57 protein-coding genes (1 of these 57 only partly in view) are annotated in these 55,415 nt (G+C 59.2%); 39 read left to right on the forward strand and 18 right to left on the reverse strand.

What is annotated here, in order from left to right:
* Positions 1-203 precede the first annotated feature (203 nt).
* Complete coding sequence (pulA, locus tag G5221_RS09440) at positions 204-4,268, forward strand: pullulanase-type alpha-1,6-glucosidase (protein ID WP_421263160.1); 4,065 nt, start codon at positions 204-206, stop codon at positions 4,266-4,268.
* 201 nt (positions 4,269-4,469) lie between these two features.
* On the opposite strand, the gene G5221_RS09445 is transcribed toward pulA, so the two are convergent.
* A complete protein-coding gene (locus G5221_RS09445; RefSeq protein ID WP_421263161.1) occupies positions 4,470-6,893 on the reverse strand; it encodes a zinc/cadmium/mercury/lead-transporting ATPase in 2,424 nt (807 codons plus the stop codon).
* Positions 6,894-7,077: 184 nt separating this feature from the next.
* Here G5221_RS09445 and tpx point away from each other — a divergent pair, with 184 nt between their 5' ends.
* A complete protein-coding gene (tpx, locus tag G5221_RS09450; RefSeq protein ID WP_266134739.1) occupies positions 7,078-7,578 on the forward strand; it encodes a thiol peroxidase in 501 nt (166 codons plus the stop codon).
* 58 nt (positions 7,579-7,636) lie between these two features.
* Here the strand turns inward: tpx and G5221_RS09455 are convergent, their stop codons facing one another.
* Positions 7,637-8,464: a transporter substrate-binding domain-containing protein gene (locus G5221_RS09455; RefSeq protein WP_100646827.1), complete on the reverse strand. Its 828-nt coding sequence runs from the start codon at positions 8,462-8,464 to the stop codon at positions 7,637-7,639.
* 145 nt (positions 8,465-8,609) lie between these two features.
* Here G5221_RS09455 and G5221_RS09460 point away from each other — a divergent pair, with 145 nt between their 5' ends.
* A complete protein-coding gene (locus G5221_RS09460) occupies positions 8,610-9,839 on the forward strand; it encodes a DEAD/DEAH box helicase (RefSeq protein WP_216952834.1) in 1,230 nt (409 codons plus the stop codon).
* Positions 9,840-9,842: 3 nt separating this feature from the next.
* On the opposite strand, the gene G5221_RS09465 is transcribed toward G5221_RS09460, so the two are convergent.
* Positions 9,843-10,673: a CPBP family intramembrane glutamic endopeptidase gene (locus G5221_RS09465; RefSeq protein WP_421263162.1), complete on the reverse strand. Its 831-nt coding sequence runs from the start codon at positions 10,671-10,673 to the stop codon at positions 9,843-9,845.
* A gap of 162 nt (positions 10,674-10,835) precedes the next feature.
* Here G5221_RS09465 and G5221_RS09470 point away from each other — a divergent pair, with 162 nt between their 5' ends.
* The gene (locus G5221_RS09470; RefSeq protein ID WP_254204244.1) at positions 10,836-11,540 is read left to right on the forward strand and encodes a substrate-binding periplasmic protein; all 705 of its coding nucleotides are present in this window, start codon (positions 10,836-10,838) and stop codon (positions 11,538-11,540) included.
* A gap of 71 nt (positions 11,541-11,611) precedes the next feature.
* On the opposite strand, the gene G5221_RS09475 is transcribed toward G5221_RS09470, so the two are convergent.
* Together G5221_RS09475 and G5221_RS09480 are read right to left on the reverse strand one after the other, a co-directional pair.
* Positions 11,612-11,908, reverse strand: a complete 297-nt coding sequence (locus G5221_RS09475; RefSeq protein WP_005348860.1) for a hypothetical protein — start codon at positions 11,906-11,908, stop codon at positions 11,612-11,614.
* Positions 11,909-11,974: 66 nt separating this feature from the next.
* A complete protein-coding gene (locus G5221_RS09480; protein WP_031227767.1) occupies positions 11,975-12,349 on the reverse strand; it encodes a YacL family protein in 375 nt (124 codons plus the stop codon).
* Between the two features lie 209 nt (positions 12,350-12,558).
* Here G5221_RS09480 and G5221_RS09485 point away from each other — a divergent pair, with 209 nt between their 5' ends.
* From G5221_RS09485 to G5221_RS09515, 7 genes are all read left to right on the forward strand, one after another.
* Positions 12,559-13,674 (forward strand): sugar diacid recognition domain-containing protein, encoded by a 1,116-nt coding sequence (locus G5221_RS09485; RefSeq protein ID WP_043820514.1) that lies wholly within the window; start codon positions 12,559-12,561, stop codon positions 13,672-13,674.
* 118 nt (positions 13,675-13,792) lie between these two features.
* A complete protein-coding gene (locus tag G5221_RS09490) occupies positions 13,793-15,055 on the forward strand; it encodes a GntP family permease (RefSeq protein ID WP_139707427.1) in 1,263 nt (420 codons plus the stop codon).
* 9 nt (positions 15,056-15,064) lie between these two features.
* Positions 15,065-16,198, forward strand: coding sequence for a glycerate kinase (locus G5221_RS09495; protein ID WP_421222249.1), 1,134 nt, complete (start codon positions 15,065-15,067; stop codon positions 16,196-16,198).
* Between the two features lie 232 nt (positions 16,199-16,430).
* Positions 16,431-16,994, forward strand: coding sequence for an NnrU family protein (locus G5221_RS09500; RefSeq protein WP_139462374.1), 564 nt, complete (start codon positions 16,431-16,433; stop codon positions 16,992-16,994).
* A 58-nt stretch (positions 16,995-17,052) separates the two neighbouring features.
* Positions 17,053-17,589 (forward strand): glutathione peroxidase, encoded by a 537-nt coding sequence (locus G5221_RS09505; protein WP_005348870.1) that lies wholly within the window; start codon positions 17,053-17,055, stop codon positions 17,587-17,589.
* A gap of 82 nt (positions 17,590-17,671) precedes the next feature.
* Entirely contained in the window at positions 17,672-18,607 is a 936-nt protein-coding gene (locus G5221_RS09510; protein WP_421263179.1) for a LysR family transcriptional regulator, read from the forward strand.
* 182 nt (positions 18,608-18,789) lie between these two features.
* Positions 18,790-19,986, forward strand: coding sequence for a NupC/NupG family nucleoside CNT transporter (locus G5221_RS09515; protein WP_005348874.1), 1,197 nt, complete (start codon positions 18,790-18,792; stop codon positions 19,984-19,986).
* A 101-nt stretch (positions 19,987-20,087) separates the two neighbouring features.
* Here the strand turns inward: G5221_RS09515 and G5221_RS09520 are convergent, their stop codons facing one another.
* The 5 genes from G5221_RS09520 to G5221_RS09540 all read right to left on the reverse strand — a co-directional run bounded on the left by G5221_RS09520 (position 20,088) and on the right by G5221_RS09540 (position 23,084).
* Complete coding sequence (locus G5221_RS09520) at positions 20,088-20,507, reverse strand: DUF4426 domain-containing protein (RefSeq protein ID WP_421263163.1); 420 nt, start codon at positions 20,505-20,507, stop codon at positions 20,088-20,090.
* Between the two features lie 43 nt (positions 20,508-20,550).
* A complete protein-coding gene (gene yggU / locus G5221_RS09525) occupies positions 20,551-20,853 on the reverse strand; it encodes a DUF167 family protein YggU (RefSeq protein ID WP_123173809.1) in 303 nt (100 codons plus the stop codon).
* Entirely contained in the window at positions 20,853-21,404 is a 552-nt protein-coding gene (locus G5221_RS09530) for a YggT family protein (RefSeq protein WP_005341416.1), read from the reverse strand. Before G5221_RS09530 ends, yggU begins: the two co-directional genes overlap by 1 nt.
* Positions 21,405-21,415: 11 nt before the next feature.
* Positions 21,416-22,240, reverse strand: coding sequence for a pyrroline-5-carboxylate reductase (gene proC, locus G5221_RS09535; RefSeq protein ID WP_421263164.1), 825 nt, complete (start codon positions 22,238-22,240; stop codon positions 21,416-21,418).
* Positions 22,241-22,382: 142 nt separating this feature from the next.
* Entirely contained in the window at positions 22,383-23,084 is a 702-nt protein-coding gene (locus G5221_RS09540) for a YggS family pyridoxal phosphate-dependent enzyme (protein ID WP_421263165.1), read from the reverse strand.
* 39 nt (positions 23,085-23,123) lie between these two features.
* Between G5221_RS09540 and tapT the strand changes: the two genes are divergently transcribed.
* The 4 genes from tapT to G5221_RS09560 all read left to right on the forward strand — a co-directional run bounded on the left by tapT (position 23,124) and on the right by G5221_RS09560 (position 26,737).
* The gene (gene tapT / locus G5221_RS09545) at positions 23,124-24,158 is read left to right on the forward strand and encodes a type IVa pilus ATPase TapT (protein WP_005340354.1); all 1,035 of its coding nucleotides are present in this window, start codon (positions 23,124-23,126) and stop codon (positions 24,156-24,158) included.
* 28 nt (positions 24,159-24,186) lie between these two features.
* The gene (tapU, locus tag G5221_RS09550; RefSeq protein ID WP_421263180.1) at positions 24,187-25,296 is read left to right on the forward strand and encodes a type IVa pilus ATPase TapU; all 1,110 of its coding nucleotides are present in this window, start codon (positions 24,187-24,189) and stop codon (positions 25,294-25,296) included.
* A gap of 47 nt (positions 25,297-25,343) precedes the next feature.
* Positions 25,344-26,117, forward strand: coding sequence for a peroxide stress protein YaaA (yaaA, locus tag G5221_RS09555; protein ID WP_421263166.1), 774 nt, complete (start codon positions 25,344-25,346; stop codon positions 26,115-26,117).
* 194 nt (positions 26,118-26,311) lie between these two features.
* Positions 26,312-26,737 (forward strand): hypothetical protein, encoded by a 426-nt coding sequence (locus G5221_RS09560; RefSeq protein ID WP_005340360.1) that lies wholly within the window; start codon positions 26,312-26,314, stop codon positions 26,735-26,737.
* Positions 26,738-27,095: 358 nt separating this feature from the next.
* On the opposite strand, the gene G5221_RS09565 is transcribed toward G5221_RS09560, so the two are convergent.
* Both G5221_RS09565 and arfB read right to left on the reverse strand, forming a co-directional pair.
* Positions 27,096-27,587 carry a methylated-DNA--[protein]-cysteine S-methyltransferase gene (locus G5221_RS09565; protein ID WP_128834955.1) on the reverse strand — a complete coding sequence of 164 codons (492 nt, stop codon included), beginning with the start codon at positions 27,585-27,587 and terminating at the stop codon, positions 27,096-27,098.
* Between the two features lie 21 nt (positions 27,588-27,608).
* Positions 27,609-28,025 (reverse strand): alternative ribosome rescue aminoacyl-tRNA hydrolase ArfB, encoded by a 417-nt coding sequence (gene arfB / locus G5221_RS09570; RefSeq protein WP_110304039.1) that lies wholly within the window; start codon positions 28,023-28,025, stop codon positions 27,609-27,611.
* Between the two features lie 201 nt (positions 28,026-28,226).
* Between arfB and glnK the strand changes: the two genes are divergently transcribed.
* The 5 genes from glnK to G5221_RS09595 all read left to right on the forward strand — a co-directional run bounded on the left by glnK (position 28,227) and on the right by G5221_RS09595 (position 33,621).
* Positions 28,227-28,565: a P-II family nitrogen regulator gene (gene glnK, locus G5221_RS09575; protein ID WP_005341406.1), complete on the forward strand. Its 339-nt coding sequence runs from the start codon at positions 28,227-28,229 to the stop codon at positions 28,563-28,565.
* Positions 28,566-28,823: 258 nt separating this feature from the next.
* Positions 28,824-29,831, forward strand: coding sequence for a Fe(3+) ABC transporter substrate-binding protein (locus G5221_RS09580; RefSeq protein ID WP_021230948.1), 1,008 nt, complete (start codon positions 28,824-28,826; stop codon positions 29,829-29,831).
* 39 nt (positions 29,832-29,870) lie between these two features.
* Positions 29,871-31,496, forward strand: coding sequence for an ABC transporter permease (locus G5221_RS09585; RefSeq protein WP_266134743.1), 1,626 nt, complete (start codon positions 29,871-29,873; stop codon positions 31,494-31,496).
* A gap of 81 nt (positions 31,497-31,577) precedes the next feature.
* Positions 31,578-32,612 carry an ABC transporter ATP-binding protein gene (locus G5221_RS09590; protein WP_266134744.1) on the forward strand — a complete coding sequence of 345 codons (1,035 nt, stop codon included), beginning with the start codon at positions 31,578-31,580 and terminating at the stop codon, positions 32,610-32,612.
* Positions 32,613-32,715: 103 nt separating this feature from the next.
* The gene (locus tag G5221_RS09595; protein ID WP_266134745.1) at positions 32,716-33,621 is read left to right on the forward strand and encodes a Dyp-type peroxidase; all 906 of its coding nucleotides are present in this window, start codon (positions 32,716-32,718) and stop codon (positions 33,619-33,621) included.
* Between the two features lie 90 nt (positions 33,622-33,711).
* Here G5221_RS09595 and argR read toward each other — a convergent pair whose 3' ends face one another.
* Positions 33,712-34,182, reverse strand: a complete 471-nt coding sequence (gene argR / locus G5221_RS09600; protein WP_005340378.1) for a transcriptional regulator ArgR — start codon at positions 34,180-34,182, stop codon at positions 33,712-33,714.
* Between the two features lie 201 nt (positions 34,183-34,383).
* Between argR and G5221_RS09605 the strand changes: the two genes are divergently transcribed.
* The 6 genes from G5221_RS09605 (at position 34,384) to G5221_RS09630 (ending at position 39,343) form a co-directional block, all read left to right on the forward strand.
* Positions 34,384-35,124, forward strand: coding sequence for an ATP-binding cassette domain-containing protein (locus tag G5221_RS09605; protein WP_005357971.1), 741 nt, complete (start codon positions 34,384-34,386; stop codon positions 35,122-35,124).
* 24 nt (positions 35,125-35,148) lie between these two features.
* Positions 35,149-35,886 carry a transporter substrate-binding domain-containing protein gene (locus G5221_RS09610; RefSeq protein WP_040067430.1) on the forward strand — a complete coding sequence of 246 codons (738 nt, stop codon included), beginning with the start codon at positions 35,149-35,151 and terminating at the stop codon, positions 35,884-35,886.
* Between the two features lie 3 nt (positions 35,887-35,889).
* Positions 35,890-36,540, forward strand: coding sequence for an arginine ABC transporter permease ArtQ (gene artQ / locus G5221_RS09615; protein WP_005341398.1), 651 nt, complete (start codon positions 35,890-35,892; stop codon positions 36,538-36,540).
* A 3-nt stretch (positions 36,541-36,543) separates the two neighbouring features.
* A complete protein-coding gene (gene artM / locus G5221_RS09620) occupies positions 36,544-37,206 on the forward strand; it encodes an arginine ABC transporter permease ArtM (protein WP_421212785.1) in 663 nt (220 codons plus the stop codon).
* A gap of 221 nt (positions 37,207-37,427) precedes the next feature.
* Positions 37,428-38,363 (forward strand): malate dehydrogenase, encoded by a 936-nt coding sequence (gene mdh / locus G5221_RS09625; protein WP_236325211.1) that lies wholly within the window; start codon positions 37,428-37,430, stop codon positions 38,361-38,363.
* Positions 38,364-38,758: 395 nt separating this feature from the next.
* A complete protein-coding gene (locus tag G5221_RS09630) occupies positions 38,759-39,343 on the forward strand; it encodes a tetratricopeptide repeat protein (protein ID WP_041202422.1) in 585 nt (194 codons plus the stop codon).
* A 99-nt stretch (positions 39,344-39,442) separates the two neighbouring features.
* Here the strand turns inward: G5221_RS09630 and hmpA are convergent, their stop codons facing one another.
* Complete coding sequence (gene hmpA / locus G5221_RS09635) at positions 39,443-40,636, reverse strand: NO-inducible flavohemoprotein (RefSeq protein ID WP_421263167.1); 1,194 nt, start codon at positions 40,634-40,636, stop codon at positions 39,443-39,445.
* Between the two features lie 111 nt (positions 40,637-40,747).
* Between hmpA and G5221_RS09640 the strand changes: the two genes are divergently transcribed.
* On the forward strand, positions 40,748-41,218 hold the full coding sequence (locus G5221_RS09640; protein ID WP_005340388.1) for an Rrf2 family transcriptional regulator: 471 nt from the start codon (positions 40,748-40,750) through the stop codon (positions 41,216-41,218).
* 40 nt (positions 41,219-41,258) lie between these two features.
* On the opposite strand, the gene G5221_RS09645 is transcribed toward G5221_RS09640, so the two are convergent.
* Positions 41,259-42,539: an HlyC/CorC family transporter gene (locus G5221_RS09645; protein ID WP_058058355.1), complete on the reverse strand. Its 1,281-nt coding sequence runs from the start codon at positions 42,537-42,539 to the stop codon at positions 41,259-41,261.
* A 39-nt stretch (positions 42,540-42,578) separates the two neighbouring features.
* On the reverse strand, positions 42,579-43,370 hold the full coding sequence (locus tag G5221_RS09650) for a cytochrome C assembly family protein (RefSeq protein ID WP_266134747.1): 792 nt from the start codon (positions 43,368-43,370) through the stop codon (positions 42,579-42,581).
* Between the two features lie 205 nt (positions 43,371-43,575).
* Between G5221_RS09650 and ffh the strand changes: the two genes are divergently transcribed.
* The 5 genes from ffh (at position 43,576) to rplS (ending at position 47,093) form a co-directional block, all read left to right on the forward strand.
* The gene (ffh, locus tag G5221_RS09655; RefSeq protein WP_005341384.1) at positions 43,576-44,952 is read left to right on the forward strand and encodes a signal recognition particle protein; all 1,377 of its coding nucleotides are present in this window, start codon (positions 43,576-43,578) and stop codon (positions 44,950-44,952) included.
* 182 nt (positions 44,953-45,134) lie between these two features.
* A complete protein-coding gene (rpsP, locus tag G5221_RS09660) occupies positions 45,135-45,383 on the forward strand; it encodes a 30S ribosomal protein S16 (RefSeq protein ID WP_216952849.1) in 249 nt (82 codons plus the stop codon).
* Between the two features lie 24 nt (positions 45,384-45,407).
* A complete protein-coding gene (rimM, locus tag G5221_RS09665; protein ID WP_005340394.1) occupies positions 45,408-45,929 on the forward strand; it encodes a ribosome maturation factor RimM in 522 nt (173 codons plus the stop codon).
* A gap of 34 nt (positions 45,930-45,963) precedes the next feature.
* Entirely contained in the window at positions 45,964-46,713 is a 750-nt protein-coding gene (gene trmD, locus G5221_RS09670) for a tRNA (guanosine(37)-N1)-methyltransferase TrmD (protein WP_005308699.1), read from the forward strand.
* Positions 46,714-46,745: 32 nt separating this feature from the next.
* Entirely contained in the window at positions 46,746-47,093 is a 348-nt protein-coding gene (gene rplS / locus G5221_RS09675; RefSeq protein ID WP_005308701.1) for a 50S ribosomal protein L19, read from the forward strand.
* Between the two features lie 108 nt (positions 47,094-47,201).
* Here rplS and G5221_RS09680 read toward each other — a convergent pair whose 3' ends face one another.
* Positions 47,202-47,525: an isoamylase early set domain-containing protein gene (locus G5221_RS09680; RefSeq protein WP_421263168.1), complete on the reverse strand. Its 324-nt coding sequence runs from the start codon at positions 47,523-47,525 to the stop codon at positions 47,202-47,204.
* A gap of 80 nt (positions 47,526-47,605) precedes the next feature.
* Entirely contained in the window at positions 47,606-48,280 is a 675-nt protein-coding gene (mutH, locus tag G5221_RS09685; RefSeq protein WP_042084339.1) for a DNA mismatch repair endonuclease MutH, read from the reverse strand.
* Between the two features lie 733 nt (positions 48,281-49,013).
* Between mutH and rppH the strand changes: the two genes are divergently transcribed.
* The 7 genes from rppH to nhaR all read left to right on the forward strand — a co-directional run.
* Positions 49,014-49,541, forward strand: coding sequence for an RNA pyrophosphohydrolase (rppH, locus tag G5221_RS09690; protein ID WP_005340421.1), 528 nt, complete (start codon positions 49,014-49,016; stop codon positions 49,539-49,541).
* A 14-nt stretch (positions 49,542-49,555) separates the two neighbouring features.
* Positions 49,556-51,835 (forward strand): phosphoenolpyruvate--protein phosphotransferase, encoded by a 2,280-nt coding sequence (gene ptsP, locus G5221_RS09695; protein WP_005340422.1) that lies wholly within the window; start codon positions 49,556-49,558, stop codon positions 51,833-51,835.
* 67 nt (positions 51,836-51,902) lie between these two features.
* Positions 51,903-52,727 (forward strand): prolipoprotein diacylglyceryl transferase, encoded by an 825-nt coding sequence (gene lgt, locus G5221_RS09700; RefSeq protein ID WP_031227775.1) that lies wholly within the window; start codon positions 51,903-51,905, stop codon positions 52,725-52,727.
* Positions 52,727-53,521 carry a thymidylate synthase gene (gene thyA, locus G5221_RS09705; protein ID WP_201908817.1) on the forward strand — a complete coding sequence of 265 codons (795 nt, stop codon included), beginning with the start codon at positions 52,727-52,729 and terminating at the stop codon, positions 53,519-53,521. The genes lgt and thyA overlap by 1 nt, the downstream gene beginning before the upstream one ends.
* 223 nt (positions 53,522-53,744) lie before the next feature.
* The gene (gene nhaA, locus G5221_RS09710) at positions 53,745-54,935 is read left to right on the forward strand and encodes a Na+/H+ antiporter NhaA (protein WP_005341370.1); all 1,191 of its coding nucleotides are present in this window, start codon (positions 53,745-53,747) and stop codon (positions 54,933-54,935) included.
* A gap of 38 nt (positions 54,936-54,973) precedes the next feature.
* Entirely contained in the window at positions 54,974-55,339 is a 366-nt protein-coding gene (locus G5221_RS09715) for a hypothetical protein (protein ID WP_216954529.1), read from the forward strand.
* Positions 55,326-55,415, forward strand: partial view of a transcriptional activator NhaR gene (nhaR, locus tag G5221_RS09720; RefSeq protein WP_005340434.1) — the start only. It continues 843 nt past the right edge of the window; the window shows 90 of its 933 coding nt (coding positions 1-90); it begins with the start codon at positions 55,326-55,328; its stop codon lies off the right edge, out of view. The genes G5221_RS09715 and nhaR overlap by 14 nt, the downstream gene beginning before the upstream one ends.

A 55,415-nucleotide genomic window follows, 5' to 3' on the forward strand; every position in this document is an offset into this window, starting at 1 on the left:
TTTTCCAGATATGAGGCCAAATGGCCGCGAGGTCTGTGAGCCGGATCGAAGTTTCAGTCTGAAAACGTTATCTTGTTGAAACTGGATGGTTTTTTTGCCCTCTCGCTCACATTTGAATCGATTGCCGCTGATTAATATGGCACCGCCTGGCAATGACCGGGTGCTCGACTATCGAGACTAACTACAGCGGGAATTATAAAAATATGGATATGAAAAAGACCAAAGTGGCGCTGGTAACAGCCTCACTGCTCGCGCTTTTGTCTGGCTGTAATGACAACAGCTCTGATGCCTCCGGTGTGAACCCCGTCCCCCCTACACCGCCTACACCTGAAGTCACCGATGGGCCTGTCGCTCGTCTGCCCAAGATGGATCCCCCGAAAGAGTTGCTGGTTGCCGGCGACAATCAGGTGGTCATTGCACTGGTGGATACCCAGTCGGCAGCCAAAGGCGCCAAGGCACCGTTTGACAGCTACAGCCTGCACCTTTGGAACAACGACGCCTGCAAGGCAACGGCAGATAGCGGCCTGAATACCGGGTGGGATGACAAGAGCAAGACACCGGCCACCGCCGACAGCTTTGGTCCGGCCTGGGTCGTTCCGCTCAACAAGGTGGAAGGGTGCATCAACTTTATCGCCCGCAACGGCGATCTGGCCAACCTGACCGGCAGCGATATGAAGGTGAGCTTCAGTGAGCACCCGGATCGCACCGTGGCCATCGTTGCAGGCAAGAAAGATCTGTTTGGCAGCCGTGCCGAAGCCTTTACCGCCGCCTTTGGCGTGGCGGGGGCCAGCGCTCATTTGATCGATGGCAATACCCTGATTTGGCAAGGGGGCAAGGACAAGCCCCACGTTCGCCTCTATTACACCGACTCGGGCACCATCAAGGCCAATGCCGATGGGGTGTTCGATTTCCCCTATATCAGCCTGACCGCGACCAGCCTGACTGCCGAGCAGCAGGCCAAATATCCGCACCTCAAGGATGCGGCCGCCTTTGCCCTGCCTGCCGGGAAAGATCTCAAGCCCCTGCTCAAGGGTGAGCTGGTGGCTATCGGCACCGATGCCGACGGTATCCTGCAGGGGGCGACCCTGGTGCAGAGCGCCGGCGCCCTCGATGCGCTCTATGCTCCCGAGGCGACCAAGCTGAGCTATGGTGCCGTGGTGGAGGGTAACCGGGTGACCTTCCGCCTCTGGGCGCCGACCGCCAAGTCGGTCAAGCTGGCCCTCTACAACGCCAGCCACCAGAAGAGTGGTGAAGTGGCGATGACCTTCGACAGCGCCAGCGGCAGCTGGAGTTATGAGGGGGGCAGCGAGCTGATCGGCCAGTTCTACCGCTACGACATGGAGGTCTACCATCCGCTGAGCCGCAAGGTTGAGCACTATGAGGTGACCGATCCCTACTCCCTGAGTCTGGCGATGAACTCCGAGTTCAGTCAGGTAGTGGATCTCGACGATCCGGCCCTGAAACCGGAAGGATGGGACAGCCTCAAGGCGCCCCACAGCCAGCAGAACCCCGCCGATATCACCATCTATGAGGCCCATGTTCGCGACCTGACCGGTAACGATGCCTCCACCGATGAAGATAAGCGCGGCAAGTTTGTCGGCCTGACCCAGCCCGACTCTGTACCGGTCAACCATCTGAAAGCGCTGGCAAAAAGCGGCGTCAGCCACCTGCACCTGCTGCCGGTGTTCGATATCGCCACCGTCAATGAGGATCCGGCCAAGGTGGCCAATCTCGGCGATGACTTCAGCAAGCTCTGTCAGGTCAATCCGGATGTGAAAACATCCAGATTTGGCGGCTATTGCGGTGGCGGTCAGACCGTGGGAGATGTGCTGACCGACCTGCAAGGGGGCGACAGCAAGGATAATCCGCAGGTGCAGGAGCTCTCCGGCTATCTGCGCGGCGTCGACTCCTTCAACTGGGGTTATGATCCCTACCACTACACCACGCCGGAAGGCTCCTACGCCACCAACGCCGAGGGCACCAAACGTATTCTGGAGTTCCGCGAGATGGTCAAGGCCATCAAGCAGAACATCGGCATGAACGTGGTGATGGACGTGGTCTACAACCACACCAACGAATCCGGGCTCGGCCCCAAGTCGGTGCTAGACAAGATAGTGCCCTGGTACTATCAGCGCCTCAATCCGGAGACCGGCTCGGTGGAGAACTCCACCTGCTGTTCCAACACGGCGCCGGAACACGCCATGTTTGCCAAGCTGATGGATGACTCCCTGGTCACCTGGGCGCGCGACTACAAGATCGACGCCTTCCGCTTCGACCTGATGGGCCACCATCCGAAAGATCAGATGGTTCAGGCGCTGGCCGCGGTGAAGAAGGTCAATCCCGAGATGTACTTCTACGGCGAGGGGTGGAACTTCGGCGAAGTGCAGGATGACAAGCGCTTCGTGCAGGCTACCCAGAAGCATCTGGGTGGTACTGGCATCGGCTCTTTCTCCGACCGCTTGCGCGATGCGGTGCGCGGCGGCAGTCCGTTCGACGGTGGCGATACCATTCGCAAGACCCAGGGCTTTGGCAACGGTGCTTTCGTCGATCCTAACGAAATGAGCAAGGTGGATCTGGCGACGGCCTTGCACCAGTCCGATCTGGTGCGGCTCGGCATGGCGGGCAACCTCAAGGAGTTCGTGCTGACCGACAAGGATGGCATGCCGAAGAAAGGCGCCGAGATCGACTACAACGGTCAGCCTGCCGGCTATGCCCAGGATCCGGTGGAAGTGCAGAACTATGTCGACAAGCACGACAACCAGACCCTGTTCGACAACCTGATCTACAAGGCGCCTGCCGGAGCCGATCTGGTGCGGATGCAGGGGGTCTCGCTGGCGACTGCCATGCTGGGTCAGGGCATTCCCTTCACCCACGCCGGTGTCGAGCTGCTGCGTTCCAAATCCATGGAGCGGGACAGCTATGACTCGGGCGACTGGTACAACAAGGTCGACTACACCCTGGGCGACAACAACTTCGACAAGGGGTTGCCGCGCAAGGACAAGGATGGCGACAACTATCCGCTGATTGAGCAGGTGCTCGGCAAGCATGCCAAGCCGGGCTCGGCCGAGATGGCGCAGATGGTGAGCTTCTATCAGGAGCTGGCGGAGCTGCGCAACTCCTCCCGCCTGCTGCGTCTGGGCAGTGGCGCCGAGGTGATCAAGCGGGTCGACTTCCGCAATACCGGCCCGGATCAGGTGCCCGGCCTTATCGTCATGACGGTGGATGATGGCGTCAGGGCCGGGGCGGATCTGGATCCGGCCATCGACGGCCTGGTGGTGATGATCAACGCCAGCAACCAGAGCCAGAGCATCGGTGACTTCCGTGACGGTAACGATCAGCCGATCGATCTGAGCGGTATGGTGCTAAGCAGCAAGCATCGCGCAGTCGACAGCATCGCCAGCGGCGCCGCCTATGATAACGGCCAGCTGACGCTGGGGGCCTGGTCTGCCGCTGTGTTCGTCAAGCCGCAGAATGGCGCTCAGGGCGCGGGCCTGCCGGTCAGCAAGAAGACCGACCTGAGCACCCTGCCACCGTTTGGCAACACCGATGTTTATCTGAAGGGGTTCCTCGATGAGTGGGGCAACACCAACCAGATGACCTTCAGCGGCAACTTCATGTACGAGTTCACTACCGAGGTGAGCACCGACAAGCTGGGTACCACCAACGTCAAGATCGCTGACGCCAGCTGGGGGCCGGTCAACTACGGCAGCTGCAACGCTGGTGACAAGCTGGTGGTCGGCACTCCGCTGACCCTTTGCAAGGGGGGAGAAACCGGCAATATCGGTGTCGATCTGGCCAAGGCAGGCAGCTACAAGTTTGTCTTTACCGCCATGAACAAGGACAAACCGACCCTGAGCGTCAGCTTCACCGAGCCGGTGCAGAGCTGCAAGGTGCTGGATACGGTGGCGGGCAATCCGCTCGGCTACAACCTGTTCGTCAAGGGTGAGCTCTCCGGCTGGGGAGCCCAACCTCAGTACCAGCTGAGCTACAAGGGGATGGACGGCGATCTCGCCATCTATCAGGCGGCGTTCAACTACGCCGGCAGCACCGAGTTCAAGGTGGCCAACGAGGACTGGAGCAAGGAGTACCTGCTCAACGGTGGCGGCGCGGTGAACGCTGAAACCGGCTATTCGTTCGCCTTCTCCAAGGGGGGCAGTGCCAATAACAGCATCACCTTGCCGCAGGGGCTGTGGAGTGTGCTGGTGAAGGTTGACCCGGCTGGCGTTAAGGCGGGCACAGCCGTCATTCAGGAGTGCAGCGTCAAGTAAGCAAGCCATTGAGTCCGGGGGATGGCTCGGCGCCCCCGGGTTGAATTCCACCTTGCCAAGGGTGGGATAACTCCGAGAGAGTAAGCAAAGCGCGACTGCCGACCGGCAGGCGCGCTTTTTCTTTTACGGGGGGCCGTGAGAGGAAAAAGAAAAGCCGTCCCGGTTGGGGGACGGCTTTTGGCTGGGATGCCATTGGCTGGCTTAACGCTTGCGCAGCAGCCGCAAGGCGTTGGCGGTCACCAGCGCGGTGGCGCCGGTATCGGCCAGCACCGCAATCCACAGGCCGGTGATGCCGAGCAGGCTGGTGACCAGAAAGATGGCCTTCAGTCCCAGTGCCAGCGCGATATTCTGGTGAATATTGGCCAGTGCCGCCCGCGACAGCCGGATCATCGCGGCAATACCGCCGAGCTGGTTGTGGGTCAGCGCCGCATCGGCGGTCTCCAGCGCCACATCGGTGCCGCCGCCCATGGCGATGCCGATACTGGCCCGCTTCATGGCAGGGGAATCGTTGATGCCATCACCGATCATCGCGACTTTCTGCGAGCTGGCGAGTTTGGCAATCTCATCGACCTTTCCCTCCGGCAACAGGCCGGCGCGCCAGCCCATGCCCAGCTCGGTGGCGATCGCCTCAGCTGCGCGGGGGTTATCGCCGGTCAACATAATGCTGTTGAGCCCGAGCCGGTTGAGCTCTTGCAGCGCAGCCGCCGCCTCCGGCCGGATCTGATCCCGCAGCGCCAGCAGGGCGACCGGCAGCGCCTGGTCGCCGCTGCTTTGGCAGAGCACCACGACAGTCTTGCCCTGCCGCTCCAGCGAAGCAATCCGGGTTTGCTGTTCCATATTCAGGGCCGCCACCCGGCTCGGTGCCAGCAGTTGCCACAGCTCGCCGTTGATGCTCCCCTCAACGCCCATGCCCGGCAGGGCGCGCAGGTCGCGGGCCTCCGCCAGCGTCAGCCCCTGTTCGGTCGCGTTGGCGACCACGGCGCGGGCCAGCGGGTGGTGGGAGCCCTGCTCGATGGCAGCCGCCAGTGCCAGCAACTCGTCCTCCGGCTGGCCATTGAGGCTCACCAGCTCGGTCAACTGCGGCTTGCCCAGCGTCAGGGTGCCGGTCTTGTCAAAGGCGACTGTATCGATATGGGCCAGTCGCTCCAGTGCGGCCCCCCCCTTGATCAGCGCCCCCTGACGGGTTGCGGCGGCCAGCGCCGAGGTGACCGCTGCCGGGGTGGAGATGACCAGCGCGCAGGGGCAGCCAATGAGCAGCAGCGCCAGCCCGCGATAGATCCACTCGTCCCAGCTCTGGCCGAAGGCAAGGGGCGGCACCACCACCACCAGCAGAGCAACCAGCATCATGGCCGGGGTATACCAGCGGCTGAAGCGGTCGATAAAGCGCTCGATGGGGGCGCGCTGGCTTTCGGCCTCCTCGATGAGGTGCAGAATGCGGTCGATGGCGTTGTTGCCGGGCTCGGAGACGACTTCAAGACGCAGTACCCGATCGGCCGCCAGACTACCGGCCGGCACCTTGTCACCCTGACGGCGTTCCACCGGAATCGACTCACCTGTCAGGGCGCTTTCGTCAAACGCACCGAGTTCATCGAGCAGGCGGGCGTCGGCAGGTAGACGGGCACCTGGGGCGATTTCGATGATATCGCCGGGACGCAGCTCATCGGCAGCTACCTCTTCCCGCACCTCGCCCTCGGCAGTGGTACGGATGCGCAGCGCCTTGTCAGGCACCAGCGCCATCAGCGCTGTCACTCCGGCCCGGGCGCGTCCGGCGGCGTAGGCCTCCAGATGTTCACCCAGCATAAAGAGCAGCAGCACCATGGCCGCTTCGGCGGTTTCGCCGAGAAACAGGGCGCCCAGGGCGGCGACCGTCATCAGGGTCTCGATGGCGAAGGGGGAGCCGCTTTTGGTCAGCGCCCACGCCTTGCGGGAGATGGGCCACAGCCCCCAGAGGGTCGCCAGGGTAAAGAGCGGCTGACCGAACTCTTTCGGCAGCAGGGCGGCGACCGGCATCAGACTGGCCAGTGACAGGGGCTGCCAATATTTGCCCAGGGTGTTCAGCAGCGGGCTTTGGCGTGTTGCTCCCTTTGTGATTGTGTGGGCTCTGGTGGCTTGAGCACCCTTGAGCTGGAAACCGGCAGCCAGCACGGCGGCGGTGACGGGATCGGGGGAGAGACCGGGGGACAGATCCACTACCAGCTTCTCGGTGGCAAACAACACGCGGGCCTGTTGCACGCCGCTCACCCGGCTGACTGCGGTCTCGATCTTGCGGGCGCAGCTGGGGCAATCCATCCCCAAAACCTGCCAGCTGTGGCGGCTGTTACCTTGCTCCGGCGCAACCAGCGGGTCGGCAGGGGGCATATCATGCTCATGTTCGTGAGCTGGCGATAAAGGGGCGTTGCAGCACGCTTTATCGTGGCAACTTCCTCGGGGAGGCTCTTCATCCCCGGGGGATTCATTGCCGTCACGGGATGCGTGCTCATGAGGCGTCGGGGTTGAACAGCAACTGACGGGCGTGGTGTTGTCGCAGCAGTGGCTATCGTGGTGATGCTCACTCTGGCCGGGGGCCGCCTTGCTGACGGCTTTGATGGGGGCGGTGTGCTGATGATTGCAGCAGGATTTGCTCATGATGAGTCCCTCTTGATGGATCCCGCCCCTGCGAGATCCCTGATTACCGAGAAGGAGTCTAAACCTTGGTGTTAAGTCCAAGGTCAACCCCTTTATATCCCTTGTCTTCGCGGGTGTTTGTCTGGTCTCGCCGCCCCTATACTGATCACCCGGATTTTTACTACACCAATAAAGGACATAACACATGAGCAACTCAGTCACTCTGCAAGGCAACCCGGTCTCCGTCGCTGGTCACTTCCCGGTCGACGGTGAGCAAGCCAAGCCCTTCTCCCTGGTGGCCAAGGATCTCTCTGACGTGACCCTGGCAAGCTTTGCCGGTCAGCGCAAAATCCTGAACATCTTCCCGAGCGTCGATACCCCGACCTGCGCGACCTCTGTGCGCAAGTTCAACGAGCAGGCCAGCGCGCTGGATAACACTGTCGTGCTGTGCATCTCCGCCGATCTGCCGTTCGCCCAGTCCCGCTTCTGCGGCGCCGAAGGTCTGGACAAGGTAGTGACCCTCTCCACCCTGCGCGGTGCGGCCTTTATGGAAGATTACGGCGTTGCCTTCTCTTCCGGCCCGCTGGTAGGTCTGACCGCTCGCGCCATCGTGGTACTGGATGGTGACAACAAGGTGCTGCACAGTGAGCTGGTCGCAGAAGTGGCCGACGAGCCGAACTACGCCGCTGCGCTGGCCGTGCTGTAAGGCTGCAAGCCATAAAAAATCCCGCTTCGGCGGGATTTTTTATGCGGGAATTGTCTGTTCAGGGTGTTGCGGGCGGGGTGGTCGCCGGTTCAGCCTTGGCGGGTGGGGAGGGTTGCCACTCCACATAGGGGCGGTGGATCTTCTCGTAGATCTCGGCCAGTTTGCCGGTGGCGGCGAGTTGCTCAATGGAACGACTTAAAAATTCGTCTATTTCATCCCCGCTCCCCCCTTTCTGGATGATGAAGACATCCTCGAAATCACCAAAGAATTCACGGCGAATATTGGTCAGCTTCAGATTTTTCAGCATCAGGTCCGCCTCTTCTTGTGCCCAGACAAAGGCGTCTATGCGACCCCGAGACAGTTTGCGCAGTGACTGCTCGATACTCATCGAGCGCTGTACCGAGAAGGGCATATAGTCGGGAACGGCTTCAATCAGCAGATCCCGTTTGGTGGGCACTATGCCATAGGCCATATCTGTGGTGACCGGATGGGCAGTATTGCTGTAAATCACATGGGCCACCTTGCCAAAGCTGCGGGTACTGAAACGGTAGGGGAGCATATCGACCTCCCTGAGATTGCGGATGGCGGGCAGACCGAGATCTGCCTTGCCAGCGATCACTCCGGCCATGGCCCGGGCGATGGGATAGATGGTGATCCTGATGGTCACATCGGGATGAAGATCGTCGATGGCGCGCACTAAATCAACGAAAGGTCCTGTCTTGTCGGCATTGATCAGTCCCGGCAGCTCACCGAGATGCGCGTTAAGAGTACGCACCGGTTTGGCCTGTTCGGCCGCACTGTCGCTCGCCGTGCTGCCGGACAGGCCGAGCGAGATGCTGCCAAGCAGCGCACTGGTCAGCAGCAGGATGGGGATGTGTCTGGTCATGACAGTTTTCTCTGTGATGGGTCAGCTCAAGTGTAGTCAGCCCGTTGCAATCCCCCCCTTGGCCTGGCCATCATTGATAGGGTTTTACTTCTCGGCCCCCGCTCACTAGACTTCGCCTCCCACTTCTCTTTGTTAACGTAGCGCCATGACCTTTCGCGAACTTGCCCTCCATCCCGCTCTGCTGGCCTCTTTGCCCGCCACCTTGCAGACGCCGACCCGCATCCAGCAGCTGGCGATTCCGGCGGCGTTGGCGGGGCAGGATCTGCTGGCACTGGCCCAGACCGGCAGCGGCAAGACGCTGGCGTTTGGTTTGCCGCTGCTGCAACGGCTGGATCCTGCCTCCAGCCAGGTGCAGGGTCTGGTGCTGGTGCCAACCCGCGAGCTGGCGATTCAGGTATCTGCCGCGCTTAAAGAGGGGGCCGAGGCGCTGGGATTGTGCATCGTGACGTTGTGTGGGGGCGTTGCGCAGGAGCGGCAACAGGCCGAACTGGCGCAGGGGCCACAGCTGCTGGTGGCTACACCCGGGCGGTTGCGGGATCTGCTGACCCAACAGTTGCTGGGGCTGGATGGTCTGCAGCTGCTGGTGCTGGATGAGGCGGATCGCCTGCTGGAGATGGGCTTTGCTCCCGACATCAAGGCGCTGCTCGGCTTTATTCCGGCGGATCGCCAGACCCTGTTCTTCTCCGCCACCTTGCCTGCCGAGCTGGAAGCGCTGGCCAACGGCCTGCTGCGTGAGCCAACCCGTATCGAGGCCACACCCCTCAACAGCGTGGTGAACGAGATCGAAGAGCGACTCTATCTGGTCAACAAGAGCAGCAAGGTGCCGGCGCTCATCAGCCTGCTCAAGGAGCAGGCGTGGCCGCAGGTGCTGGTCTTTATCAGTGCGCGGGATGATGCCGACGGGGTCGCCAGAAAGCTGGCCAAGGCGGGCATTGCGGTGGCTGCTCTCCATGGCGAGAAGGAGCAGGCGGTGCGCGAGCAGGCGCTCAATGATTTCAAGGAGGGTCGGGTGCGGGTGCTGGTGGCCACCGACCTGATGGCGCGCGGCATCCATGTGGAGGCGCTGCCGCTGGTGATCAATCTGGACTTGCCCGCCAGTGCCCCTGTCTACGTTCACCGCATCGGGCGTACCGCCAGGGCTGGCCGCGAGGGGTTGGCCATCTCGCTGGTTTGTCATGGCGAGAGTGACATGCTGCAAGCCATCCGCACCCTGACCGGCCGCGAGCTGCCGCTGGGAGATCTGGCGGGATTCCCGGTCACCGACCAGCCTGCCAGCGGGGAGGGCAAACGCCCCCCTCGTGACAAGCAGGCCAATCGCCGTACTCAGGCCAAACGCAGCGTCAAGCAGTTCAAGGGCAAGACGCCGCGCAGTTGACCGTCAGGCTCTGGCCAGCGGGTAGGTGAAGAGCACCAGATGGGCGAAGTTGAAGGCGAAGTGGATCAGGATGGGCACGGAGAGTCGCCCGCTGAGCTGGAATACCAAGCCGTAGCAGCAGCCTGCCAGGGTCGCAAACAGCGCCAGCAGTGGGCCACCGGGCAGGTGGATGGCTCCGAACAGTAGCGCGGCCACGATGATGCCAATCCAGGGGCGGTAACGCTCGGTCAGCCCCTGCTGAATAGCGCCTCGAAACAGCGCCTCTTCCGCCACGCAGGTGAACAGCAGGTTGTTGAGTGCAAACAGCCACCACCAGTGGGGCAGACCCACTTCCGGTTTCAGTGCCCCCAACTGCCAGGCGATGACCAGCAGGGCACCCAGCGGCAGCAGTAACAGAGCCAGCGGACGCCAGCGGATAGCGCCTCCCTTACCAAGCAGCGTCGGACAGGCCAGCAGCAGCCCAAAGAAGAGCAGTGGCTTGTCGAGGTTCAGATACATGTTGAATGGCACACTGGCGGGGCCTGCCAGTACCTGATCCAGCACCTTGAGATTGCTGAAACCGGGGATCAGGTGCAGGGTCAGTGCCACCGCCCATGCCAGCAGGGCTGACCATGCGAGGGGGCGGCTATGGCCGGAGAAGGTGGGCAGACGCCAGGCCAGCAGCAGGGCTGCCAGCGTCACCAGCAGTGCGGTCGTGGTGATGCGATCCAGCCAGAGCGCCAGCAGCAGAGCCACAGCAAGCAGCAGGAAACCTGGCAGGCGTTGGCGTGCCATACAGAGCAGGGTGGCCAATGCCAGTGCTGCCCAGATCAGTATGTCAGGTAGGGGTAACATCGGAACTCCTCTGTAATAAAAGCGCTGCACCTTAGCAGGGGCGTTGGCGCAAAGGCAACCAGACCGGGTTATTTGGGTCAGCCTCCTATACTGAACTGGAGAGTAAAGAGAGGGATGGCGATGAAGCACTATGGCTGGTTGTTCTGTTGTTGGTGTGGATGGTTGTCATGCGCCCCCCTGTCGCTGGTAACCGGAGATTTTTCGCCCTATTCCGGGGCCGGGCTGCCTGATGGTGGGCAGAGCACCCGGCTGGTGACGACCCTGCTGCGCGAGGCTGGCTATGACGAGCTGAAGGTGGATTACCTGCCATGGAACCGGGGCTACGAGCTGGTTCGCAACGGCCTGGCATCCGCCACCTTCCCTTATGCCTGGACGCGTGAGCGAGCCAAGCTGTTCTATTACAGCGCCCCCATTCATATCGATCACCTCTCCTGGTTCACCTATCGTGGCAGTGATGCGGTACTCGATGGCAAGTGGCAGGGGTTGAGAGTCTGTATTCCTGCCAGCTGGAGCACCAGTCACGCAGATGAGGTGATTGCCCGTTTTTCATTGCGGCTCACTCGCCCCAAGAGTTTGGTGCAATGTCTGCAACTGCTTGAGCGGAAACGGGTTGATCTGATGCCGATGAATGATGCGGTGACGGCGGACGCCAGCATGCAGGTGTTCGGCGACCCGAACTATCTGCAACCGCTCCCCTATTTTCGCCAGCGGGATACCTTCTATTTGCTGGTGTCGCGCAAGATGCAAAATGGACGCGAACTGATAGAACGCTTCAACGAAGCCTTGGCTGCGGCACGTGCCAGTGGCCATTACGACCAACTGGTTCCCTGGGGACAGCCACGTCTGCTGCGCTGTGAGCAACCCTGAGTCAGAGCAGATTGGCACCAATTAAAAAGCCGGAGCAGTGGCTCCGGCTTTCTTTATGCCTTCAGGGGCGATTAGCGGCCTGATTCTGCGATCACGCGTGCGATGATATCGGCGCGCTTGCCGGCTTCCAGTTCGCCCAGGGCGATCAGGCCAGCCTTGAAGATGACGTTCTTCGGCAGGCTGACGTCGTCCAGCGTGGCGATCGCTTCAACGTGCATGCCGTTCAGACGGCTGGCATCGCGCGGGCTCAGGTTGACCTGAGTGTTCATCACCTGCTTGCCTTTCTTCTTGGCAGGTGCAGCCGCTTTCTTGGTGGATTCCTGTTCTTCGTCTTCCGGCAGTTCGTCATCAAAATCGTAAATAGACATAGTCAATCCTGTTGAGTTAGGCAAAAGGGCACGTTTGCCCGACATAGTAATCCGACATTGGGTCAATCAGCCCATATCCTCGTTACGGATAAAGGCGCGCCAGGAGCCGAGCACCTGGGCAAAATCTTCCAGCCCGCACATGGCCAGCTGTTCATCATCGTAGTAGGCGAGATCGTCAAGATCCTCACCCAGCTCGATATTGAGGGCGTTGGCTTTCACCTCCGCCTCTTCATGGGTCAGCAGCAGGGAGTAGTCACCGCCGTTGAGCCGGTATTCGACTCGGGTGCGGTTGGAGAGCTGATCAATGATGGAGAAGAGCTCGTCGAGCTTCTCCTCATCCTTGCCAACCTCGTCGATCAGCCACTGACCGATGGCTTCATGGCCCATGGAGAACCGGGCGCGATAGCCACCAAACGGGTCGCGGCGAAATTCATAATCCATAGCACAGTCCAGATCGGAGGGATGGGCCAGCACGGGCAGGCGGGTGCAAGCACGCAATTCCTGCTCCATGGCGGGGCACACATCGGGTAAAGTGGCCTATTCTAGCGATCCCCCTCTCGCTTGTCTTGATGATGTGGCATCTTTGCGCCCATGTGCCCTGAATCGCCTCGTGGTGACGTAGCCAGATCAGCCCCTTGTCCGGAGATGTTATGCAGCTAAACGATAACCTTGCCCGCCAGATCGTCGCGCGGGCGATGAAGATCCTCTCCTTTTCGGTCAACGTGATGGACGAACACGGCCTCATCATTGCGTCCGGCAATCCGGAGCGGATCCATCAGCGTCACGAAGGGGCCGTGCTGGCGCTCACTGAAAACCGGGTGGTGGAGATTAGCGAAGCGACAGCCCTGCAGCTCAAAGGGGTGCGACCAGGCATCAATTTGCCCATCTCCTATCAGGGGGAGCTGATCGGGGTGATCGGCATCTCCGGCGATCCGGAGGAAGTGCGTGCTTACGCTGAGCTGGTGCGAATGACCGCCGAGCTGATCCTGGAGCAGGCGGCGCTCACCGAGCAGCTGCAGTGGGACAAGCGCCACAAGGAGGAGCTGGTGTTGCAGCTCATTCGTGGTGAGGGGCGAGTCGATCAATTGCAGCAGGCGGCCCGTTTTCTCGGACTGGAGTTGGCCCAGCCTCGGGTGGTGGCCGTGCTGGCGCTGGAGGAGGCGGATCCGGCTCGTCTGCGAGAGCTGGTCCATCAGCTGGAAAATCCGGAGCGGGACAATCTGGTCGCCATCAACGGGCTCGACGAGATAGTGGTGCTCAAACCGGCGCAGTTGAGTGAGGGCGTCTGGCAATCGGCGCAGGAGCGCAGTCGGATCAAGCAGTTGCTGGCCCGCATTCCCCACTTCAAGGTGCATATCGCGGTGGGCGATTACTTCGCCGGGATCGACGGGCTGGCGCGCTCTTACCAGACGGCGCGGGATACCCTGCGCCGTGGCATGCGGCAGGCGCCGCGCAAACAGGTCTACTTCTTTGAGGACTACCGTTTGCCGGTGCTGCTGGGCAGTCTGGCGGACTCCTGGCAGGCGGATCAGCTGCGCGCACCGCTGCAGAAACTGGCCCGGGAAGATGGCAAGGGGGCGCTGCAGAAGACCCTGCGCCACTATTTCTTGCAGGATTGTGATCTGCATCGCTGTGCCGAAGCGCTGTTCATTCACCCCAATACCCTGCGCTATCGGCTGGGGCGGATAGAGCAGATAACCGGGTTGAATTTCAACAAGTTAGACGACAAATTTTTGCTCTATCTCGGCCTTAATCTCGACTTGTGATTGTGAATTTAGACAAAAAAATACATTTATATGATGTGATTTTTGGTTAATCAGCCAAAGCATTCTGATTGCAGATCTCCATAATGGCGGCCATTCACTCCCATTGAAGGTGTCCGTCATGATCCCGGTTACAGCCCTTGGCGCCATCGCGGCGCTCTCCATCGCCATCATCCTCATTTTGAAGAAGGTGCCGCCCGCTTACGGCATGATCGTGGGTGCCCTGGCCGGTGGCCTGATTGGCGGTGCCGATCTGACCCAGACCGTCGCCCTGATGATCGGCGGCGCCCAGGGGATCACCACTGCGGTGATGCGGATCCTGGCGGCCGGTGTGCTGGCGGGTGTACTGATCGAATCGGGCGCTGCCACCACTATCGCCGAGACCATCGTCAAGAAACTTGGTGAAACCCGCGCCCTGCTGGCGCTGGCGCTGGCAACCCTGATCCTGACTGCGGTCGGCGTATTCGTGGATGTGGCCGTTATCACGGTCGCCCCCATCGCGCTGGCCATCGCCCGCCGTGCCGACCTCTCCAAGGCGGCCATCCTGCTGGCGATGATCGGCGGCGGCAAGGCGGGTAACGTCATGTCCCCCAACCCTAACGCTATTGCCGCGGCTGATGCCTTCCATCTGCCCCTCACCTCTGTGATGGCGGCGGGCATCATTCCGGGTCTGTTCGGTCTGGTGATGGCCTACTGGCTGGCCAAGCGTCTGAACAACAAGGGCAGCAAGGTTGCTGCTGATGAGGTGGTGAGCTTTGCCGGTGCCAAGTTGCCAGGCTTTGCCGCCGCCATCAGTGCACCGCTGGTCGCCATCCTGCTGCTGGCTCTGCGTCCTGTTGCCGGTATCGTGGTGGATCCGCTGATTGCGCTGCCCCTCGGTGGTCTGGTCGGCGCCCTGATGATGGGTAAATTCAGCAAGGTGAACCAGTTTGCGGTCTCCGGCCTCGCTCGTATGGCGCCGGTGGCCATCATGCTGCTGGGTACCGGTACCCTGGCGGGCATCATCGCCAACTCCGGCCTGAAAGATGTGCTGATCAGCGGCCTGACCGCCTCCGGTCTGCCTTCTTACCTGCTGGCGCCCATCTCCGGTGCCCTGATGTCGCTGGCGACTGCCTCGACCACCGCCGGTACCGTGGTGGCCTCCAACGTATTCAGCTCCACCCTGATTGAACTGGGGATCAGCGGTCTGGCCGGGGCGGCCATGATCCATGCCGGTGCCACCGTGTTTGACCACATGCCCCACGGCTCTTTTTTCCATGCCACCGGTGGCAGCGTCCACATGGGGGTAGGTGAGCGCCTGAAACTTATCCCTTACGAAACTGCAGTCGGTCTGACCATTGCCACTGTCTCCACCCTGATGTTTGGCGTGTTTGGCCTCGCCTAAGGAATTGATATGAAAATTGTTATTGCCCCCGATTCATTCAAGGAGAGTCTGAGCGCCATGGCGGTGGCTGATGCCATCGAGGCCGGTTTCAAGCAGGTACTGCCGAACGCCACCTACGTCAAATTGCCGATGGCCGATGGCGGTGAAGGCACGGTGCAATCGCTGGTGGATGCCACCGGTGGCCGCATCCTGCCGGTCGAAGTGACCGCGCCCCTAGGTAACAAGGTGCAGGGCTTCGTCGGCCTGCTGGGTGATGGCCAGCGCGCAGTCATCGAGATGGCTGCCGCCTCTGGTATCCATCTGGTGGCGCCCGAGCAGCGCAATCCGCTGCTCACCTCCAGCTTCGGCACCGGCGAGCTGATCCTGGCTGCGCTGGAGATGGGGGTGAAGCACCTCATCCTCGGTATCGGCGGTAGTGCTACCAATGACGGCGGTGCCGGTATGATCCTGGCGCTCGGCGGCAAGTTGCTCAAAGCGGATGGTGCGCCTATTGCTCTGGGTGGCGCAGGTCTCAGTGAGCTCGCGACCATCGATCTGAGCAGTCTGGATCCGCGTCTGAGCGATCTGGTTATCGAGGTAGCGTGCGATGTGAACAACCCGCTGTGCGGCCCGAAAGGCGCCTCTGCGGTGTTTGGCCCGCAGAAGGGGGCGACCCCCGAGATGGTGGCGCAGCTCGATGCCAACCTCTCCCGTTATGCCGACTGCATTGAGCAGGCCCTTGGCAAGCAGGTGAAGGATATTCCGGGGGCGGGCGCTGCCGGTGGCATGGGGGCCGCGCTGGTCGGTCTGCTTGGTGCCGAACTCAAGCCCGGCATTCAGATCGTGATTGAAGCCCTGAAGCTGGCCGATGAAGTGGCCGATGCGGACCTGGTTATCACCGGCGAAGGGCGCATCGACAGCCAGACCATCCATGGCAAGACGCCAATCGGTGTCGCACGTTGCGCCAAGCAGTTCGGCAAGCCGGTGATCGGTATCTCCGGTTGCCTGACCGACGATTGCGGTGTGGTACATGATCACGGTCTGGACGCGGTATTCGCCGTGGTCAACCGCGCCATGTCTCTGTCGGAGGCGCTGGAGAGCGCCAGCACCAACATTCAGCTGACTGCGCGCAACGTAGCGGCGCTCTATCAGCTCAAGGGCTGATCCGGTTCGGCCGATGCGCCCCATCGGCCACTCAATATCCCCGTTTGGGGCATCTCCCATCCCGCGAGATGTCTGACTGCCCTGGCACTTATTTGCCGATCCATCGTGATCGGCTCTTTTCTTTCTGCTCCTTTGTCTTGCCACACTTTTGACTCCATGGGTCAGCGCGGTTTTGATAGGCGCAAATCTCCCTTTACGGCATAGTGGTCGTACCAAGTACAAGGAGAGACTCATGTTCCTGCTGACCCTGGGGGTTGCGCTGTTTACCCTGATCCATCTCTACCCCTGTTTTGCGGTGGCCCATCGGGCGCGACTGAGAGAACGGCTGGGTGAGAATCGCTACAAGGGGCTCTTCTCCCTGCTGGTGTTTATCGCCATCGCCTGCATCATCGCTGGTTGGCGCTCGGCCAGCTCGCTGCCGCTCTACTTCCTGCCGGAGTGGGGGCCGATGACCATGACGGTGATGATGCCCTTTGCGCTGATCCTTTTTTTCTCCGGCCAGGGGCCCAACCATCTGCGCCGCTGGCTGGTGCATCCCCAACTGCTCGGTACCCTGCTCTGGGCGGTGGCCCATCTGCTTGTCAACAGCGAGGCGAGATCTCTGGTGCTGTTTGGCGGCATCGGGCTGTGGGCGCTGGTGAGCATGGTCTGGATTTCGGTGCGGGACTGGCAGCGATATCCCCGTCCGGCGGCCAACTGGACGGGCACCGGCATCAGCGTCGGGGCGGGCCTGGCTGCCACCGCGCTGTTGGTGTTCTGGGGCCACGGCTGGCTGACCGGCATTCCCCTGCATTGAGAGTGAACTGCGGCTCTGGTAACCGCGTATGATTGACAAAACAAAAGGAGTCTTGGCGATGAAATGGTTCACTCTGTTGCTGTTATTGGGGGCCAGCGCGGCCTCTGCGGCGTGCCCAGATTATTTCAATGTGGAGATGCGGGAGCTCAACAATGCCCAGCGCCACAACCTCTGTCAGCTGACCGAGGGCAAGGTGGTGCTGGTGGTCAATACCGCCTCCTATTGCGGCTACAGCGGCCAGTTCCGCGATCTGGAGAAGCTCTACCAAAGCTACAAGGATAAGGGATTGATTATTCTCGGTTTCCCCTCCAACGACTTCTGGCAGGAGGCGGGCAACGAGACCAAGACCGCCGAGGTGTGTCGCCGCGACTATGGCGTCACCTTCCCGATGTTCAATCGGGTAGCGGTGCGTGGCTCCGATGCGGTACCGCTGTTCAAGGGGCTGGCGGCGGCCGCTGATGGGGATGAGCCGAACTGGAACTTCCACAAGTATCTGGTGGGGCGCGATGGCAAGCTGATCGCCAGCTACGGCGCCAACCAGAATCCGGCTGACGACCCCCTCAAACTGCAGATCACCCGGGCGCTGGGGCTCTGACCCTACCCCTTGGCGGGCGGCTCTGGAATAATGGGCTCCCGCCACTCAATCCGGTTCTCCTGTGCTGCAACGTCTTCCTCAAATGGTGATCTTCGATGCGCTGGTGCGCGAGCAGGGGATCTCTGCCGCCGCCCGTCGTCTCGGGGTCTCCAAATCCCATATCAGCAAGCAGCTGGCGCTGCTGGAGACCACCCTTGGCGCCCAGCTGGTCCAGCGCACCACCCGCCGCTTCGTCCTGACCGAGCTGGGTCAGGAGTATGCCCGTCGCTGCCATGCGCTGGTGGCAGTGGCGCAGGAGGCGGACTCCATGATCGCCGAGCGGCGTGGCAAGGTGAGCGGGGTGCTCCATCTCGGGGTGGGCCAATCTTTTGGCCGCTTGCACGTCATTCCTCATCTCAAGGCGTTTCAGGATCGCTATCCCGAGCTGGAGCTGGAAGTCTCGCTGTTCGACCACAGAACCAATCTGGTGGATGAGGGGCTGGATCTCTGGCTTACCACCTATGAGGACAAGCCGGAAGGGCTGGTGGGACAGCGGCTGGCCGACATCGGCTTCGTGGTGGCGGCTTCGCCGGATTATCTGCTGAGCCACGGCACGCCGCTTCATCCCAAGGATCTGGCCCAGCACAACTGCATCACTTACCAGAGCCGGGAGCGGCGCTATCACCAGTGGTCGTTTCGCCAGGGCAAGGAGCGCCAGACGGTGCAGGTGGCGGGCAACTATCGGGTGGATATGGCGGAGGCGGTGCGGGATGCTGCACTGGCCGGGCTCGGCATCGCCTATATCGCCAACTATTTGCTGGACAAGGAGTTACAGAGCGGCAAGCTGATCCCTGTGCTGCCAGGGTGGCGACCGAACCAACAGATGGCGGTACACGCCGTTTACGCCCGGCGCGAACATCTGGATCCCAAGATCCGTCTCTTCATCGATTTCCTCAAGGCCCGCTTTGGCCCCGAACCCTATTGGGAGCAGCGACTGGCCCCCTGGCTCGGGGGTAAATTGTCCGGTGGTGAGGAATGATTGTTTCCATTTAAGAACTCTCGATTTCTCCTGATACTAAAATCGAACCAAATCAGCCAGTTGGCGCAACCGATATCGTGCAAACGTTTTTTCTAACAGGCTTGTAACCAAGCGGACTTGCAGTGACGTGGGGAGAGGCGCAGAATCCGCGCCCATCTTTTGCCCCACCTGATGGAGTCCCTATGATTGCCCTGCTCGGCATCCTGAGTATCCTGGCGCTTGCCGTCATCTGCTCTGATAATCGTCGTCGTATCCCGTTGCGAACAGTTGGCCTTGCCCTCTGCCTGCAAATCATGTTTGCCGGTCTGGTGCTCTGGTTGCCTGCTGGTCAGCACGTACTGAACGGGGTCAGCGAGAGCGTAAGTAGCGTGATCGGTTATGGTCAGGAGGGGATCGCCTTCCTGTTCGGCGATCTGGCCAAGTTCAAGCTGGGCTTCATCTTTGCCTTCAACGTGTTGCCGGTCATCATCTTCTTCTCCGCGGTGATCGCCATCCTCTACCACATCGGCATCATGCCGCGGGTGATCGCCCTGCTGGGTGGTGGCTTGCAGAAATTGCTGGGCACCGGCCGCGCCGAGAGCCTCTCCGCGACCGCCAACATCTTCGTCGGCATGGTGGAAGCGCCGCTGGTGGTCAAACCCTACCTCTCCAAGATGTCCGATTCCCAGTTCTTCGCTGTGATGAGCTGTGGTCTCGCCTCCGTCGCCGGTGGCACCCTGGTGGGCTATGCCAGCCTCGGGGTTGAGCTGAAATACCTGATCGCTGCCGCCTTCATGTCGGCCCCTGCCGGTCTGGCGATGGCCAAAATCCTGGTGCCGCCGGGAGCTGAAGAGGTCGATCACCATCAGGATGTGGAGATCCCCCGCGCCACCAACGTGATCGAAGCGGCGGCCGATGGCGCCATGTCTGGCCTCAATATTGCGGTGGCGGTCGGTGCCACCCTGCTGGCCTTCGTTGGCGTGATCGCCATGCTGAATGGTCTGCTGGGTTGGGCTGGCGGTCTGGTGGGGCTGGATCTGAGCTTCCAGATCATTCTGGGCTGGCTGTTTGCCCCCGTCTCCTGGCTGATCGGGGTACCCTGGGATCAGGCGCAAGCCGCTGGCGCTCTGATCGGTACCAAGATCGTGGTCAACGAGTTCGTCGCCTTTATCGGTCTGGTGCAGGATCAGACCCTGAGCGAGTCGAGCAAGGCCATCGTGACCTTCGCCCTGTGCGGCTTTGCCAACATCTCCTCCATGGCGATCCTGATCGGCGGTCTGGGTTCCATGGTGCCGGAGCGCAAATCCTTCATCGCCCGTTACGGCATGCGCGCAATTCTCTCTGGCGTGCTGGCGAACCTGATGAGCGCCTGTCTGGCCGGTCTGTTCCTCGCCCTGTAACCGCTGCGGTACGGAATAGATGCAACAAGGGCGCCCTGATGGCGCCCTTGTCATATGGATAAAATGAAGCCCTGACCTTGGTCGGGGCTTCTTGTTGCTGCTCAGTCGACGTAGAAGGTCTGCTGGAAGCTGAGGTTCTGTTGTTGCCCACCGCCCATGATCTTCAGGGTGAACTGATAGGTATCTTCGTTGCGGTAGGGGAGGGTCGCCAGATAGTAGATGGCATCGCCCTCTTTTACCTCCTGAAAGTTCAGGGTGCGGATGGTACCGGTCAGGTTCTTGGCCTCACCGGTGATCCCCACTGCTTGCGCCACTTTCTGTTTGTCCTGTACCGCGATATTGATGATGGCGTTGTAGCGGCTGCGCTCCAGTCCATACGCCTTGGCGACCTCTGGTGTGAGGAAGCTGGAGTTGAAGGCGTTGTAGTGCACCAGCCAGGGCCCCAGTTCCTTCATCTGTTCTGCCTTGAGCGGCAGGGTCATCAGCAGTGCCAGCAGGCTACTAATCCAGGCTGTTTTCATCTGTCATCCCTCTCATATCTACGGTTGGCGCAGGCCAATTCATTCAGCCTTGCGTGTCATTCAGCAGTGCACTCACTTCTTGCGGCAACTGTTTGGGGCTGTCGATGGTGACGGTTTTGTGTCGCCCCAGCTCGCCCCGCACTATGGTGATCTGTCCCTTGGCCACCTTGAACTGCTTGGCCAGAAACTTGATCAGATGGCTGTTGGCTTGGCCATCGACGGGCGGCGCCGTGATGGCCACTTTCAACTCTTCGCCATGCAATCCGATGATCTGATCCCGACTCGCCTTGGGCTGGATCACCAGATGCAGTACCAGTTCATCCCCTTGTTGCAGGACGGCTGGCATCAAATCATCCACCACAGCTGGCCGAACAGGTCACCCAGCAGATAGTTGATGGCTTGCAGGCCGATAAAGGCGACCAGCACCGAGAGATCCAGTCCGCCCAGTGCCGGCAGTACGCGGCGGATAGGGGCGAGGAACGGCTCGGTCAGCTGATGCATCACGTATTCGATGGGGTTGCGGCCCTGGCTGACCCAGCTCAGGATGGCGCGGATCAGCAGTACCCAGAAGATCATCGAGCCCGCTTTCTTCAGCACGGTCAGCGCGGCAAACAGGCTGATGCTGAGCCAGTCCGCCAGCAGCACGTTCATGCTCTTGAGCAGGGCCAGCTTGGCGAAGGCGATGGCCAGCGCCAGCACCACGGAAGCGAGATCGATGCCGCCAAAGCCAGGGATAACGCGGCGCAGCGGGATCACCAGCGGATTGGTCAGCTTGACCACCATCTGGCTCATCGGGTTGTAGAAGTCGGCGCGGGCCCACTGCAGCCAGACGCGCAGCAGGATCACCATCAGGTAGAGATCGAAAACGGTGTTAATCAGAAAGTAAGCAGTGTTCATCTGGGCTCCTGTTAGAAGAGGGTTTCCATTTCGGTGGCGCGAGCAACGGCCGCCTGCATGGCTTGCGCAGTCAGCGGCATCAGCCCCTGCTGCTGGAATGTCTTGATGGCTTCGGCTGTGGTGCCGCCCTTGCTGGTCACCTGCTCACGCAGGGTTTGCAGCGCCAGCTCAGGGTTCTGCTCCACCATGGCGGCTGCGCCCAGCGCGGTCTGCTGCACCAGCAGGCGTGCCTGATCGGGCGAGAAACCCATCGCCTCCGCCTCTTCGGCGATCGCCTGCATAAAGAGGAAGAAGTAGGCCGGAGCACTGCCCGCCGCGGCGATGACGCCGTTGATGCCAGACTCCTGCTCTACCCAGAGGGTCTTGCCGACCGCCTGCATCATCTGCTCGGCAAAGTCACGATCCACTGCGGCAATATGTTCGGGTGCATAGAGACCGGTCATGCCCAGACCCAGCAGGGCAGGGGTATTGGGCATGGTGCGGATGATGCGGTCATGGCCACCGGCCATCTCGCCAAGCCGCGCCACCTTGATGCCAGCCGCGATGGAGATGAGCAGCTTGCCCTCAAGGGAGCCCAGCTCGGCAACCAGAGCGGCCAGCATGCCTGCCATCAGCTGCGGCTTGACTGCCAGTACGATCACTTCGGCGCCTCGGGCCGCCTCGGCATTACTCTGGGTGATGCGAATGCCATGTTCCCTCGCCAGCGTCTCCAGCTTGGGCAGACTGGGGTTGGCGGCAGTGATCTGCCCGGCGGGATAACCCGCCTTGACCAGTCCGGCGATGATGCTGCGGCTCATGTTGCCCGCGCCGATAAAGGCCAGCGTTCTATGCTGCATCAGATGCTCCTGTTGCACATGGGGTCGCGGCGGGATTGGCGCTGCCTGCACCACCTGACGCCAGAATTCGGTGTTCCATCAAACGCTCCTGTTGATGAAGTCGCGGCAAGAGGCGGACGTATGGGTTATCCGCTGGCCTTGCCTATGAGTAGTCACGGGCGCCGAAGATGGCGGTGCCGACCCGCACCATGGTGCTGCCGTGGGCGATCGCCAGTTCAAGATCCTCGGTCATGCCCATCGAGAGGGTATCCACCGTGGGGTATTGTCGCGCAAGCTCGGTGAACAGAGTCTGCATACGGGTCATTTGGGCGGCCAGTATGCTCTCGTCACTGGTGTGCTCTGGAATAGCCATCAGTCCCCGCAGCACCAGTCGCTCACTTTGAGAGACCAGATCGGCAAGGCGGAAAATCTCTTGTTCCGACGTTCCGGATTTGCTGCTCTCTCCGCTAATATTGATTTGCAGACAAACATTTAGCGGTGCCATGCTGGCGGGACGCTGGTTGTTGAGGCGCTCGATCAGCTTGTCCCGATCCACGCTCTGCACCCAGTCAAATCGTTCGGCGACCAGTTTGGATTTGTTCGATTGCAAAGGGCCGATAAAGTGCCACTCTATGTCGCTATATTCCGGCTGCTGGCGCAAGGTGTCGATCTTGGCTGCTGCTTCCTGAGCGTAGGATTCGCCAAAGCAGCGCTGACCTGCGGCATGGGCGGCCATGATGGCCTCGACCGGCTTGGTCTTGCTCACGGCCAGCAGGCGGATCAGCTGCAGGTTGCGGCTCGCCCGTTCGGCGGCCTGGGCAATACGTTCTTTTACCTGAAACAGGTGCTGGGCAATCTGGTTCATATTTCGTTAGTGATCTTGTGATGGGAGAATGACAAGTCTATGGATATCACAGAGTTATTGGCTTTCAGTGTAAAGCATAAAGCCTCGGATCTACACCTCTCGGCTGGGGTTCCCCCGATGATCAGGGTTGATGGTGAGGTTCGCAAGATCAATTTGCCCGCCCTGGAACACCGGGAAGTGCATGCCCTCATTTACGACATCATGAACGACCATCAGCGCAAGGAGCTGGAGGAGAACTTCGAGGTCGATTTCTCGTTCGAGGTGCCCAATCTGGCCCGTTTCCGGGTTAACGCCTTCCAGCAGGCGCGCGGCTCGGGCGCGGTATTTCGTACCATCCCCAGCACTGTGCTGAGCCTCGAGGATCTCGATGCGCCGGAGATCTTCCGCAAGATCGCCGAGTTCCCGCGGGGTCTGGTGCTGGTGACCGGCCCGACCGGTTCCGGTAAGTCGACCACCCTGGCGGCCATGGTCAACTACATCAACGAGAACTTCCATCATCACATCCTCACCATCGAGGACCCCATCGAATTCGTCCACGAGAACAAGCGCTGCCTGGTGAACCAGCGGGAAGTACACCGTGATACCAAGAGCTTCAGCAACGCCCTGCGCTCGGCCCTGCGGGAAGACCCGGACATCATTCTGGTTGGCGAGATGCGTGACCTTGAGACCATCCGGCTGGCCATGACTGCCGCCGAAACCGGCCACCTGGTGTTTGGCACCCTGCACACCTCGTCGGCGGCCAAGACCATCGACCGTATCATCGACGTCTTCCCTGGTGCGGAGAAGGACATGGTGCGCTCCATGCTCTCCGAATCCCTGCGGGCGGTCATCTCCCAGACCCTGCTCAAGCGCATTGGTGGCGGTCGGGTGGCGGCTCACGAGATCATGATGGGCATTCCGGCGGTGCGTAACCTCATCCGGGAGGACAAGATTGCCCAGCTTTACTCGGTGATCCAGACCGGGATGACCCACGGCATGCAGACTATGGATCAGAGCCTCAAGCAGCTGGTGAGTCGTGGCGTGGTGGCATCCCTCGATGCCAAGGCCAAGGCCGTTGATCCCAACAGCATTTAAGCGACTTGTACCCAGGGAGGGATAAATGATGAATCTGGATGATCTGTTGAGCCAGCTGGTCGAGCGAAAGGGATCGGATCTGTTTGTGACGGTGGGATCGCCGCCCATTCTCAAGGTGAACGGCCATCTGGTGTCGCTGGGGGGAGAGCCGCTCGACAAGAAAGGGGCGCTGACGCTGGTCAGGGATACCCTCAGCAGCGATCACTTCGAGCGCTATGTCCGCACCAAGGAGGCCAACTACGCGATTTACCGCGAGGCGCTGGGTCGCTTTCGGGTCAGCGCCTTCTGGCAGCAGGAGCTGCCCGGTATGGTGATTCGTCGTATCGAGACCCGCATTCCCACCTTTGAAGATCTGCAGCTCCCCAGGATCCTGCAGGAGGTGGCGATGGCCAAGCGCGGGCTGGTGCTGTTTGTCGGTGCCACCGGGGCGGGTAAATCGACCACTCAGGCGGCGATGATCGGCTATCGCAACCAGCATGCCGATGGTCATATCCTGACGGTGGAAGACCCGGTGGAGTTCGTCCATCAGCATGGCCGTAGCCTGGTGACCCAGCGGGAGGTGGGGATCGATACCGAGTCGTTCGATGTGGCGCTAAAAAGCTCGCTGCGTCAAGCGCCGGACGTGATCCTGATCGGCGAGATCCGCAGTCAGGAGACCATGGAGTTTGCCCTTCAGTTCGCCGAGACTGGCCATCTCTGTCTCGCCACTTTGCATGCCAACAACGCCAACCAGGCGTTGGATCGCATCCTCCATCTGGTGCCGCAGGAGAAACATCGCCAGTTTCTGTTCGATCTCTCCTTCAACCTCAGAGCCATTGTCGCCCAGCAACTGGTGCCGAGTGTCGATGGTTTGCGGCGCAGTGCGGCATTCGAGATCCTGCTCAATACCCCGCTCATCACCGACATCATCCGCAAGGGAGAGATGCACCGTCTCAAGGAGGTGATGACCAAATCTGCCGAACTGGGCATGCAGACCTTCGATCAGGCGCTTTTCAGCCTGTTCTGCGCCGGCCAGATTGGCTACAGTGAGGCCCTCGCCCATGCCGACTCGGCCAACGACCTGCGGCTGCTGATCAAGCTCTCCGGTCGCGAGCAGCTGGGGTCCGGCACACTGGAAAATGTGACGCTGGATGAATGAAACATGGGGCCGATCCGCTGTTCGGCCCCTAGCCAGAAAGGAACGTTATGCTGATTGTGGTTTCCCCGGCCAAGACGCTGGATTACGAGTCACCGCTGGTGACACCCCGTTTCACCCAACCCGAGCTGCTGGATCACTCCGCCGAACTGATTAGCTGGGCCCGCCAACTGAGCCCTGACCAGATCGCCACTCTGATGAAGATCAGCGACAAGCTGGCCGGTCTCAATGCCGCCCGTTTTGCCGAGTGGCAGCCAGATTTCACCCCCGCCAATGCCCGTCAGGCGCTGCTGGCCTTCAAGGGGGATGTCTACACCGGTTTGGCGGTAGAGGATTTCAGCGAGGCCGATTTTGACTTCGCTCAGGCACACCTGCGGATGCTCTCCGGCCTCTATGGAGTGTTGCGTCCCCTCGACCTGATGATGCCCTATCGACTGGAGATGGGGACCAGGCTCGACAATAGTCGCGGCAAGGATCTCTACCAGTTCTGGGGGGAGGTGATCACTCATCACCTCAACGACGCGCTGGCAGCCCAGGGGGATGAGGTGCTGATCAATCTGGCCTCCGACGAGTATTTCAAGTCGGTACGACCCAAGAGCCTGAAAGGGCGGATCGTCACGCCGGTGTTCAAGGATGAGAAGAACGGCCAGTTCAAGATCATCAGCTTCTACGCCAAGAAGGCGCGCGGCATGATGGCTCGCCACATCATCAAGCACCGTCTGACCGAGGTGGAGCAGCTGACCGGTTTCAACGCCGAGGGCTACTACTTCGTACCGGAAGAGTCGGACGCCAATACTCTGATGTTTAAACGCGCCGAAAATTAATTACAAAAAGAGGGAACCAATCTTTCGACCCGCGGGTCTGAATATGTGAATCCTCTGTTGTAAGCACTTTTTATTCGCCGACGTTTGATACGTCGGCTTTTTTATTGCCGTTTTTATTGTCCATCGATTGCCTTCGCCGGGACTATGTGGTTCAGATAGACTCAAGACAGGGAGCGAGTCGTCGTGAGGTGAATATGGAACAGAAAAATGCCATTCGGCAGGTTGCCGTACCTTGGGCTCCGTCCCGCCAGCTACCGCCCGGGCTGGTCGTTGCCGAGCTGCATCAGGATCTCTGGAGCGACTCTCTGACCATCATGCTGGGGCGGGCACGCAGCATCGATCTGCCCCCGCAAATCCTCTGCCGGGTCTATTTTCGCCATATCTACGCCCTGCGGGTTATCGAGGATTGTGATCTGGCCGAGGGGAAGGATAGCCACGCCATCGAAGAGCAGATCCAGCTCATCACCCCATCCCGTTTTGCCAGCTGGTTCCATCAGGAGTCGGACGGCCTGCATCTGGATGAAGATCTGCAGCACTATCGCATCTCCACTTGGGATTATTGCGCCGATGTGCTGACCTCTTCTGCGCCAGAGCTGCAGTTCCTGCCCCAGAGCGAGTAGCCAGCGATAACGCCAGAGGCCAAGGGGGATCCTTCGTCTCTTGTCTTTGTGGAGGTGCAGAGCGTGCGATGCTCAGGTCACTCAGTCAGAGGGTGGCCTGTTGTGTTGCCACAAAAAAAGCGCCTCAGAGGAGGCGCGGGGAAAAAGACAGATTGGAAGCGTCACATGGGTGCTACTTGAATCAGCGAATGAGCCGTGCCATTCAAGTATGGAGCTATCATGCCAAGCTCAATCTGAAGTAGTTCTGAGGCGATTCTTCATTTTCTGTTCATCTTGTCAGCAAAGCGTGGCCACTGATTGAAATCCTTTTCATTCTGGTCGCGATATTGTCCCGCCCCTCTCCGGGGCGGTCATCGTCTCATGGGGCCAGCTCGAATGCTGTGCCTGCCTGTTCCAGTGCCAGCAACCAGCGCTTGATGGGAATGCCGCCAGCATAGCCGGTCAGCTCGCCGCTGCGTCCGATCACCCGATGGCAGGGCACAATGATGCTCAGCGGATTGCGCCCGTTGGCAGCGCCCACAGCCCGGACCGCCTTGGGATTGCCTATCGCCTGGGCAATCTCGAGATAGCTCACGGTCTCGCCATAGGGGATATCACACAAAGCGTTCCACACCGTTTGCTGGAACGGGGTGCCCTTCGCAGCCATGGGCAGATCGAACTGCTGCAATTTTCCGGCGAAATAGGCGGTGAACTGCTCGACGAAAGGAGCAAGATCCAGGTCATCACGCAGCCACTCATCGGTCGGAGTTACCGGCTGCTCCCCCTGCACAAACTCCACATAGCGCAGGCCATCCTGATCGATGGCAATGAGCAGGGGGCCACGGGCACTGTCGCAAAAGCTGTATTTCATTCTGTCATCCTCAGGCCAGGGTTAGTCCAACACAAGCTTGCCGCGGGTGGATTTGATATCCCCCTTGCGCTTTTTGGCATCAACCCGTTTGCGCTGGGAGCTGCGGGTCGGCTTGGTGGCATGACGAGCCTTGGGGCGCCAGGCTGCTTTCTTCAGCAACTCCACCAGACGGCTCATCGCCTCCTTGCGGTTCATGTCCTGGCTGCGATGGCTCTCGACCCGGATCAGGATAAAGCCGTCGTGTACCCGGCTGTCGCTCAGCTTGTCGAGACCCTCCTTGTAGAGAGGCGTCAGGCTGGGAGAGTTGCGGTAATCGAAGCGCAACCAGACGGCGGAGTCGGTCTTGTTGACGTGCTGTCCACCGTTGCCCTGTGCCCGCATGGTCTGAAATTGCAGCTCATGCCAGGGAATCGTGACGCTGTTGGAGATAACTAACATGCTGTTTTGCTCTTGTTTGGTGCATACCCGCTGACCGCTGCAGCATGGTGCCTCATTATGGGGCGTGCTGGCCGGTTATGGGGATGAGCCTGACGAATGGCGCCGGCATTAAACTCTATCTACATGAAATATAACAATAAAAATACTTGGCATAAGAATTGAAACCCGATTCATGACACACCATGGATTGGGAGCAACCAGATGAAGCTGATTAGTGCGATTATCAAACCGTTCAAGTTGGACGATGTCCGCGAGGCTATTGCCAACCTGGGGGTGGAAGGGCTGACCGTGTCCGAGGTCAAGGGATTTGGCCGCCAAAAGGGACACACCGAATTATACCGGGGAGCCGAGTATCAGGTCGACTTCCTGCCCAAGGTGAAGCTGGAGATTGCTACCGCCGATGATAACGTGGAAGGGGTGATCGAGGCGATCTGCAAGGCGGCCTATACCGGCAAGATCGGCGACGGCAAGATTTTTGTCTACGACTTGCTGCAAGCGGTGCGCATCCGCACCGGCGAGAGTGACGACGAGGCGCTGTGATGAACCGCATCCGTGACGTACAGATCTGTTGACCTCCCGACCTCGGGGCATCCCGATGGCGTGAGCGCTTATTGAAGCCTGATCAACATAACGTTTTGCTCAGGAGAGGCCGAATGGGATTCCATCCGGCCCTTTTCATTTATGGGCGATTAAATATGTGATGTGGCGACGGCGAGCTTTCTTGATCCGCTTATAAGATGTATGCAGAATGCAAACGGAAATCGTTATCACTCTGTATAGCTAATCAAGGAATGGATGATGAAAATGAAGATGTTGGCACTGGCTTTCTCTGCGTTGGCGGCTCAGTCGGCATTGGCGGCCGGGGAAGTGAATGTCTACTCCAACCGCCAGGATGAGCTGATCAAGCCCATCATCCAGCAGTTCGAGAAGGAATCTGGCATCAAGGTGAACGTGGTGTTCGCCAAAGAGGGGTTGAACGAGCGTCTGGAGCGGGAAGGCAAACTCTCTCCGGCCGACCTGATGCTGACCGTCGATATCAGCCGTCTGACCGATCTGGTGGACAAGGGGCTGGTGCAGCCGGTAGACAGCAAGATCCTGCAGGAGAACATCCCCGCCATCTATCGTGATCCGGAGAATCGCTGGTTCGCCCTGACCACCCGGGTTCGCGCCATCTACTCCAGCAAGGATCGCCTCGGCAAGCTCGAGACCATCAGCTACGAAGACTTGGCCAAGCCTGAATTCAAAGGAAAAATCTGCACCCGCAGCGGCAAGCATGAGTACAATGTGGCGCTGGTCTCCTCCATGATTGCCCATCACGGTATGGCCGAGACCAAAACCTGGCTGGAAGGGGTCAAGGCCAACCTGGCGCGCAAGCCGCAGGGCAACGACCGGGATCAGGTCAAGGCGATCAAGGATGGTATCTGTGACGTGTCACTCGGCAACAGCTACTATCTGGGCGCCATGTTGAAAGATCCGGCGCAGAAGTCCTGGGCGGATGCGGTCTATATCAACTTCCCGAACCAGGCTGACCGCGGTGCCCACGTCAACGTGAGCGGCGTGGCCATGACCAAGTATGCCAAGAACAAGGCCGAGGCCCAGAAGCTGATGGAGTTTCTGGCTGGCGACACCGCCCAGCACATGTATGCGGACGTGAACGCCGAATATCCGGTCAAGGCCGGAGTCGAGCCTTCCGCCATGGTCAAGTCCTGGGGCAGTTTCAAGTCTGACGCACTACCGGTCAGCGATTACGCCAAGCACCGCAAGGACGCCTTGCAGTTGCTGGATGAAGTGAAGTTCGATTTGTAATCAGATGGGGCCAACGGCCCCATCAACATCTGTGGTCTCATGAAAAATTTTGGATGGATGACCGGCAGCTGGGCCATCGCCCTGCTGCTGGGTTTACCGGTTATAGCCCTGCTTTTCTCTGCCTTCTCGGCTGAGGGGGAGCTGTTTCGCCACCTCGCCGATACCGTGCTGCTCGATTATCTGGGCAATACCCTGGGGCTGGTGGTCGGCGTAGTATTGCTCAGCTTGCTGTTTGGCGTGCCTACCGCCTGGCTGGTGGCCATGTGTCAGGTACCGGGGCGGCGCGCCCTGCAGTGGGCTTTGATGCTGCCAATGGCCATGCCCTCCTATATCGTCGCCTACGTCTATACCGACCTGCTCGACTACTCGGGCCCGCTACAAGCTGGGTTGCGAACACTCTTTGGCTGGAACAGTCCGGCCGATTACTGGTTTCCTGCCATTCGCTCCCTTGGTGGCGCAGCCTGGGTGCTGGCACTGGTGCTGTTCCCCTATGTCTATTTGCTGACCCGCGCCTCCTTTCTGGAGCAGTCAGTCAGCCTCATTCATTCCAGCCGCCTGCTCGGCTGTACCCCGTGGCAGAGCTTTCGCCGCCTCAGTCTGCCGCTGGCGCGCCCGGCCATCATGGTGGCGGTGTCGTTGGTGGCGATGGAGACGTTGGCCGATTTCGCCACCGTCCACTTCTTTGCCATCAACACCCTGACCACGGCGGTCTACGACACCTGGCTCGGCTATGGCAGTCTGGCCACCGCGGCCAAACTCTCCTGCCTGATGTTGCTGGCAGTGGTGCTGTTGATCGCGCTGGAGCGCCGCTCTCGCAGTCGGCAGCAGGTGTTCCAGAAGTCCATGGGTCATGAGCAGCCGCTGCGCTATCCGCTCAAGGGGATGAGTCGCGCTCTGGCCGCTTTTTGGTGCTGGGGGCTGGTGCTGGCCGGTTTCGGCCTGCCGTTCGTCATCCTGCTCGATTACGGGGTGCGCTACTTCGAGTTGTCGTGGACGCCGGAGTTTGTCCGCTTCGCCGGCAACAGTCTGCTCATCTCGGCGTTGACCGCCCTGCTGGCGATGGGCATCGCCCTGCTGCTCGGCTTCTTCCGTCGTCTCGATGGCGGGATCAAGAGTCTGCTGCCGCTGCGCATCGCCGCCATGGGCTACGCCATGCCGGGTACCGTGCTCGCCATCGGGGTGCTGGTGCCGCTCACCGCCCTCGACTTTGCCATCAACGATCTGGCCGAGTGGCTGGGGCGTCAGGGCCCGGGCCTGCTGCTGACCGGCACCATCACCGCCATCGTGTTCGGTTATCTGGTACGCTTTGTGGCCATCGCCATCGGCTCGGTGGAGAGCAGTATGGGCAAGATCTCCCCCAGCCTCGACATGGCTGCCCGCTCTCTTGGGCAAGGGGATGGCGGCATGCTGCGCCGGGTCCATCTGCCGCTGGTGCGCCGTGGCCTGTTTGCCGGTGCCATGCTGGTGTTCATCGAATCCATGAAGGAGCTGCCCGCCGCTCTGCTGCTGCGGCCGTTCAACTTCGATACTCTGGCGACCCACGTCTATCAGTTCGTCTCGGACGAGATGCTGGAGCGCGGCGCGCTGGGGGCTATCGTCATTGTGCTGGTGGGGCTGTTGCCGCTGATCTGGGTCAACCGCAGTCTGGACAGTCCGGGCCACTGAGTCGCCGCGTCGGTCAATGAAATTGCATGCGGTGTGCTGAACCGAAGGCAGCGCGCCGCCAGAAACGAGAGGAAGTCAGCCTTGTCCTGTTTGCAGGTTGAAAATGTCAGCTGCCGTTACAACGGCCGCAATGTGCTGGAGCAGCTCTCCCTGACGGTGGCAGACAACGAGATCGTCTGCCTGCTGGGAGCCAGTGGCTGCGGCAAAACCACGCTGCTCAAGGCTATCGCCGGGCTGCTGCCGCTGGCAGAGGGCTCGATTCGCCTCGGCGATATCCTGCTCGACGGGCCGGGTGCCAGCGTGCCGCCCGAGGCGCGCAATATCGGGATGATCTTTCAGGATTACGCCCTCTTCCCCCACCTGACGGTAGCTGACAATGTCGGTTTCGGGCTGACCAAACTCGACCGCGGTGCCCGACAGCAGCAGGTGGACGAGGCGCTGGCGCTGGTCAATCTGCAGGGGCTGGGGGATCGCTATCCTCACCAGCTCTCCGGTGGCCAGCAGCAGCGAGTGGCTATCGCTCGGGCGCTGGTGTGCAAGCCGCGGCTGATGCTGCTGGATGAGCCCTTCTCCAACATCGATACCCAGGTGCGGATGAAGTTGATCCTCGAGATCCGCGCCCTGCTCAAGCAGCAGGGGATCGGCGCCATCTTCGTCAGCCACAGCAAGGAGGAGGCGTTCGCCTTCGCCGATCGGCTGGCGCTGTTTCGCGCCGGTCACATCGAGCAGGTGGGCCAGCCTGAGCAGCTCTATCGCCGCCCGCAAAACCGCTTCGTGGCGGAGTTTCTCGGCGGGGTCAACTATCTGGCTGCCGAGGTGGTGGACAGCCACTGCGTGCAGACGGCACTCGGGGTCATTTGTGGCAGCGAGCCTCATGGCCGCGCGGTGGGTGAGCAGTTGCAGCTGATGCTCAGACCCCAGCAGTTGTTGCTGGAGAGCGCCGCAGATGGCGAGCTCAAGGTGGTGGAGCAGCAGTTCCTCGGCCACCACTGCCGGGTGCTGTTCGAGTGTGGCGATCTGCAGCTGGAGGCGAGCATTGGCGAGCCCCTTGATGGGATGCGGGCACGGATCAAGGTCGCCCCCCATGGGCTGGTGTTGTTTGATCCTTTGCCCTGAACGCGTGATATCGTCGTGAAATCAAAGAACTGGATCCACTCTGGTTTATAATCGCGCAACGCAAATAGCCCGTAACGCTAACGCCTACTCAGGGGAGAGATTTATGAAAGCCCAAGCCGGGATCTGCGCAGAGCCGAATCTGCACGCCCTCTATCTGATGTTCAATCGCACTGGTGACGCCGCCGAACTGGTCGGCCGTCTGGCCAAACTGCCCGCCCTGTGGCAGGCGGTCGCCGCCGATTTCCCCGATGCCGGTTTCAGCGGTCTGGTTGCCGTTGGCGCCGATGCCTGGGATGGTCTCTACCCTGCCGCCCGTCCGCCCCAGTTCCGCAGCTTTATGGCGCAATCCGCCAACGGTCAGGAAGCCCCCAACACCCCGTTTGATCTCTTTATTCAGCTGCGCGCCGATCGGGTGGATGTGCTGCACCACGCCGGTCACCGTGTGATGGCGCTGCTGGCCGGACTGGTCGAGCTGGCCGAAGAGGTGCGTGGCTTCCGCAACCTGGATTGCCGCGACCTGACTGGTTTCGTCGATGGCACCGAGAACCCGCAGGATGCACACCGTGCCGAAGTGGCGCTGGTGGCCGATGGCGAGTTTGCCGGTGGCTCCTACATCCACGTTCAGCGCTGGGTCCACGCCATGAGCGACTGGGAGAAGCTGGCGCAGAAAGAGCAGGAAGACATTATCGGTCGCACCAAGCCCGACAACATCGAGTATGAGTCTGCTGCCAAGCCGCTGACCGCCCACATCAAGCGGGTCAACCTCAAGACCCCGAAAGGGGAGTCCATGGAGATCCTGCGCCAGAGCATGCCCTGGGGCACCATGACCGAGCAGGGGCTCTATTTCATCTCCTGCTGCCGTACACCGCAGCACTTCAACGCCATGCTGGCCAGCATGTACAAGGGGGAGGGCAGCCACTTCGACCACCTGCTGCGCTTCACCAAGGCAGTGACCGGCGCGGCTTTCTTCGCCCCATCGGAAGGTTTTCTGATGGCGCAGGGCAAATAAGCCCGCCTGACGAAGACTCAGAAAACAAAAATCCCGGCCTTGGCCGGGATTTTTCGTTCTGGCGTGACCGCTATGACGCGGTGGCGGCCATTACGGAGTCTGTTCGAACAGCTCGAGGGCGGAGAGGTAGAGCTCTTCGATATCGGTGTCGCTGGTCGGGGTGATGAAGATGGTGTCATCACCGGCGATGGTACCGAGGATCCCCTCTGCCTTGCCGAGGGAGTCGAGCAGGCGGGCGATCAGCTGGGCTGCGCCCGGGCTGGTGTGGATCACTACCAGTGCGCCGTTGTGGTCGACGTCCAGCACCAGATTCTTGAGCGGGCTGGAGGTGGTGGGTACGCCCAGTTCCACCGGCAGGCAGTAGACCATCTCCATCTTGGCGTTGCGAGTGCGAACGGCGCCGAAGCGGCTCAGCATGCGCGATACCTTGGACTGGTTGATGTTCTCGAAGCCCAGCTCTTGCAGGGCGGTGACGATTTCTGCCTGGGAGCCAAAGCGCTCTTCTTTCAGCAAGGCTTTAAAGGCCTTGGCCAGTTTTTCTTGCTTGTCGTTGTGTTTCATCTTGGTCTCACGAATGAGGAGGTGTGGCGGCCTGTGCGATACAGGCGGCAGATACGAACAGCGGGGCCATTTTGCATTCATATGCCGTTTTTTGCAAGGAAGCGGCGCTTGTTCTGCATATTGATTCAAAAATGGCTTGCATCAACCTTTATTAGGGATAGAATCGGGATGAAATTTTGAAAACTTATTCAATTGGGCTGTATGGGTATTGAATTAATAGGTATCGAGAAGTCCTGGCACAAGGTGCCGGTTCTGCAACAGGTCAGCTTTCGGACATCCCCCGGTGAAACCTTGGTGTTGCTGGGCCCGAGCGGTGCTGGCAAGAGTTCCCTGCTACGGATGATGAACCTACTGGATACCCCGGATGCGGGTGTTCTGCGGATTGGTGAAAGTGAATTTTCTTTCCCGAACTCCCTCTCTGCTGCCGAATTCAACCGCCAGTCCCAACTGCTGCGTCGCAAGGTGGGGATGGTGTTCCAGCAGTACAATCTCTGGCCACATCTCACTGTGATGGAGAATCTGATTGAAGCGCCGGTCAAGGTGCTCGGCATGAGCAAGGAGGCCGCCATCGAGAAGGGTGCCTACCTGCTGGCCCAGCTGCAACTGGCCGACAAGCGCGATGCCTGGCCTGCCCGTCTCTCCGGCGGTCAGCAGCAGCGGGTGGCCATTGCCCGTACCCTGATGATGGACCCGGAAGTGCTGCTGTTTGACGAGCCGACAGCTGCCCTCGATCCCGAGATCACCAAGGAGGTGGCCGAGATCATCCGTAACCTGAGCCAGACCGGCATTACCCAAGTGGTGGTGACCCACGAGGTCGACTTTGCCCGCAAGGTAGCCAGCCAGGTGATTTATCTGGAGAAGGGGCGGATCATCGAATCCGGCACCGCTGCCATTTTCCAATCCCCGCAAACCAGCCGGTTTGCCGAATTCTTGATGCATTGATATTGAATCGATAAGGAAGCTGTCATGAAAAAGAGTCTGTTGTTGGTTGCTGCCATGGGCCTGTTGAGTACCTCCGCCATGGCCAAAGAGATCAAGTTCGCCACCGAGGCCACCTACGCGCCGTTCGAATACCTGGATGACAAGAACGAGTTTCAGGGTTTTGACATCGATCTGGCCCGCGCCATCTGCGAGCAGGCCAAGCTGGAGTGCAGCTTCCACAACCAGGCCTTTGACAGCCTGATCCCTAGCCTGAAATTCCGTCGCTACGATGCCGCCATCGCCGCCATGGACGTGACCCCGGAGCGGGCCGCGCAGGTCGACTTCTCCGACATCTACTACGAGAACTCGGCAGTATTCGTCGCCAAGAAAGGTGCCTTCAAGGGGCCGGAAGAGATGGTCGACAAGACAGTCGGTGTGCAGAACGGTACCTCTCACCAGTCCTATCTGGTGGATAACTGGGTGAGCAAGGGCCTGCTGACCGTGCCGTACGCCAGCTACCAGAGCGCCTTCCTCGACATGATGAATGGCCGTACCGACGGTGTCTTTGCCGATACCGCCGTTGCTGCCGATTGGCTGAAGCAGCACAAGGAGTATGCGGTGGTGGGTGCGCCGGTGACGGATGCCAAGTACTTCGGTACCGGCTTTGGCATCGCGGTCGCCAAGGGCAATCAGGAGCTGCTGACCCAGCTGAACAAGGGGCTGGCCGAGATCAAGGCCAACGGCACCTATCAGAAAATCTTCGACAAATACTTCGCGCAGTAAGCCATGTTGAGCCTGTTGTTGGATGCAGCCTGGATGACCCTCGGGCTGGCCCTGGCATCACTGGTCGGGGGCATGGTATTGGCACTGGCGTTCAGTGCCGCCGAGCTCAGCAAGCAGCGGGCGCTGATGTGGCCGGTAGCCACCCTGACCACGCTGATCCGTGGCCTGCCCGAGTTGCTGGTGGTGCTGTTCATCTACTTCGGCTCGACCCAGGTGCTGTTCCTCATCACTGGCGAGTATGTGGAGTTCAGCCCGTTCGCCTGTGGCGTGCTGGCGCTCTCCCTGCTGTTCGCCAGCTATGCGACCCAGACCCTGCGGGCGGCGCTCAATGCGGTGCCTTCAGGTCAACGGTTGGCGGCGCTGGCGTTGGGTTTGAGCAAGAGCCACATCTTCTTTCGCATCGTGTTGCCGCAGGCGTGGCGCCATGCCCTGCCGGGCCTCGGCAACCAGTGGCTGGTGTTGCTGAAAGATACCGCGCTGGTGTCGCTTATCGGGGTCAACGAGATGATGCGTCAGGCCCAGATGGCCTCGGCCAGTACCTATCAGCCCTTCACCTGGTATGCCGCTGCGGCCCTCATCTATCTGGCCATCAGTCTGGTGAGTGAATATGGCCTCGGGCTGGCTGCCCGCTACACCCGCCGCTACGGAGGCTAACTGATGCAAGAGTATCTCGTTACGTTGCTGGGCGGTCTGGTCACCACGCTGGAGCTGACCCTGTTCAGCCTGCTGCTGGGGATTGTGCTGGCGGCCCTGATGACCTGGGTGCTGGAGTTGCGCCTGCCGGTAGCGACCCAGCTGGTGCAGCTGTGGGTGCTGCTCTTTACCGGTACGCCGCTGCTCATTCAGATCTTCCTGATTTACTACGGGCCGGGCCAGTTCGAGTGGCTGAAAGCCAGCCTGCTCTGGCCGCTGCTCAAGCAGCCCTGGTTCTGCGCCGTGCTGGCGCTGGGTCTCAATACGGCGGCCTACTCCACCCGGTTGTTCAAGGGGGCGCTCGATGCCATCCCGGCCGGTGAGGTGGAGGCGTGTCGTGCGCTTGGCTTTAACGGCCGCCAGACCTTGTGGATGAAGGTGCGCCACGCCGCCCGTCATCTGGTGCCTGCCTACTCCAACGAGGTGATCCTGGTGCTCAAGGGGAGCTCCCTCGCCAGTACCATCACCATCATGGACATCATGGGGCTGGCGCAGGGGTTGAACGCCCAGACCTACGATACCCTGGCGGTGTTCGGGGTGGCTGGCGGGCTTTATCTGGCGATGAACGGATTGTTAACAATTGGTTTTCGCTGGTGTGAAAAACGGGCGCTGGCATTCCAATCCTGAGACCCTCAGATCTACCTCTTTATGGTAAGGGGAAGTGCAGAAAAACTGTGCTTCTCCTCCAACTTTTTGTATTTCCCTCCAATTTTTGCTCCCGCATGTTTCGTGGCTCACAGAACCCGTGACTGCAACTGTTATCAGATTGTTTTTTATGGGGGGATCCATTAAGGTTGGGCGCACAACAACAAACAACCTTAAACCTACGCTTAAACATGGAGTTGATCATGAAAGTTGCCGTTCTGGGTGCCGCTGGTGGCATCGGTCAAGCCCTCGCTCTGCTGTTGAAAAACCGTCTGCCGGCTGGCTCCGAGCTGAGCCTGTATGACATCGCCCCGGTTACCCCGGGTGTGGCCGTTGACCTCAGTCATATTCCTACCGACGTCGCCATCAAGGGCTTCTGCGGTGAAGATCCGACTCCTGCGCTGGTTGGGGCCGATGTGGTGCTGATCTCCGCCGGTGTCGCACGCAAGCCGGGGATGGATCGCTCCGACCTGTTCAATATCAACGCCGGTATCGTCAAGAATCTGGTCGAGAAGTGCGCGGCCACTTGCCCGAAAGCGCTGATCGGCATCATCACCAACCCGGTCAACACCACCGTTGCCATCGCCGCCGAAGTGCTGAAGAAAGCCGGTGTCTATGACAAGCGTCGTCTGTTTGGTGTCACCACCCTGGACGTGATCCGCGCCGAGACCTTCGTGGCCGCCGCCAAAGGGTTGAACATCGACAAGGTTCGCGTCAACGTGATCGGTGGTCACAGTGGCGTCACCATTCTGCCGCTGCTCTCCCAGATTGAAGGCGCTTCCTTCACTGCTGAAGAAGTGGCAGCCATGACCAAGCGCATCCAGAATGCCGGTACCGAAGTGGTAGAAGCCAAGGCCGGTGGCGGTTCCGCAACCCTCTCCATGGGTCAGGCGGCTTGCCGTTTTGGTCTCTCCCTCATCAAGGGTCTGCAGGGCGAAGCCAACGTTGTCGAGTGCGCCTATGTGGAAGGCAATGGCGAGCACGCCACCTTCTTCGCGCAGCCGGTACTGCTGGGCAAGAATGGCGTCGAAACCGTACTGGATTACGGCAAGCTGAGCTCCTTCGAGCAGGAAGCGATGGAAGGCATGCTGGCTACCCTGAAAGCCGATATCCAGCTGGGTGTCGATTTCGTCAAGTAAGCGGGTCAACCGTGCCAACAAGGGAGCTTCGGCTCCCTTTTGTATTGATGAGATCCGCCCGGCAGGCTAAGGGGATGGGGCTTGGTGCCGATAACAGAGTGCAGCAGGAGATCCTTATGATGAAACCCCTTACCCTTCTCGTTCTTGTCGGTGCATTCACTGCGCCCCTCTATGGTGCCGAGGCGGTATCGGCTGCCGTATCAAGCGATGCGCCTGCAGCAAGTGCATCGGTACCGACCGCAAGCAGTGCTGCGGTGGCAACGGCCCCTGTCTCTGCTGCTACGCCTGCGACCTCTGAGGCAGCCCCCGTCTTGCTCCCGGCCGAGCCGGTCACGCCCGTTGCCAGCAGTGGCGAGGGGGCCGCGCCGCTGCCAAAACCGGCGGAACCTGCTGCTGTGGTTGCGCCTCCCGCACCTCTGGCCGCTGGCGAGTTGCAGGCGGTGCCGCTCTATCGTCAGGACGAGCTGCTCAACTGGATTGAGCAAGGGCGCCACCTCACTCAGGTGAAGCAGGATCGCTGTCAGCTGACTCAGGATATCGAAGCACGCGCCTCGGTGATGAAGATCCCGGCCTATCAATTCCTCTGGGGGGATATGCTGGCGTGGGGGGTCTGTACCAAACCCAACGCCGAGCTTGGCGTGCAATATATGTGGGAGGCGGCCAATCAGGGGTTGGCGCCGGCGCTGGAGCAGCTGGGCCGCTACTACTGGAAAGGAACTTTGGTACAGAAGGATTTGGTGCGAGCCGAGACCCTGATGCGCGAGGCGGCCAGCCTCGGTTTTCTGCGGGCTCGCATCGAGTGGGTCGAGATGCTGTTGCAGGGGATGGGCAGTCCGCTCGATTATGAGGACGCCTATCGCTGGCTCCATGGCTCCGTCATCGGTGACAAGGCGCTGCACCAGAAGGCGGCGAGTCTGCTCAACCGTCTTGGCAACCGGATGCCGGCCAACGTGGTGGCCCGCGCCAAGGCGATGCACTGATCCAAAAAAATGACCCACAGATCTGCACCTGTGGGTCCGGTTCCAGCCGCCGTGCCATGACAGGCCGGAACCTCCCTCTGTTATATGGCTGCCCGCGCCTTAGAGATCTTGGTGGGGGCCAAAAACTTCGTAATGGAGCTGCCCCGTTGGTACTCCAGCCGCCAGCAGCTGCCGCTTGATCTCCTGCATGAAGCCGACGGGGCCACAGAAGTAGTAGTGGGCCTCTGGCGTGATGCGCTCCTTCACGGCAGTCAGATCTATGGTGCCGGCCAGGTCGTAATCTTCACCCTGTACATCGCTGGCCTCCGGCTCCCGATACCAGACCCGGCTCAGCAAGTTGGGATGCTGGCGGGATTTTTGCTGAATATCCTCCCGGAAGGCGTGTACAGCGCCCTGTTCGCAGGCGTGCAGCCAGGTGATCTCGGCCTGATGAGCACTTTCCAGCAGCTGGTTGAGCATGCTCATCATCGGCGTCACGCCGACACCGGCTGAGAGCAGTACCACCGGGGTCTGGCTGTCGGCTTTCAGGTAGAAATCGCCGGTAGGGGGCATCACCTCGATCTTGTCACCCACCTGCAGGTGATCGTGCAGCAGGTTGGAGACCTGACCCTGTGGCTCGCGTTTGACGCTGATGCGGTAATCCTGTCCATTGGGTGCCTCGGAGAGGGAGTACTGGCGGATCTCCTGATATTCCAGCTCGGGGTGAACCAGCTTGATGCTGAGGTATTGGCCCGGTTTGAAGGTCAATACCGGCTTGCCATCTTCCGGTGCCAGCAGGAAGGAGGTGATGATGGCGCTCTCGGCCCGCTTCTCCTTGATGATGAAGGTGCGGGTACCTTGCCAGCCGCCATCCTGGCTTGCCTTCTCCTGATAGATCTCTCGCTCGCGGCCGATGAAGATGTCGGCCAGCACGCCATACGCCTTGCCCCATGCCTCCAGCACCTCGTCGGTGACCGCACTTCCGCCCAATTCTTTGAGCGTGGCCAAGAGATGACTACCTACAATGTGATATTGTTCCGGCTGGATCAGGAATCCGGTATGTTTGTGTGCAATCCGCTCGACCGCACCGGCGAGTGCTCCCAGATTGTCGATATTCTTGGCATACGCGGCGACTGCATTGAACAGGGCCAGCGGCTGGCCGCCACTACGTTGGTGGGCCAGGTTGAAGATATCTTTCAGCTCCGGGTTATGGCTGAACATCCGCTGATAGAAGTGCTGGGTGAGGGCAGGGCCTGCCGATTCGAGCAGCGGAATGGTGCTTTTGATGACGGCAACGGTGGTTTGATCTAGCATAGGGGCCTCGTTCTAATTGAACATATAAAATGTCATTTAATAAGTGGCATCCTAGATGTTTATTTGATTTGAATCAATACTCCACTTTTCGCATCGCGCTAATCAGGTTTTATGAGACTAACCAGTTATACAGATTTTGGATTGAGAGCCCTGCTCTATCTTGCCACCCTGCCGGAAGGGGAGTTGTCGAGCGTTGCCAAGGTATCGGCCCTGTATGGCGTTTCCCGCAACCACATGGTGAAGGTGGTCAATCAGCTGGTGAAGCTGGGCTATCTGCAATCCCAGCGTGGCAAGAATGGCGGTATTCGCATGGCTTGCGATCCCGCCACCATCAATATCGGGCAGGTGATCAGGGCGCTGGAAGGCAATCTGGACGGCATTGACTGCGGCTCGCCCGCTTGCCACATCGTCTCTGTCTGTCTGCTCAAGAGTGCGCTGAAAGAGGCGATGGATGCGTTTCTGGCGGTGATGGACAGCTATACGCTGCAAGACCTGCTGGCCAACCGTGACGAGCTACAGAGGGTGTTTGGCGAGTTGATCCCGACGCTGGTGCTGGAGCCGGATGATGAAGATGAACAGTGACGATGAGCAATAGAAAAGGGCTGCCACTGGCAGCCCTTTTTCAATCTTGCGAATCCGACTCCGCCCGGTACGATGCCGGCATGATCCGCGCCATCTTGACCATGTTGTTCTCCACATCGAGGATCTCGATAGGATAACCGGCCAGCCGGATCCCGATGTTGGGCTGGGGGATCTCCTCCAGATATTCGAGGATCAGGCCGTTGAGGGTACGCGGGCCGTCGATGGGCAGGTGCCAGTTCATCTCCTTGTTCAGCTCACGAATATTGGCTGAGCCTTCGACCAGATAAGAACCATCTGACTGTGGATGGATCTCGTCGCTCGGCGCTGGCGTCATGGAGGTGGTGAAGTCGCCCACGATCTCTTCCAGAATGTCGTCCAGAGTGATTAGCCCCTGAATATCGCCGTATTCGTCGACGATCAGGCCAATTCGCTCCTTGTTGCGCTGGAATTTGGCCAGTTGCACGTTGAGCGGCGTTCCTTCCGGAATGAAGTAGATCTCGTCCACTTCCCGCAACAGGCTCGATTTGTTGAACTGATCCCTGGCTACCAGTCGCAGGGCATCGCGCGCGTGCAAAAAGCCGACAACGTCGTCGATATTGTCGCGATAGAGCAGGATCTTGGTGTGAGCGCAGTGGGCCAGCTGGCGCTGGATGCTCTTCCAGTCATCGTTGATGTCGATGGCGTAGATATCGCTGCGTGGCACCATGATGTCCTCGACCAGCATCTTGTCGAGATCCAGAATGCTCAGCAGCATCTCCTGATGACGCTGGGGGATCAGGTTACCCGCCTCATTGACTATGGTGCGCAGCTCCTCGGTGTTGAGGGAGTCATCCTTGTTGGGATTGATCTTCAGCATCTTGAGCAGGCCGCTGGTGATGCCGTTGATCAGCCAGACCAGCGGTGAGAGCGGCACCATCAGCCCCTTGAGGATCCAGGAGGCGGGATAGGCGATCTTCTCCGGGAACATGGCTGCCAGGGTCTTGGGGGTCACTTCACCGAATACCAGCACTACCAGTGTCAGGCCGAAGGTGGCAATGGCGACCCCGAGATCACCAAACAGCCGGATACAGACGATGGTGGCGATGGCGGAGGCGAGGATATTGACCAGATTGTTGCCGATCAGGATCAGTCCCAGCAGGCGATCGGGGCGTGCTAGGAGTTGTTCGACTCGACGTGCGGCTTTGTGTTTGGTCTGTGCCAGATGCCGCAGCTTGTAGCGGTTGATGGACATCAGACCCGTTTCGGAACTTGAGAAGAAGGCGGATAAGAGGATCAAGATAACGAGAACAATCAGTAATGTGCTCGTTGAGATACTGTCCAAAAAGTGCTCCTGTTGGATGGTATGGCTAAAAGAGTGGGGTCAGCTCAACAGCACTTCTTTGACGAAGCGGCTGCCAAAGTAGGCAAGGGTCAGGATGAAGCTGCCAATCAGACTCAGCGTGATGACTTTGCGACCGCGCCAGCCATAGGTGTGATGGCCCCACAACAGCAGCACATAGACACACCAGGCCAGAATGGAGAGTACCGCCTTGTGTGATTTGCCCTGGGCGAACATGTCTTCGAGGAAGAAGAGGCCGGAGGCGATGGAGAGTGTCAGCAGTAGCACCCCTGCAGAGATCAACTGGAACAGCCGTTTCTCCACTGTCATCAGTGGCGGCATGGCTGGCAGGTTGCTGATTTTTCGAGATTTAAGCTGCTTGTCCAGACAGGCAAGCTGCAACGCAAACAGGCAGGCGATCATCAATACCGCATAGGCCATCAGGGCTAGGCCGATGTGCAGCAACAGCTGGGGATGGGCCTCCAGATGGGTTATGTAGCGACCCGGGATCAAGGCGCTGGCAGCCAGCAACAGGGCCGAGAAGCTATAGACTACCGGCAGCAGGATCCAGCCGTTGAAGCGACGGGTGACGCAGGTCATGAAGCAACTGATGATCAGGCTCACCAGCGAGGCGACGTTGAGCATGCTCAGGTTTTGACCGGAATGGGTCACCATTACTTCGCTGGCAACAGATGCACCATGGGCTACCAGTGCCAGTCCCACGCAAGCGAACAGGGGCGTGTACCCGACTTGTTTGGCATTGAGCAGCAGGTGCAGTGAGGCGATGATGGCCAGCAGATAAAACGCCAGGGCCAGAACAGAGATCACGATCATAACCAGGTCGTTGTTACACAAGCATTTAGGGATATAAGAGGAGCAGTATACCTTGCACAAGATGTGCTCGCCAGTTGTGCAATGGCCGATCCGCCCATATATAGGGACGAAGCATAGATGAGCGACGGTGCGGTGAATAATCGTCCTCGCGGCTGCTCTGGGTTATAATGCCCCCCATTTATTACGCCAAGAACCGGAATGCGTCATGTTTGAGAATTTGACTGAAAGACTCTCGCGCACCTTGCGCAATGTCAGTGGCCGTGGTCGGCTGACCGAAGAGAACATCAAAGAGACCCTGCGCGAAGTCCGCATGGCGCTGCTTGAGGCGGACGTCGCCCTGCCGGTCGTGCGTGATTTCGTGGCGCGCGTCAAGGAGCGTGCCGTCGGGCAGGAAGTGGCCAAATCCCTGAGCCCGGGTCAGGCATTCATCAAGATAGTGCACGGCGAGCTGGTCACCGTGATGGGGGAGGCCAATGAACAGCTCAATCTGGCTGCCCAGCCGCCCGCCATTATCCTGATGGCCGGTTTGCAGGGGGCCGGTAAGACCACCACGGTCGGCAAACTGGCCAAACTGCTCAAAGAGCGCAACAAGAAGAAGGTGTTGGTGGTCAGTGCCGACGTCTATCGCCCTGCGGCGATCAAACAGCTGGAGACCCTGGCGGGTGACATCGGCGTCGACTTCTTCCCGAGCGATGCAAGCCAGAAGCCGGTTGCCATCGCGACTGCCGCTATCGATCAGGCGCGCAAGAAATTCTATGACGTGGTGATCGTCGATACCGCCGGCCGTCTGCATGTTGATAGCGAAATGATGGCCGAGATCCAGGATCTGCACGCCACCATCAAGCCTGTCGAGACCCTGTTCGTGGTCGATGCCATGACAGGTCAGGATGCCGCCAACACCGCCAAGGCGTTCAACGAAGCGCTGCCCCTTACCGGCGTGATCCTCACCAAGGCGGACGGCGATGCCCGCGGTGGTGCCGCCCTGTCGGTGCGCCACATCACCGGTAAACCGGTCAAGTTCATCGGTATGGGCGAGAAGACCGATGCGTTGGAGCCGTTCCACCCTGATCGCCTTGCCTCTCGCATCCTCGGCATGGGCGATGTGCTCTCTCTGATCGAAGAGGTGGAGCGTAACGTCGATAAAGAGAAAGCTGCCAAGCTGGCCAGCAAGGTCAAGAGCGGTAAAGGCTTCGATCTCGAGGACTTCCGCGAGCAGTTGGCCCAGATGCGCAACATGGGCGGCATGATGGGTATGCTCGACAAGCTGCCGGGCATGTCCGGCCTGCCGGACAACATCAAGGATCAGATGGATGACAAACTCACCGTGCGGATGGAGGCCATCATCAGCTCCATGACGCCGAAAGAGCGTGCCCATCCCGACCTCATCAAGGGCTCTCGCAAGCGTCGTATCGCCGCAGGTTCCGGCATGCAGGTGCAGGACGTGAACAAGCTGCTCAAGCAGTTCACAGAGATGCAGCGCATGATGAAGAAGATGTCCGGCAAGGGCGGCATGCGCAAAATGATGAGCCAGATGAAGAACATGCTGCCACCGGGATTTGGTGGCGGTCGCGGTCCGTTCTGATTATCCGGAGTTAGGTATTGAGCGAGGGTCTGCGAGTTGCAGGCCCTTTTCATTGCAGCCCTGCGCAAAAAATGGCTGGCTTGGTTGCAATTATTACGAATCCAAGTAGAATTATGCGGCTTATTTTAAGCTAGGGTCCGCGTGTTTGCGGGCCTTGTTCATTAGATGTTAATGAGGACGATATGGTAACCATTCGTTTACAACGTGGTGGCGCGAAAAAGCGTCCGTTCTACCAGGTAGTAGTTGCTGACAGCCGTAACGCCCGCGACGGTCGTTTCATCGAGCGCGTTGGTTTCTTCAACCCGGTTGCTTCTGGTCAGGCTGAAAAGCTGAACCTGGACCTGGCTCGTATCGAGCATTGGGTTGCTACTGGTGCCGCTGTTTCTGAGCGCGTTGCCAAGCTGATCAAAGACGCTGCCAAAGCTGCTTAATCAGCCAAACGGTAAGGAGTTAAGGTGGAAAAACCTGTAGTTCTGGGCACCCTGGGGACCGTTTACGGCATCAAGGGCTGGCTTAAAGTGAACTCCTTCACCGATGTTGCCGAAGCGATTTTCGATTACAACCCCTGGCTGATTAATCAGAACGGGGCGTGGCGTGAAATTCGGGTTTCATCCTGGAAACGTCACAACAAGGGTCTGATCTGCAAACTCGATGGTATCGATGTGCGCGAAGATGCCCTGGCATTGACCAATGTCGAGATCGGCGTACCCGCTGATCTATTGCCTGCGTTGCCTGAGGGCGAGTTCTACTGGCGTGACCTGATTGGTTGCTCGGTAGTGACCACCAAGGGATATGACCTGGGCAAGGTGACCGAATTGATGGAAACCGGCTCCAACGATGTGTTGGTGGTTGAGGCCAATGTAAAAGATGCCTTTGGTGCAAAGGAGCGGTTGATTCCGTTCCTGGAAGAGCAGGTGATCAAGAACATTGATCTGACTGCTCGAACAATCGAAGTTGATTGGGATCCTGGTTTCTAGTTTCCCGCGCTAACACGGGTGCCGGAGGTTTCTTATGTGGATTGGGGTGATTAGCCTCTTCCCTGAAATGTTCCGAGCCATTACCGAGCACGGGGTAACGGGTCGGGCCGTCAAGAGTGGCCTGCTGCAGATTGAGTGCTGGAACCCCCGGGACTTTACCCACGACAAACACCGTACGGTCGATGATCGTCCTTATGGTGGTGGGCCCGGCATGTTAATGATGGTTCAGCCGCTGCGTGACGCGATTCATGCAGCCAAGCAAGCGGCGGGAGACGGGGCGAAAGTCATCTATCTCTCCCCTCAGGGACGCAAGCTGACTCAAGCGGGCGTAACCGAGTTGGCGACGAATCAGAAACTGATTCTGGTAGCCGGTCGATACGAAGGTATCGATGAACGCGTGATACAAACCGAAGTCGACGAAGAGTGGTCTATCGGGGATTACGTGTTAAGTGGTGGCGAGTTGCCTGCCATGACCCTGATCGATGCGGTTTCGCGTCTGGTTCCAGGAGTCTTGGGTGATCAGGCCAGTGCTGAGCAGGACTCCTTTACGGATGGCTTGCTGGATCATCCCCACTACACTCGGCCGGAGGTGTTGGATGGATTGGCGGTGCCCGAGGCGCTGACAAGCGGCAATCACGAAGTGATTCGGCGCTGGCGTCTCAAGCAATCGCTCGGACGAACCTGGCAAAGAAGGCCGGAACTTATTAACAACCTAGCTCTGACTGACGAGCAAGAATCACTTCTTGCCGAGTATGTCCGCGAAGTGCGTGACAGCGTTAAGTAGAGTTTTCAGTTTATCCTAGGTAAGGAAAGACAATGAGCAAGATTATTCAGCAGCTTGAACAAGAGCAAATGCGTACCGACATCCCGGCTTTTGCCCAGGGCGACACCGTACGTGTTCAAGTTCGTGTTAAAGAAGGTGGTAAAGAGCGTCTGCAGGCTTTCGAAGGCATCGTTATTGCCAAGCGTAACCGCGGTCTGCACTCTGCTTTCACCGTTCGCAAGATCTCCAACGGCGAAGGTGTTGAGCGTGTATTCCAGACTCACTCTCCGCTGATCCACAGTGTAGAACTGAAGCGTCGTGGTGATGTTCGCCGCGCCAAACTGTACTACCTGCGCAACCTGTCCGGCAAAGCTGCTCGTATCAAAGAGAAGCTCAACTAATTCGATTCGAATTGGTGTCGGTATGTCGGCAAATAGCTCGACAGGTAGTGAAAAGGCTCGCCAATGGCGAGCCTTTTTTGTATCCGTCTATTGGCTCTCTGGTTGCCGTTACTGGATGACCCGTACCACCGAGTTGTCACGCCCGAAAGGGCCAGGCACATAGTCGTCCGCAGCCCAGTCATTCTCGTAGAGGGTTTCCCCTGCCGGAGTGATGAGCTGGTAGCAATATTCGAAGTACCCCGGGCCGTCGGTCGGCAGATTGAGGGTGGCTTTGAACTCGCCGCTCTTCATGCGTTTCAGCTCGACCGGTTGCCACTGGGTGAACTCGCCGATCAGCATCACCTGTTCCGCTCCTGCAGCCGCCTCTTTCTCTACGGCAAAGGTCACCCTGACCTCGGGCTTGGACTTCAAAAACTGTTTGATCAGTGGCATGACGCCTCCTTGTCTGTGAGTTAAAAATGGTTCCTGTCTATTTTTATACCACCATATGACAAAGATGTTGATAAGGCAGATCAAGTCGGCAAGGCAAAATAGCGTTGCAGCAGACTGTGGGTGAAGTCGATCTTGAGATAAAAGCCGCGGGGCAGGGTCATGATGGGTTGACCATCGCGGCCGATGGCGCGAGTCAGCGCTTTGTTGTTGGCTGCCTTGGGGCGCAGTTGCATCACCTGGCCGTGGCGCGCGCTGATCTGCTCCACTTCTCCCAGCACTATCATGTCCATCAGCTCCTCCCAGTCCTGACGCAGCAGCCGATCTTCCTCTTCATTCGGGCTCCACATCAGCGGCATGCCGACCCGTCGCTCGCCAACCGGGATCTCCCGACTGCCTTCCACCGGGATCCAGAGCACCCGGGAGAGCTTGTTGCGCACGTTGGACTCCTCCCAGCGCTGGCCGCTGACGCCGATCAGCGGGGCGACGCAGACGAAGGTGGTCTCCAGCGGTTTGCCTTGAGGATCCACGGGGATCGTCTTGAGTTCGATCCCCAGCTCCGGGAAGTCCTGCTCCGGCTTGCTCCCTGCGCTGGCTCCCAGTTGCAGCTCGATCAACTGACCGACCCACCCCTTGTCACGGCGCAGGTCTTTGGGCACAGCGACACCAGCCTCGGCGGCCAGCTGCGCCAGGGTGAATCCGGCCATGGCATAGGCGCGGCTCAATAACTCCTGCTCGGATTGGGGATTGCTTGGCATAGTTGGCTCCATCTTGCTCGCCATATTCTAACAGGGGAGGATCCCGAGAAGGATCGCTGTTTTTATAACCGATCCTGAGTGGATAAGATCAAATGCAGAGAGTTTGGGGGCTATCATCTCATCATTATGATTTTAAAGGATTTTGTCTATTTTATCGAGTAGTGATCCTGGTCTGGTTTGACCTCTAAATAGTTGTCCAAGGGTTTGTGCATGATGTTACACACAGTTATCCACAGAAATCTTGGATAAGTAGATGAAAGTGGTTGGAGTCGCTGATATGTTACAAAAAATTGTGAATGCCACCCCATTTTTACAGGGTAAACGGGGTAGATATTGTGCCACTCCTGTGGATAATTTCGCCGCGGTGGATCTTTGAGCAGTTGAACTTGTTCACAATCCGGATCATGGATCAGGCTCTTGGGGTAACATGGATCTAGATCCAGTTATTTTATCTCAAGTTCATAAAAAATAATGATTTTTTATATTTAATGTTGCGTGGTGATACGAAGAGTTACTTTTCGCGTACAGTTAAAAAGTACTGTATATACCCGTTTGCTAACAGCTTTATGCACAGCCTGGGTGGGCAACTTGGGGGCGCGGATCCTTGGATTTGTTTATAAGTATGTTTGAAATTGAAAGTTATTCATGAAACAGGGGATTCACTCCTTGTTTGCTGCCACGGAGTGAATGTGGAACAATCTCCTTATAGATTCAGCCTTTATAAGGTGATCACGTGATTGATGGCGACGGATTTCGTCCCAATGTCGGTATCGTGATCTGTAACCGTGAAGGACAAGTGTTGTGGGCTAAACGCTATGGGCAGCACTCCTGGCAGTTTCCGCAGGGGGGGGTTGATGATGGTGAAACGCCAGAGCAGGCCATGTATCGAGAGCTGTATGAGGAGATTGGCCTCAAGCCCGAAGATGTGACCATCATGGCCACCAGTCGTAACTGGCTAAAGTACCGTTTACCCAAACGTCTTGTCCGCTGGGACAGTTCACCGGTCTGTATTGGCCAAAAACAAAAATGGTTCCTGTTACAGCTGAATTCGGGCAAGGAGTCGAGGATCCAGTTCGGCTGTCATGGCCATCCCGAATTTGACGACTGGCGTTGGGTCAGCTTCTGGTATCCGGTGCGTCAGGTCGTCTCGTTCAAGCGGGAGGTTTACCGCCGGGTCATGAAAGAGTTTGCCCCGCTGGCGATGCCAGTGCCGGCAGTGCAGGTCAACAAGAAGGATGGGCGGCGCAACCGCGCCCGTTAAGGAGCACAGATTAGTTGTTAACGGAACTGAGACGTATCGTCGAGAGCATGGCCGAGGCCAATACCCTCGAGCAGGCCTTGCAGGCATTGGTGAGCCAGACCCGGCACGCCATGGCAGTGGACTGCTGCTCCGTGTATGTCTCGGAACCCGAGGTGCGCCGCTATCGCCTGGCGGCTACCGACGGCTTGGCACCGTCCGCGGTCGGCAAGGTGACCCTGCCCTACGAGCAGGGTATCGTTGGTCTGGTGGGTCAGCGGGAAGAGCTGATCAACCTGGCTGATGCCCCCGCGCACCCCAGTTTCAAATTCCTGCCCGATGTTGCCGAAGAGGCGTTCCGCTCCTTCCTCGGCGCTCCCATCATGCATCAGCGTCAGGTGGTCGGCATTCTGGTGGTGCAGCAGAAAGAGAGTCGCCGCTTCGATGAGGGGGAAGAGTCCTTCATGGTCACCCTGGCGGCCCAGCTGGCGGCGCGGATTGCCCAGGCGCAGGCCAAGGGGTGGTTGCAGAAGACCGACTGGAGCAAGCCGCTGCGCGGTATTGCCGGTGCCAGCGGCATCGCCATGGCCAAGGCCTGGGTGTGGCGGCCCCGCAAGGCGCTCTCGTCCATTACCCCGCGCAAGGATGAAGACCATGCCAGCCAGCTGGCGCGGCTGGAGCTGGCGGTTGAGGAGGTGCGCCACGATCTGGAGAGTCTGGCGCTGCGTTTTCGCGAGAGCTACAGCCAGGATTCGGTGGCGATTTTCGATATCTACCTCCATCTGCTGAACGATCCCGGCTATATCAAGCCCATTCGCAACAAGGTGAGCAAGGAGCACTGGACTGCGGTATCTGCGGTCAAGCTGATCAGTGATCGCTTGATCGAGCAGTTCAAAGGGATGAAGGATCCCTACCTGCAGGAGCGCTCCACCGACGTGAAGGATATTGCCCAGCGGCTGATCAGCCGACTGGTGCAGAATGAACCGGAACATATCTCCATCGGCGAGCCGGTGGTGCTGGTTGCCGATGAAGTGACCGCCACCATTCTGGCGGAAGTGCCCCGCGAGTATCTGACCGGGGTGGTCTCGCTCAAGGGGGGGACCAACTCCCACGCCGCCATTCTGGCCCGCGCCATGGGGGTCGCCGCCATCATGGGGGTCGATCTGCCCCTCGGCGACATCGGCGGTCGCATGCTGGTTGTCGATGGTTACAGCGGCGATCTCTTCATCGAACCCAATCAGGTGATTCTGACCGAGTATCGTCAGCTGCTGAGCGAAGAGCGGGCGCTCGATACCTTGGTGCGCAGTGTCGACAACTTGCCATCCGAGACGGCCGACGGCACCAAGGTCTCCCTGCTGCTCAACGCCGGTCTCAGTGCCGATACCGAGATCTCCCTCAATCAGCTGGCGGACGGGGTCGGTCTCTATCGCACCGAGATCCCCTTTATGCTGCAGGAGAGTTTCCCCTCAGAGTGGGAGCAGACAGCCCGTTATCGCGGCATTCTGGAGACCTACCGCAACCGGCCGGTCTGTATGCGGACGCTGGATGTGGGCGGCGACAAGCCGTTGCCCTATTTCCCCATCGTCGAGGAAAACCCCTTCCTTGGCTGGCGGGGGATCCGGATCACCCTGGATCACCCCGAACTGTTTCTGGTGCAGCTCAAGGCGATGCTGCGGGCCAGCGAAGGGCTGGACAATCTGGCCATCATGCTGCCGATGATCAGCAGCGTCAGCGAAATCAAAGCCTCCCGTCGTCTGCTGGATCAGGCATGGCGGGAAGTGTCGGAAGAGGCGGCGAGCCGCGATGCAGTGATCCGCTACCCCAGCCTCGGGGTGATGATCGAGGTGCCCTCAGCCCTCTTTATTTTGCCGGAGATGGCGCCGCTCATCGACTTCTGGTCTGTGGGCAGCAATGACCTTACCCAGTACCTGCTGGCGGTGGATCGCAACAATTCCCGGGTTGCCAACATCTATGATGCCTTCCATCCTGCGGTGATCCGCGCCCTGCAACAGCTGGTTGATGCTTCCCACCGCTACCAGAAGCCGGTGTCGGTCTGTGGCGAGCTGGCCGGTGATCCGGTCGGTGTACTGTTGCTGCTTGCCATGGGCTATCGCCGCTTCAGTATGAACACCCACAACATCGCCCGGATCAAGTACGTGCTGCGTCAATCCACCCTGAGCGAGTTGACCGAACTGATGGCCGATGGCCTCAAACATGACAACCCCCACGTACTGCGCGGCCTGTTTGCCCGCTATCTGGAGGAGCATGGTTTGGGCGGTTTGCTGCGAGCCGGTCATAAATCGAAACAGAGTGATTGATAATCATGCCTTGTCCCTGCTGACGAATGATCGGAAAATGCGGCTTTTATTTTGACTGGGGCCGCATATGCAGCACGATGGATATTGGGTTTTCTCGCAGATTGATCCCGTAGCATTCAGTTTGGGACCACTATCGGTACGCTGGTATGGTCTCATGTACCTGTTCGGTTTCGCGTTTGCCATGTGGCTTGCCGGCCGTCGCGCCGATGCGCCGAACAGCGGCTGGACCCGCAACGAGGTGTCGGATCTGCTGTTTTACGGCTTCCTCGGGGTGATCCTCGGTGGCCGTGTCGGTTACGTGCTGTTCTACAACTTCGATCTCTTCCTCGCGGATCCCACCTACCTGTTCAAGATCTGGACCGGCGGTATGTCGTTCCACGGTGGTCTGATCGGGGTGATCACCGCGATGATCTGGTTTGCCCACAAGACCAAGCGCCACTTCTTCACCGTGGCCGACTTTGTGGCACCGCTCATTCCGTTCGGTCTCGGCGTCGGCCGGATCGGCAACTTCCTCAACGGCGAGCTGTGGGGCCGGGTCACCGATGTACCCTGGGCCATCATCTTCCCGGAGGCCGGCCCCGAGCCGCGTCATCCCTCCCAGCTTTACCAGTTCGCACTGGAAGGGGTGGTGCTGTTCATCATCCTCAATCTCTTCTGGCGCAAGAATCCGCCGCGCGGTGCCATCTCCGGCATGTTCCTGCTGTTCTACGGCCTGTTCCGCTTCCTGGTGGAGTTTGTGCGCCAGCCGGACAGCCAGCTTGGTCTCTATTTCCAGGAGATCAGCATGGGCCAGATCCTCTCCACCCCGATGATTATCGCCGGTGCCCTGATGATTTGGGCCGCCTACAAGCGTCCGCAGTTGTTCGGTAATGCCGTGAAGGAGGCGAAATAATGCGAGCTTATCTCGACCTGATGCAGAAAATCCTCGATGAGGGCACCGTCAAGTCAGACCGTACCGGCACCGGTACTGTTTCCCTGTTCGGCCATCAGATGCGCTTCAATCTGGCGGAAGGTTTCCCGCTGGTGACCACCAAGAAGTGCCACCTGCGCTCCATCATTCACGAGCTGCTCTGGTTCCTCAATGGGGATACCAATACCGCCTATCTGAAGGAAAATGGCGTCAGCATCTGGGATGAGTGGGCCGACGAGAATGGCGATCTGGGGCCGGTTTACGGCGCTCAGTGGCGCTCCTGGCCTGCGGCTGACGGGTCTGTCATCGACCAGATCCAGAAGGCGGTGGATGACATCAAGCACAACCCGGATTCGCGCCGCATCATCGTATCCGCCTGGAACGTGGGTGAGCTGGACAAGATGGCGCTGGCTCCCTGCCACGCCTTCTTCCAGTTTTACGTGGCGGACGGCAAGCTCTCCTGCCAGCTCTACCAGCGCAGTTGTGATGTGTTCCTCGGCTTGCCGTTCAACATTGCCAGCTACGCCCTGCTGACCCATATGATGGCCCAGCAGTGTGGTCTGGAAGTGGGCGACTTCGTCTGGACCGGCGGCGATGTGCACCTCTACTCCAACCACATGGAGCAGACTGCACTTCAGCTCTCCCGCGAGCCACGCCCGCTGCCGACCCTGGTGATCAAGCGCAAACCCGACTCCATCTTCGATTACAAGTTCGAGGATTTCGAGATCGAGGGTTATGACCCCCATCCCGGCATCAAGGCGCCCGTCGCCATCTGATAGCAAGGCGCCTCAGGGCGCCTTTTTTATGCAGTTAAATAATTGAAAATTCATTTTATTGATTAATAAGACGGTAGCCAGAGACGAGGAAAAACCTGCTTATAGCAGGTATGTTCTATTTTGCTTTCGGTTTTTTCGTTGTATTGAGCAGCAAGAAACGATTTTCCATTGGTTGTTGCAAGGGATAGACTCAAACCAAAGCAATACGGTGGAAAATTTAACCATGAGTGACGTAATCAAAAAGTTCCTGAAGCTGGAGGCCGCCTCCGGAATTATTCTGATCATGGCTGCCATGCTGGCAATGATTTTAGCCAATACCGCGCTGGCTGGCGGGTATCAGGCGTTTCTCGACACGCCGGTGCAGGTGCGCATCGCGGCTCTCGACATCAACAAGCCACTGCTGCTCTGGATCAACGATGGCTTTATGGCGATTTTCTTCCTGCTGGTTGGTCTGGAAGTGAAGCGTGAAATGTTGGAGGGGGCGCTCTCCTCTCGGGTGCAAGCGACTTTTCCGGCTATTGCGGCGGTGGGCGGCATGCTGGCTCCAGCCTTGATCTACGCCTTTTTCAACTATTCGGACGAAGTGGCGCGTGCTGGCTGGGCGATCCCGGCTGCGACCGACATCGCCTTTGCCCTCGGGGTGATGGCGCTGCTCGGCAAGCGGGTGCCGGTGAGCCTCAAGGTATTCCTGCTGGCGCTGGCCATCATGGATGACCTCGGCGTCATCATCATCATCGCACTTTTCTATACCCAGCAGTTGTCGCTTGAGGCGCTGGCGATCGGCCTTCTGGCTACCTTTACCCTGTTCTGGATGAACCGTCGTGGCGAGGACAGGATCAGCCTCTACATGCTGGTTGGTCTGGTGCTCTGGGTTGCTGTACTCAAGTCGGGCGTTCACGCGACGTTGGCCGGTGTGGTGGTCGGATTTATGATCCCGCTCAAGGGGAAGCGTTATGAGTCGCCACTCAAGCATCTTGAGCACTCGTTACATCCCTGGAGCGCCTATCTGATCCTGCCGCTGTTTGCCTTTGCCAACGCAGGGGTATCCCTTGAGGGGATAGGTCTCTCCTCCCTGTTGAATCCGGTGCCCATGGGCATCATGCTGGGACTGTTTATCGGCAAGCCGCTCGGGGTGTTTACCATCAGCTGGCTGTCGGTCAAACTGGGTATCGCCCAGTTGCCGCCCGGGGTTAACTTCAAGCAGATTTTTGCGGTCAGCATCCTCTGTGGTATCGGATTCACCATGTCGATGTTTATCGCGTCACTGGCCTTTGAGCATGGTGGGCTGGATTACGGCAGCTACTCGCGCCTCGGGATCCTCGTTGGATCCAGCATTGCAGCGCTGGTTGGCTATCTGGCCTTGCGATTGTCACTCCCCAAGAGTGATGGGGACCAGAATGCGGAGGGTTTATGAGAAAACAGGCATGGTTACTGCTCTTCTTGGTCAGTCCTATGGGATTAGCTGGCGGGTTTGAAGAGTGTCGACAGGAGGCTGGTTCGGCCAGCTGTTCGGCCTATCTCAACGGGGTGGTGGAGAGTGCTCTGATGTTGGGGGACAAGCAGGCTAAGGCTCGTTTCGGCGAGACCTTCTCCGAGCGGGCGCTGAGCAGCCGGGCTGGCGAAATGGTCAAGCGCTCCAACAAGCGTTATTGCGCTGACCGGATGCCGGACAAGGCACGCCTCAAGGCCAGTCTGATGGAGCAGTTTGGCGCGAACAAGGTTGACTCGGTTAGCGACATGTATGACATTCTGGCGGTTGAACTCAGCTGCTACCGGAGTCCGCGTCAAGCGGGAACCCCATCGGATGTCACACCTTAACTACAACCATCTCTACTATTTCTGGATGACTCAGAAGAAGGGCTCCGTTACCCAGGCAGCGGAAGCCCTTTTTTTG

Source organism: Aeromonas sp. 602200 (genome assembly GCF_049173895.1).
Taxonomy (GTDB): Bacteria; Pseudomonadota; Gammaproteobacteria; order Enterobacterales; family Aeromonadaceae; genus Aeromonas; species Aeromonas veronii_A.

Bases quoted from the DNA above. Each gene is read 5' to 3' on its own strand.
- pulA (WP_421263160.1), top strand. From the start codon at position 204: ATGGATATGAAAAAGACCAAAGTGGCGCTGGTAACAGCCTCACTGCTC.
- G5221_RS09445 (WP_421263161.1), bottom strand. From the start codon at position 6,893: ATGAGCAAATCCTGCTGCAATCATCAGCACACCGCCCCCATCAAAGCC.
- tpx (WP_266134739.1), top strand. From the start codon at position 7,078: ATGAGCAACTCAGTCACTCTGCAAGGCAACCCGGTCTCCGTCGCTGGT.
- G5221_RS09455 (WP_100646827.1), bottom strand. From the start codon at position 8,464: ATGACCAGACACATCCCCATCCTGCTGCTGACCAGTGCGCTGCTTGGC.
- G5221_RS09460 (WP_216952834.1), top strand. From the start codon at position 8,610: ATGACCTTTCGCGAACTTGCCCTCCATCCCGCTCTGCTGGCCTCTTTG.
- G5221_RS09465 (WP_421263162.1), bottom strand. From the start codon at position 10,673: ATGTTACCCCTACCTGACATACTGATCTGGGCAGCACTGGCATTGGCC.
- G5221_RS09475 (WP_005348860.1), bottom strand. From the start codon at position 11,908: ATGTCTATTTACGATTTTGATGACGAACTGCCGGAAGACGAAGAACAG.
- G5221_RS09480 (WP_031227767.1), bottom strand. From the start codon at position 12,349: ATGGATTATGAATTTCGCCGCGACCCGTTTGGTGGCTATCGCGCCCGG.
- G5221_RS09485 (WP_043820514.1), top strand. From the start codon at position 12,559: ATGCAGCTAAACGATAACCTTGCCCGCCAGATCGTCGCGCGGGCGATG.
- G5221_RS09490 (WP_139707427.1), top strand. From the start codon at position 13,793: ATGATCCCGGTTACAGCCCTTGGCGCCATCGCGGCGCTCTCCATCGCC.
- G5221_RS09495 (WP_421222249.1), top strand. From the start codon at position 15,065: ATGAAAATTGTTATTGCCCCCGATTCATTCAAGGAGAGTCTGAGCGCC.
- G5221_RS09500 (WP_139462374.1), top strand. From the start codon at position 16,431: ATGTTCCTGCTGACCCTGGGGGTTGCGCTGTTTACCCTGATCCATCTC.
- G5221_RS09505 (WP_005348870.1), top strand. From the start codon at position 17,053: ATGAAATGGTTCACTCTGTTGCTGTTATTGGGGGCCAGCGCGGCCTCT.
- G5221_RS09510 (WP_421263179.1), top strand. From the start codon at position 17,672: ATGGTGATCTTCGATGCGCTGGTGCGCGAGCAGGGGATCTCTGCCGCC.
- G5221_RS09515 (WP_005348874.1), top strand. From the start codon at position 18,790: ATGATTGCCCTGCTCGGCATCCTGAGTATCCTGGCGCTTGCCGTCATC.
- G5221_RS09520 (WP_421263163.1), bottom strand. From the start codon at position 20,507: ATGAAAACAGCCTGGATTAGTAGCCTGCTGGCACTGCTGATGACCCTG.
- yggU (WP_123173809.1), bottom strand. From the start codon at position 20,853: ATGCCAGCCGTCCTGCAACAAGGGGATGAACTGGTACTGCATCTGGTG.
- G5221_RS09530 (WP_005341416.1), bottom strand. From the start codon at position 21,404: ATGAACACTGCTTACTTTCTGATTAACACCGTTTTCGATCTCTACCTG.
- proC (WP_421263164.1), bottom strand. From the start codon at position 22,240: ATGCAGCATAGAACGCTGGCCTTTATCGGCGCGGGCAACATGAGCCGC.
- G5221_RS09540 (WP_421263165.1), bottom strand. From the start codon at position 23,084: ATGAACCAGATTGCCCAGCACCTGTTTCAGGTAAAAGAACGTATTGCC.
- tapT (WP_005340354.1), top strand. From the start codon at position 23,124: ATGGATATCACAGAGTTATTGGCTTTCAGTGTAAAGCATAAAGCCTCG.
- tapU (WP_421263180.1), top strand. From the start codon at position 24,187: ATGAATCTGGATGATCTGTTGAGCCAGCTGGTCGAGCGAAAGGGATCG.
- yaaA (WP_421263166.1), top strand. From the start codon at position 25,344: ATGCTGATTGTGGTTTCCCCGGCCAAGACGCTGGATTACGAGTCACCG.
- G5221_RS09560 (WP_005340360.1), top strand. From the start codon at position 26,312: ATGGAACAGAAAAATGCCATTCGGCAGGTTGCCGTACCTTGGGCTCCG.
- G5221_RS09565 (WP_128834955.1), bottom strand. From the start codon at position 27,587: ATGAAATACAGCTTTTGCGACAGTGCCCGTGGCCCCCTGCTCATTGCC.
- arfB (WP_110304039.1), bottom strand. From the start codon at position 28,025: ATGTTAGTTATCTCCAACAGCGTCACGATTCCCTGGCATGAGCTGCAA.
- glnK (WP_005341406.1), top strand. From the start codon at position 28,227: ATGAAGCTGATTAGTGCGATTATCAAACCGTTCAAGTTGGACGATGTC.
- G5221_RS09580 (WP_021230948.1), top strand. From the start codon at position 28,824: ATGAAAATGAAGATGTTGGCACTGGCTTTCTCTGCGTTGGCGGCTCAG.
- G5221_RS09585 (WP_266134743.1), top strand. From the start codon at position 29,871: ATGAAAAATTTTGGATGGATGACCGGCAGCTGGGCCATCGCCCTGCTG.
- G5221_RS09595 (WP_266134745.1), top strand. From the start codon at position 32,716: ATGAAAGCCCAAGCCGGGATCTGCGCAGAGCCGAATCTGCACGCCCTC.
- argR (WP_005340378.1), bottom strand. From the start codon at position 34,182: ATGAAACACAACGACAAGCAAGAAAAACTGGCCAAGGCCTTTAAAGCC.
- G5221_RS09605 (WP_005357971.1), top strand. From the start codon at position 34,384: ATGGGTATTGAATTAATAGGTATCGAGAAGTCCTGGCACAAGGTGCCG.
- G5221_RS09610 (WP_040067430.1), top strand. From the start codon at position 35,149: ATGAAAAAGAGTCTGTTGTTGGTTGCTGCCATGGGCCTGTTGAGTACC.
- artQ (WP_005341398.1), top strand. From the start codon at position 35,890: ATGTTGAGCCTGTTGTTGGATGCAGCCTGGATGACCCTCGGGCTGGCC.
- artM (WP_421212785.1), top strand. From the start codon at position 36,544: ATGCAAGAGTATCTCGTTACGTTGCTGGGCGGTCTGGTCACCACGCTG.
- mdh (WP_236325211.1), top strand. From the start codon at position 37,428: ATGAAAGTTGCCGTTCTGGGTGCCGCTGGTGGCATCGGTCAAGCCCTC.
- hmpA (WP_421263167.1), bottom strand. From the start codon at position 40,636: ATGCTAGATCAAACCACCGTTGCCGTCATCAAAAGCACCATTCCGCTG.
- G5221_RS09640 (WP_005340388.1), top strand. From the start codon at position 40,748: ATGAGACTAACCAGTTATACAGATTTTGGATTGAGAGCCCTGCTCTAT.
- G5221_RS09650 (WP_266134747.1), bottom strand. From the start codon at position 43,370: ATGATCGTGATCTCTGTTCTGGCCCTGGCGTTTTATCTGCTGGCCATC.
- ffh (WP_005341384.1), top strand. From the start codon at position 43,576: ATGTTTGAGAATTTGACTGAAAGACTCTCGCGCACCTTGCGCAATGTC.
- rpsP (WP_216952849.1), top strand. From the start codon at position 45,135: ATGGTAACCATTCGTTTACAACGTGGTGGCGCGAAAAAGCGTCCGTTC.
- trmD (WP_005308699.1), top strand. From the start codon at position 45,964: ATGTGGATTGGGGTGATTAGCCTCTTCCCTGAAATGTTCCGAGCCATT.
- rplS (WP_005308701.1), top strand. From the start codon at position 46,746: ATGAGCAAGATTATTCAGCAGCTTGAACAAGAGCAAATGCGTACCGAC.
- G5221_RS09680 (WP_421263168.1), bottom strand. From the start codon at position 47,525: ATGCCACTGATCAAACAGTTTTTGAAGTCCAAGCCCGAGGTCAGGGTG.
- mutH (WP_042084339.1), bottom strand. From the start codon at position 48,280: ATGCCAAGCAATCCCCAATCCGAGCAGGAGTTATTGAGCCGCGCCTAT.
- lgt (WP_031227775.1), top strand. From the start codon at position 51,903: ATGCAGCACGATGGATATTGGGTTTTCTCGCAGATTGATCCCGTAGCA.
- thyA (WP_201908817.1), top strand. From the start codon at position 52,727: ATGCGAGCTTATCTCGACCTGATGCAGAAAATCCTCGATGAGGGCACC.
- nhaA (WP_005341370.1), top strand. From the start codon at position 53,745: ATGAGTGACGTAATCAAAAAGTTCCTGAAGCTGGAGGCCGCCTCCGGA.
- G5221_RS09715 (WP_216954529.1), top strand. From the start codon at position 54,974: ATGGGATTAGCTGGCGGGTTTGAAGAGTGTCGACAGGAGGCTGGTTCG.